Annotated in this window: 49 protein-coding genes and 1 pseudogene (1 of these 50 running past the window's edge); 27 read left to right on the plus strand and 23 right to left on the minus strand. The window is 36.5% G+C overall.

Annotated features, from left to right (window positions below; all coding sequences use genetic code 11):
* On the plus strand, positions 1 to 2,798 hold a 2,798-nt coding region (locus AC1M87_RS00005), incomplete at its 5' end, for a BapA/Bap/LapF family large adhesin (protein WP_481592573.1).
* A 76-nt stretch (positions 2,799 to 2,874) separates the two neighbouring features.
* Here AC1M87_RS00005 and AC1M87_RS00010 read toward each other — a convergent pair.
* Genes AC1M87_RS00010 through AC1M87_RS00020 form a run of 3 tightly spaced genes read right to left on the minus strand, consistent with a single transcriptional unit; the run spans position 2,875 to position 5,993 of the window.
* Positions 2,875 to 3,072, minus strand: a complete 198-nt coding sequence (locus AC1M87_RS00010; RefSeq protein ID WP_481592574.1) for a heavy-metal-associated domain-containing protein — start codon at positions 3,070 to 3,072, stop codon at positions 2,875 to 2,877.
* A gap of 39 nt (positions 3,073 to 3,111) precedes the next feature.
* Positions 3,112 to 3,504 carry a MerR family transcriptional regulator gene (locus tag AC1M87_RS00015; protein ID WP_481592575.1) on the minus strand — a complete coding sequence of 131 codons (393 nt, stop codon included), beginning with the start codon at positions 3,502 to 3,504 and terminating at the stop codon, positions 3,112 to 3,114.
* A 23-nt stretch (positions 3,505 to 3,527) separates the two neighbouring features.
* Entirely contained in the window at positions 3,528 to 5,993 is a 2,466-nt protein-coding gene (locus tag AC1M87_RS00020) for a heavy metal translocating P-type ATPase (RefSeq protein ID WP_481592576.1), read from the minus strand.
* A 309-nt stretch (positions 5,994 to 6,302) separates the two neighbouring features.
* Between AC1M87_RS00020 and AC1M87_RS00025 the strand changes: the two genes are divergently transcribed.
* Entirely contained in the window at positions 6,303 to 6,917 is a 615-nt protein-coding gene (locus tag AC1M87_RS00025) for an OmpW/AlkL family protein (protein WP_481588106.1), read from the plus strand.
* Between the two features lie 69 nt (positions 6,918 to 6,986).
* Here AC1M87_RS00025 and AC1M87_RS00030 read toward each other — a convergent pair whose 3' ends face one another.
* Both AC1M87_RS00030 and AC1M87_RS00035 read right to left on the minus strand, forming a co-directional pair.
* Positions 6,987 to 7,595, minus strand: coding sequence for a MarC family protein (locus AC1M87_RS00030; RefSeq protein WP_035268656.1), 609 nt, complete (start codon positions 7,593 to 7,595; stop codon positions 6,987 to 6,989).
* A 34-nt stretch (positions 7,596 to 7,629) separates the two neighbouring features.
* Positions 7,630 to 9,666, minus strand: a complete 2,037-nt coding sequence (locus AC1M87_RS00035; RefSeq protein ID WP_035268654.1) for a choline transporter — start codon at positions 9,664 to 9,666, stop codon at positions 7,630 to 7,632.
* A 248-nt stretch (positions 9,667 to 9,914) separates the two neighbouring features.
* Between AC1M87_RS00035 and betI the strand changes: the two genes are divergently transcribed.
* From betI to AC1M87_RS00055, 4 genes are read left to right on the plus strand one after another with little or no spacing between them, the layout of a single operon-like run.
* Entirely contained in the window at positions 9,915 to 10,496 is a 582-nt protein-coding gene (gene betI, locus AC1M87_RS00040) for a transcriptional regulator BetI (protein ID WP_035268653.1), read from the plus strand.
* Between the two features lie 33 nt (positions 10,497 to 10,529).
* Positions 10,530 to 12,005, plus strand: a complete 1,476-nt coding sequence (betB, locus tag AC1M87_RS00045) for a betaine-aldehyde dehydrogenase (RefSeq protein ID WP_481592577.1) — start codon at positions 10,530 to 10,532, stop codon at positions 12,003 to 12,005.
* A 10-nt stretch (positions 12,006 to 12,015) separates the two neighbouring features.
* Positions 12,016 to 13,683 (plus strand): choline dehydrogenase, encoded by a 1,668-nt coding sequence (betA, locus tag AC1M87_RS00050; RefSeq protein WP_481592578.1) that lies wholly within the window; start codon positions 12,016 to 12,018, stop codon positions 13,681 to 13,683.
* 14 nt (positions 13,684 to 13,697) lie between these two features.
* Positions 13,698 to 14,477 carry a TorF family putative porin gene (locus AC1M87_RS00055; RefSeq protein WP_481592751.1) on the plus strand — a complete coding sequence of 260 codons (780 nt, stop codon included), beginning with the start codon at positions 13,698 to 13,700 and terminating at the stop codon, positions 14,475 to 14,477.
* An 859-nt stretch (positions 14,478 to 15,336) separates the two neighbouring features.
* On the opposite strand, the gene AC1M87_RS00060 is transcribed toward AC1M87_RS00055, so the two are convergent.
* Complete coding sequence (locus AC1M87_RS00060; RefSeq protein ID WP_481592579.1) at positions 15,337 to 16,482, minus strand: RICIN domain-containing protein; 1,146 nt, start codon at positions 16,480 to 16,482, stop codon at positions 15,337 to 15,339.
* A gap of 246 nt (positions 16,483 to 16,728) precedes the next feature.
* Here AC1M87_RS00060 and zigA point away from each other — a divergent pair.
* Positions 16,729 to 17,949: pseudogene (gene zigA / locus AC1M87_RS00065) on the plus strand (zinc metallochaperone GTPase ZigA).
* Between the two features lie 17 nt (positions 17,950 to 17,966).
* On the opposite strand, the gene AC1M87_RS00070 reads toward zigA, so the two are convergent.
* Both AC1M87_RS00070 and AC1M87_RS00075 read right to left on the minus strand, forming a co-directional pair.
* Positions 17,967 to 18,665, minus strand: a complete 699-nt coding sequence (locus tag AC1M87_RS00070; RefSeq protein WP_481592580.1) for a DUF1826 domain-containing protein — start codon at positions 18,663 to 18,665, stop codon at positions 17,967 to 17,969.
* Positions 18,666 to 18,872: 207 nt separating this feature from the next.
* A complete protein-coding gene (locus AC1M87_RS00075; RefSeq protein ID WP_481588112.1) occupies positions 18,873 to 19,109 on the minus strand; it encodes a VF530 family protein in 237 nt (78 codons plus the stop codon).
* Positions 19,110 to 19,441: 332 nt separating this feature from the next.
* Between AC1M87_RS00075 and AC1M87_RS00080 the strand changes: the two genes are divergently transcribed.
* The 12 genes from AC1M87_RS00080 to AC1M87_RS00135 all read left to right on the plus strand — a co-directional run bounded on the left by AC1M87_RS00080 (position 19,442) and on the right by AC1M87_RS00135 (position 33,080).
* Entirely contained in the window at positions 19,442 to 19,696 is a 255-nt protein-coding gene (locus tag AC1M87_RS00080) for a hypothetical protein (RefSeq protein ID WP_481588113.1), read from the plus strand.
* A 403-nt stretch (positions 19,697 to 20,099) separates the two neighbouring features.
* Positions 20,100 to 21,512, plus strand: coding sequence for an amidase (locus tag AC1M87_RS00085; RefSeq protein ID WP_481592581.1), 1,413 nt, complete (start codon positions 20,100 to 20,102; stop codon positions 21,510 to 21,512).
* Between the two features lie 115 nt (positions 21,513 to 21,627).
* The gene (locus AC1M87_RS00090; protein ID WP_481592582.1) at positions 21,628 to 23,373 is read left to right on the plus strand and encodes a SulP family inorganic anion transporter; all 1,746 of its coding nucleotides are present in this window, start codon (positions 21,628 to 21,630) and stop codon (positions 23,371 to 23,373) included.
* Between the two features lie 162 nt (positions 23,374 to 23,535).
* A complete protein-coding gene (gene sstT / locus AC1M87_RS00095; RefSeq protein WP_481592583.1) occupies positions 23,536 to 24,738 on the plus strand; it encodes a serine/threonine transporter SstT in 1,203 nt (400 codons plus the stop codon).
* 34 nt (positions 24,739 to 24,772) lie between these two features.
* Entirely contained in the window at positions 24,773 to 25,450 is a 678-nt protein-coding gene (locus AC1M87_RS00100) for a YoaK family protein (RefSeq protein WP_180027852.1), read from the plus strand.
* A gap of 12 nt (positions 25,451 to 25,462) precedes the next feature.
* Entirely contained in the window at positions 25,463 to 25,999 is a 537-nt protein-coding gene (locus AC1M87_RS00105) for a DUF2058 domain-containing protein (RefSeq protein WP_481592584.1), read from the plus strand.
* 559 nt (positions 26,000 to 26,558) lie between these two features.
* Positions 26,559 to 27,800: a mechanosensitive ion channel family protein gene (locus AC1M87_RS00110; RefSeq protein ID WP_481592585.1), complete on the plus strand. Its 1,242-nt coding sequence runs from the start codon at positions 26,559 to 26,561 to the stop codon at positions 27,798 to 27,800.
* A 30-nt stretch (positions 27,801 to 27,830) separates the two neighbouring features.
* Positions 27,831 to 29,696 (plus strand): ABC transporter ATP-binding protein, encoded by a 1,866-nt coding sequence (locus AC1M87_RS00115; RefSeq protein WP_481592586.1) that lies wholly within the window; start codon positions 27,831 to 27,833, stop codon positions 29,694 to 29,696.
* Entirely contained in the window at positions 29,683 to 30,117 is a 435-nt protein-coding gene (locus tag AC1M87_RS00120) for a MaoC family dehydratase (protein ID WP_035267505.1), read from the plus strand. Before AC1M87_RS00115 ends, AC1M87_RS00120 begins: the two co-directional genes overlap by 14 nt.
* Before the next feature lie 116 nt (positions 30,118 to 30,233).
* Entirely contained in the window at positions 30,234 to 31,265 is a 1,032-nt protein-coding gene (locus tag AC1M87_RS00125; protein ID WP_179997980.1) for an AraC family transcriptional regulator, read from the plus strand.
* 68 nt (positions 31,266 to 31,333) lie between these two features.
* Positions 31,334 to 31,708 carry a glycine cleavage system protein GcvH gene (gcvH, locus tag AC1M87_RS00130; RefSeq protein WP_035267502.1) on the plus strand — a complete coding sequence of 125 codons (375 nt, stop codon included), beginning with the start codon at positions 31,334 to 31,336 and terminating at the stop codon, positions 31,706 to 31,708.
* 196 nt (positions 31,709 to 31,904) lie between these two features.
* Complete coding sequence (locus AC1M87_RS00135; RefSeq protein WP_481592587.1) at positions 31,905 to 33,080, plus strand: MFS transporter; 1,176 nt, start codon at positions 31,905 to 31,907, stop codon at positions 33,078 to 33,080.
* A 55-nt stretch (positions 33,081 to 33,135) separates the two neighbouring features.
* Here the strand turns inward: AC1M87_RS00135 and AC1M87_RS00140 are convergent, their stop codons facing one another.
* The 4 genes from AC1M87_RS00140 to AC1M87_RS00155 form a co-directional block, all read right to left on the minus strand.
* Entirely contained in the window at positions 33,136 to 34,299 is a 1,164-nt protein-coding gene (locus AC1M87_RS00140; protein ID WP_481592588.1) for a PilT/PilU family type 4a pilus ATPase, read from the minus strand.
* A 160-nt stretch (positions 34,300 to 34,459) separates the two neighbouring features.
* Positions 34,460 to 35,497: a 3-deoxy-7-phosphoheptulonate synthase gene (locus tag AC1M87_RS00145; RefSeq protein WP_481592589.1), complete on the minus strand. Its 1,038-nt coding sequence runs from the start codon at positions 35,495 to 35,497 to the stop codon at positions 34,460 to 34,462.
* Positions 35,498 to 35,906: 409 nt separating this feature from the next.
* Positions 35,907 to 38,042, minus strand: coding sequence for a sensor domain-containing protein (locus AC1M87_RS00150; RefSeq protein WP_481592590.1), 2,136 nt, complete (start codon positions 38,040 to 38,042; stop codon positions 35,907 to 35,909).
* A gap of 383 nt (positions 38,043 to 38,425) precedes the next feature.
* Positions 38,426 to 39,187, minus strand: a complete 762-nt coding sequence (locus AC1M87_RS00155) for an alpha/beta fold hydrolase (protein ID WP_481592591.1) — start codon at positions 39,185 to 39,187, stop codon at positions 38,426 to 38,428.
* A 245-nt stretch (positions 39,188 to 39,432) separates the two neighbouring features.
* Between AC1M87_RS00155 and AC1M87_RS00160 the strand changes: the two genes are divergently transcribed.
* Positions 39,433 to 40,638 carry an amino acid aminotransferase gene (locus tag AC1M87_RS00160; protein ID WP_481592592.1) on the plus strand — a complete coding sequence of 402 codons (1,206 nt, stop codon included), beginning with the start codon at positions 39,433 to 39,435 and terminating at the stop codon, positions 40,636 to 40,638.
* A gap of 41 nt (positions 40,639 to 40,679) precedes the next feature.
* Here the strand turns inward: AC1M87_RS00160 and AC1M87_RS00165 are convergent, their stop codons facing one another.
* Positions 40,680 to 41,789 carry an S-(hydroxymethyl)glutathione dehydrogenase/class III alcohol dehydrogenase gene (locus AC1M87_RS00165; RefSeq protein WP_481592593.1) on the minus strand — a complete coding sequence of 370 codons (1,110 nt, stop codon included), beginning with the start codon at positions 41,787 to 41,789 and terminating at the stop codon, positions 40,680 to 40,682.
* A gap of 135 nt (positions 41,790 to 41,924) precedes the next feature.
* Here AC1M87_RS00165 and AC1M87_RS00170 point away from each other — a divergent pair, with 135 nt between their 5' ends.
* Complete coding sequence (locus AC1M87_RS00170; RefSeq protein WP_481592594.1) at positions 41,925 to 43,469, plus strand: phospholipase D family protein; 1,545 nt, start codon at positions 41,925 to 41,927, stop codon at positions 43,467 to 43,469.
* A gap of 90 nt (positions 43,470 to 43,559) precedes the next feature.
* The gene (locus tag AC1M87_RS00175) at positions 43,560 to 43,997 is read left to right on the plus strand and encodes a hypothetical protein (protein WP_179997989.1); all 438 of its coding nucleotides are present in this window, start codon (positions 43,560 to 43,562) and stop codon (positions 43,995 to 43,997) included.
* A gap of 29 nt (positions 43,998 to 44,026) precedes the next feature.
* Here the strand turns inward: AC1M87_RS00175 and AC1M87_RS00180 are convergent, their stop codons facing one another.
* Both AC1M87_RS00180 and AC1M87_RS00185 read right to left on the minus strand, forming a co-directional pair.
* Positions 44,027 to 44,614: a uracil-DNA glycosylase family protein gene (locus tag AC1M87_RS00180; RefSeq protein ID WP_035267781.1), complete on the minus strand. Its 588-nt coding sequence runs from the start codon at positions 44,612 to 44,614 to the stop codon at positions 44,027 to 44,029.
* Positions 44,615 to 44,627: 13 nt separating this feature from the next.
* Positions 44,628 to 45,350, minus strand: coding sequence for an SGNH/GDSL hydrolase family protein (locus AC1M87_RS00185; RefSeq protein ID WP_481592595.1), 723 nt, complete (start codon positions 45,348 to 45,350; stop codon positions 44,628 to 44,630).
* Positions 45,351 to 45,504: 154 nt separating this feature from the next.
* Between AC1M87_RS00185 and AC1M87_RS00190 the strand changes: the two genes are divergently transcribed.
* The gene (locus AC1M87_RS00190) at positions 45,505 to 46,875 is read left to right on the plus strand and encodes an alpha/beta hydrolase-fold protein (protein WP_481592596.1); all 1,371 of its coding nucleotides are present in this window, start codon (positions 45,505 to 45,507) and stop codon (positions 46,873 to 46,875) included.
* A 24-nt stretch (positions 46,876 to 46,899) separates the two neighbouring features.
* Here AC1M87_RS00190 and AC1M87_RS00195 read toward each other — a convergent pair whose 3' ends face one another.
* The 4 genes from AC1M87_RS00195 to AC1M87_RS00210 are packed head-to-tail and all read right to left on the minus strand — an operon-like array spanning position 46,900 to position 50,760.
* Positions 46,900 to 47,643 (minus strand): SDR family oxidoreductase, encoded by a 744-nt coding sequence (locus tag AC1M87_RS00195; RefSeq protein WP_179997992.1) that lies wholly within the window; start codon positions 47,641 to 47,643, stop codon positions 46,900 to 46,902.
* A 31-nt stretch (positions 47,644 to 47,674) separates the two neighbouring features.
* Positions 47,675 to 48,373, minus strand: a complete 699-nt coding sequence (locus tag AC1M87_RS00200; RefSeq protein WP_481592597.1) for a histidine phosphatase family protein — start codon at positions 48,371 to 48,373, stop codon at positions 47,675 to 47,677.
* The gene (locus tag AC1M87_RS00205; protein WP_481592598.1) at positions 48,370 to 49,491 is read right to left on the minus strand and encodes a phosphotransferase family protein; all 1,122 of its coding nucleotides are present in this window, start codon (positions 49,489 to 49,491) and stop codon (positions 48,370 to 48,372) included. Before AC1M87_RS00205 ends, AC1M87_RS00200 begins: the two co-directional genes overlap by 4 nt.
* A gap of 27 nt (positions 49,492 to 49,518) precedes the next feature.
* The gene (locus AC1M87_RS00210; RefSeq protein ID WP_179997995.1) at positions 49,519 to 50,760 is read right to left on the minus strand and encodes an acyl-CoA dehydrogenase family protein; all 1,242 of its coding nucleotides are present in this window, start codon (positions 50,758 to 50,760) and stop codon (positions 49,519 to 49,521) included.
* A gap of 89 nt (positions 50,761 to 50,849) precedes the next feature.
* Here AC1M87_RS00210 and AC1M87_RS00215 point away from each other — a divergent pair, with 89 nt between their 5' ends.
* The 4 genes from AC1M87_RS00215 (at position 50,850) to AC1M87_RS00230 (ending at position 54,215) form a co-directional block, all read left to right on the plus strand.
* Entirely contained in the window at positions 50,850 to 51,764 is a 915-nt protein-coding gene (locus AC1M87_RS00215) for a LysR family transcriptional regulator (protein WP_481592599.1), read from the plus strand.
* A gap of 141 nt (positions 51,765 to 51,905) precedes the next feature.
* The gene (locus AC1M87_RS00220; RefSeq protein WP_481592600.1) at positions 51,906 to 52,460 is read left to right on the plus strand and encodes a thermonuclease family protein; all 555 of its coding nucleotides are present in this window, start codon (positions 51,906 to 51,908) and stop codon (positions 52,458 to 52,460) included.
* Positions 52,461 to 52,560: 100 nt separating this feature from the next.
* Positions 52,561 to 53,010 carry a MarR family winged helix-turn-helix transcriptional regulator gene (locus AC1M87_RS00225; RefSeq protein ID WP_481592601.1) on the plus strand — a complete coding sequence of 150 codons (450 nt, stop codon included), beginning with the start codon at positions 52,561 to 52,563 and terminating at the stop codon, positions 53,008 to 53,010.
* A complete protein-coding gene (locus AC1M87_RS00230; protein WP_481592602.1) occupies positions 53,007 to 54,215 on the plus strand; it encodes an MFS transporter in 1,209 nt (402 codons plus the stop codon). Before AC1M87_RS00225 ends, AC1M87_RS00230 begins: the two co-directional genes overlap by 4 nt.
* A gap of 48 nt (positions 54,216 to 54,263) precedes the next feature.
* Here AC1M87_RS00230 and AC1M87_RS00235 read toward each other — a convergent pair whose 3' ends face one another.
* From AC1M87_RS00235 to fumC, 4 genes are all read right to left on the minus strand, one after another.
* Positions 54,264 to 54,866 carry a nitroreductase family protein gene (locus tag AC1M87_RS00235; protein WP_481592603.1) on the minus strand — a complete coding sequence of 201 codons (603 nt, stop codon included), beginning with the start codon at positions 54,864 to 54,866 and terminating at the stop codon, positions 54,264 to 54,266.
* 245 nt (positions 54,867 to 55,111) lie between these two features.
* Entirely contained in the window at positions 55,112 to 55,603 is a 492-nt protein-coding gene (locus AC1M87_RS00240) for a hypothetical protein (protein WP_481592604.1), read from the minus strand.
* A 142-nt stretch (positions 55,604 to 55,745) separates the two neighbouring features.
* Positions 55,746 to 56,693, minus strand: coding sequence for a DUF4760 domain-containing protein (locus AC1M87_RS00245; RefSeq protein WP_481592605.1), 948 nt, complete (start codon positions 56,691 to 56,693; stop codon positions 55,746 to 55,748).
* A 368-nt stretch (positions 56,694 to 57,061) separates the two neighbouring features.
* Positions 57,062 to 57,671, minus strand: partial view of a class II fumarate hydratase gene (gene fumC / locus AC1M87_RS00250; protein WP_481592606.1) — the final stretch only. It continues 785 nt past the right edge of the window; only the last 610 of its 1,395 coding nucleotides appear in the window; the start codon falls outside the window, past its right edge; its stop codon occupies positions 57,062 to 57,064.

Here is a 57,671-nt window from a genome sequence, read left to right on the forward strand (position 1 = left end):
AAGAATCAGCAAGATATACTGATGAAACACGTGATGCACTTCAACAAGAAATTAATGAAGCTTTACAACTCGTTGCTGATGGTCGTGATCCATCAAAAAATGTAACTAAAGGTGAAGTTCTAACCGCAATTGAAGAGCTTAATGCTGCAGAACAAGCTTTAGAAATTAATGGGTTACCGCAAGAAATAGTACTTCCAGCGGATAACTCAGTTAATTTCATTCCTGAAGTAATTAACCCGACTACTAAATTACCTTCAGCAGAACAACAACTTGAAGATAAAACTGCATTTGCGGTAGCAAGTGTTGGCTTGGGTGCAGTGCTCGAAGCTAATGTTTTAACAGAAGTTCTTCAAAATTCATTAACAGTTGATGTTGCTGATGGGACAGTTCGCAACTTAACATTGAAATCACAATCAGGTGGAGTTTCGATCGTCTCGATGTACGATCTTAAAATTTATCAATTTGATGAAGAAACTGGTCAATACAAAGAGTACATGACTGAGAAACAATGGTTGAAAGCTTATTTACTGGCTGGTGTTTCTGAAGAATTGAACGTGAGCCTTCCTGAAGGTAAATACATTGTATTCTTAACACCTTCTGTTGGGGTAACAGTATTAAGTGGTTATACATTGAAGGTATTGAATGACATTATTCTGGATTATAATGAAGTTGTGTCAGTCGATGGCGAAGCAACTGGTAATGTAATCACAGATGCAGATGCTGTTGATGGTCAGGATGTACTGCCAACTGGTACGATTGTAGAGTCAGTTATGGCTGGTTCTAATGCAGCAATTACGTTGAATAGTAATTCTGAAACCGCGATCGAAGGTAAATTTGGTACGTTATTTATTAATCAAGACGGAAGCTATCGTTACGAGATTAATGAAGACTTTAAAGGCCCATTCGGGCAAGTAGATGAGTTTACCTATTACGTTAAAACAGAACTAGGTAATACAGCTTCTGCGAAGCTTAATATATCGATTGATAATAAAGTTGTTGAGGTAAAACAATCAGAAATCAACGACACTGTTATCATCAATCCACTTCCTGAGATTAAAGATATCACTGGTGAAGTACCTAAATTAACAAATGTTAAAGTGTTAGATGTAAGTTTGTTAGATCCAGTTATTAAAGCCGGTGCAGTTGATTTATCTTCATTCATGAATTTCACAGTGAATGAAAATAATGTTCGTGAAATGACTTTCCAGGGCGATGGCGGTGGTGTAAGTTTAACTTCATACTCTTTATTTGTTTACAAATTCAATGCTGATACCAATGAATATGTCCAAGTTCACAGCATCAATAACTGGTACACAGTAATTTTAGGTGGTAAATCTAAGGAAGTTACTCTTAAATTTACAGAGGGTGATTATTATGCAGTGACTGTTCCAACAGGACTTAATGTGCTTGGTGGATCTGGTCTATATGTTAATAAAGACACACTTTATGATTATTCGACTGTTAAAACAGACAATGATTTTGTCGGTCAAACTTCAGGTCAGATTGAATTATCTAATGGTTCAGAAATCATTATTGCTGGTAATACTCAGCTTGTTGAAGAATCAGAACTTCAAGGTGTGTATGGTAAATTAATTCTCAATAAGGATGGAACTTACCAATACTTCGTAAATAAACCTAGTGAAGGCACAAGCTTACCATATGGTGAAATCGAGACATTTACTTATGTCATTAAAGATCAGAATGGAAATAGTTCACTAGAAACGTTAACGATTAAAATTGATTTAGCTGTTGCGCAAGATGATTTTGAAGAATCTGAAATTGTAATGCAAAATAAATCAGAAACTATTGTAAATGATACAATTTTAGATATTGGTCTGGCTCAACGTACTATCGATGCTAAATTTGCAATAGCTGAAAACTCAGTCAGTACAGTTGCAATTTCTTTTGAAAGTACTCTATCTTTAACTTCATCACGCAGTATTAGTTACACAGTGAAAAATGCAGCTGGCACTGTAGTTAAGACTGGTGAGTTAAATGCTGTTACTGGAAAAGTATTACAGTTAAATGATCTTCCGGCTGGCGTATATACTGTACAAGCTAGTCTTGTTAATCCTGGACTTGCTTATTTCAAAGACTCTACAATTACGTTTAATACAACGTACTTGAATGAATTTACTCCAGTTGCTTTAGAACCAGTTATTGGAAACGTTTCTAATAATGATGACGGTTTAAATTCTATTAGTTCTTATACTATTAATGGATTAACGACGTCGACTTATAGTGGTAATCCTAGTGTAACTGTCGAAGGTAAATTTGGTACTCTTGTTTTCAATAATGATGGTAGCTATACGTATACACCATCAGGAAAAGGATTTGGTAAAGAAGAATTTAGCTATACTGTTTCGACAGTTGGTGGAACGACTTCAACAGCTACTTTAAGCTTTGATGTAAACAAATCATTTACAAGTTCGAAATTTAATGACGCATTCACTGGAAGTGATATCGCGGATAAATTAATCTTCAACTTACTTGATGAAGCCGATGCAACGGGTGGAAATGGTTTTGATACGTGGTCAGATTTCGAAGCAGGTGTCGATGTAATTGATGTATCTCAACTATTTGTTGATGCTAATACTTCAACTACATTCTCAACAGATTCGACTGATCAAGTTGCGGATATCTTAAGTAAATACATCACTGTTAAAGATTCTGTAATTTCAATCGATCGCGATGGTGAAGGTACACAATTTGAAGCTACTCAATTGTTGAATATTGGTCCTCAAAATGCAGATCTGACGTTGGAGCAGTTACTTCAAAACGGTCAAATCATTTATTAATTCTTTAAAAACGCATACTACGGTATGCGTTTTACAAAAAAAAGGCGAAACATTGTTTCGCCTTTTTTATACCAATTTAATCTTTTAATTCAGGAGGAAATCCATCATCAGTTAAAACTTCAGCGATTTTTTCAAAGTCATATGTTGTTTGAATATCCGCAATTTTGTTGGCAACATCTACCTTCACGCTAGCATTCGGATCAAGTGACATTACTGAAGCAGTGACACCTTTAGCACAACCAGAACAACTAATATTTTCAATATATAATTTCATAAAAATCTTACCTTAGTTAATACCAATCATCGTTATGATCTAATTAATATACTCAATTTGATTCAGAATACTGCAGTTTGAAGTCGAATCATTTGAGCACATCTGACTCGCAGCCTTTAATTTTAAAATCATTGATTGCATTGAATGAATTTGTTCTGTCAAAAAGTGGATATGTTGATCTGTAATTTTTTTCACATCAGCACTTTTTCTGTCAGGATTTTTCCAAAGCTCAACTAAACTTTTGATTTGATCGATCGAAAAACCAAGATCTTTAGCATGTTTAATAAAACTTAAAGTCGAAAGGTCTTGCTCTGTGTAAACACGATAACCGCTAGTGTTTCTGGTCGGAACAGAAATGAGATCGATTTTCTCGTAATATCGAATCATTTTAGCAGTTAAGCCTGAACGTCGTGCTAATTCGCCAATATTCATAATCTTTCCTTTATTATAAGCTGCTAATTTAATTTCAATGTTTTGAGTCTTAAAGCATTCGCTAATACAAATATCGAAGAAAGTGCCATTGCGATTGCGGCTAAAACAGGTGAGAGCAGGATACCAGTCAAGGGATAAAGTACGCCTGCAGCAATCGGAATCAGACAAATATTGTATAGAAAAGCCCAGAACAGATTTTGATGAATATTTCTAATGGTCATTTCGCTTAATTTGATGGCTTTAGATAAGTTATTCAAATTTGATGACATTAAAATAAGGTCAGCCGTTTCAATGGCGACATCTGTACCTGAACCTATCGCAATACCGACTTGAGCTTGCGCAAGTGCTGGAGCATCATTAATCCCATCACCAACAAAAGCAACATTTCCATATCGGGTTTGAAGGGTCTCAACAATGTTTAACTTTTGATGTGGTTTGACCTGTGCATAAACTGCATTGATATTAAGTTGATTCGCCACATATTGCGCTGCATTTTGATGATCGCCAGTAATCAAAGCAATGTGCTTGTCGTTCTTTTTAAGTTGAGTCATAACCTCGTAGGTTTCAGGTCTTAATTGATCCGTGATTAAAATAATTGATGCAAGCTCACCATCGATCGAGACCGCGATGGGTGTTTGAGCTTCATCTAGTAATCTTTGATGGTGGGAGAGTGCATGAGAGATCTTAGCGTTTTCTCGAGTAATAAATTCTACAGATCCAATTTTAATATCCTGATCATCCAATTGTGCTTGAATGCCGAATCCTGAAATACTCTTAAATTCTGAAATTTCGATCATCTTTACATGATGATCGGATGCATATTGAACAATCGCTTTAGCAATTGGGTGCTCGGAATGATATTCAACGGATGCAACAGTTTGTAGAACCTGTTGATGTGTAAATGGTGCGAAAATCTCGATATGACTAATCGCAGGTTGCCCTATTGTTAATGTTCCAGTTTTATCAAATGCAAATGTTGAAATTTCTCGAAGTTTTTGAAGTGAAGTCGCATTTTTAAATAAAATTCCGTGTTCAGCAGCACGTCCCGTCGCAACCATTATCGACATCGGGGTTGCAAGTCCCATCGCACAAGGGCATGCAATAATCAAAACAGAAACGGCATTAATCAACGCATAGCTGAGATTAGGTTCAGGTCCAATCACTAGCCACGCGATGAAAGTAATCATCGAAATCAAGAGGATAACTGGAACAAACCATAAGGTGACTTTATCGACTAAAGATTGTATGGGGAGCTTTTGTGTCTGAGCATTTTCAACCAACTGAATAATTGAAGATAAAATGCTACTTTCAGAAGAATGTTTGGTTTCAATGACAAGAAATCCATTTTGATTGAGGGTTCCACCAACGACTTCTGAACCCATCAATTTGTGGATTGGAAAAGATTCACCACTGATCATTGATTCATCCACAAAACCCTCACCTGAAATAACCACGCCATCTACAGGAATTTTTTCACCAGGCCGAACTTCAACCTGCATACCGATTGTAATTTTATCAATCGAGATATCTTCAGTCTGGAGGTCAGATACTCTAACTCGCGCTGTTTTAGGTTGTAAGCCAATCAGATGTTGAATTGCTGCAGAAGTTCGACCTTTAGCTCGTGCTTCTAGATATTTGCCTAACAAAATAAATGTAATAATGAGTGTTGCAGGTTCGTAATAGACATGTACTGACTGTTGTGGCAATAAACTTGGAAAGAACGTAGCAACAATAGAATATAAATAGGCAGCTCCTGATCCTAAACTCACCAAAGAATTCATGTCAGGATGTAAATTTATCAGTGACTTGATACCTTGTGTGAAAAAATGCCGTCCAGGTATAAAAATAACTAAAGTCGCAAGAATAAATTGGAATAACCAACTCTGATTTTGACTGATGTAAGTACCTATAAAATGATGAAATGAAGGCAAGAGGTGCGACCCCATTTCAATGATAAATATAGGTAAACTGAGTACAAGTGCGATAATAAAATGCTTGAGAATTTTTTTTGATTCAAGTTCGCGATTTGGAAGTGCTGTGATCGTTTGCTGTTCAAGTACAGCTTCAAACCCTGATCTTTCAATACGCTCAATAACTTGATCAACAGGAACTTGATAAAGTAGATCAATGCTTGCTATCTCAGTTGCCAAACTTACTTGTGCTGCTAATACACCTGGTATTTTTAGTAAAGAACGTTCAACTCGGCTCACACATGCAGCACAAGTCATGCCTAAAATTTTTAATTTTATTGTTGCCCATTTTTTAGTGTTAAAACCTGTTTTATTTACGGCTTGAATGATTTGTTGATCTTGTACATCTGTTGTTAACTCAATTTGTGCTATTTCAGTGGCGAGGTTTACGCTGGCATCTTGAATACCTTCGACTTTTTTTAATGAGTTTTCAACTCGGGTTACACAAGCAGCACAGGTCATTCCTTCAATTTTGATTTGAATAGATTTAGTTGAAGTAGATGACATACTTAACTCCATATGCTGATTGAAATAAGGTCATGATCATTCTAAACCTTCCCATTGTGGTAAGGTCAATAAGATTTGTTTCTTGTTTCATCATTACTGATTGGAATCCAAATTAGGCGTACGTTCTTTCCTCACTTAAATTAAAAACAATATTCCAAAAATCCATTTAAATTGAATAAATTTTCTTAAATAAAAAATCATCAAAACAAATCAGAATAAAAAATAACCAACAAAAAGAATTATCGATATGATCTAAAGCATTCAATTTAATTGATTAACAATCTTCAAAATTTCAGATATTTATAAAAAATGGGTAATGATATGAATGATAAATTAAGTTTTGGTTTATTCGCGATTTTATTGAGTACCATGGCATTAAGTTCTAATGCGCACAGCGCAGATTATAAATGGAAGATAAGAGGTGCGATTAGCAATATTGATCCCACATCTTCTCCAGGTAGTATTTTTAATCAAACAGCACCCGTCACAATAGATGATGCTTGGGGAGTCACTGGCACGATCTCTTATTTTTATACACCAAATATTGCATTTGATGTATTAGTCGGTTTGCCACCACAGCATAAAATTAATGTTGCTGGTAATGAAGTCGCAAAAACAAAACATTTACCTCCAATTTTTAGTGTGCAATATCACTTCTTACCCAATGAAAAGTTACAACCTTATGTGGGTCTGGGCTTAAATTACACCTATTTTTTTAATGACCGATTATATAGTGGTGATAAGTTCGATCTCTCAGATTCTTTTGGTTGGGCTGGTCAAATAGGCGTAGATTACCAATTTAACCCTCAATGGAGTGTTGGTGCTGATATCCGATATGCGGATATCAAAACTGATGTAAAAGTAAATGGAGAAAAGGTAGGAAGTGTGGACGTAGATCCAACGGTGTATAGTTTAAATATCGGATATAGATTCTAAATATTAGGGTTTAAAAAAAGGAGTCAATGATAAGACTCCTTTTTTATAAATATCAACAACAACCTTCAATTAGCCATTGATGATCCCAGTAACACCAGTCACGATCATATCAATGGCAATCGTACCGATAAGCAATGCAGCAACACGACCCACGATATCTACATATAAGTCGATATAATTAGAATATTTATGCTGTAAATTATCATGCAAATATTTCATTAATATCAAAAGACTACAGGTTAAGAATAAGGTCATAAAGATGACTGTGATCGTCTGCCATAAACTTAATTGAATGCCAGTGATTACAGATGCAGAGATTGTTCCTGGACCGATCATAAAAGGCATGGCGATCGTACCAGCCAAATGGTTTGGTGCTCCACGCATGACCCCAATCGTATCAGCACCTTCAAATACATAACGATAACCAATCACCAAGAAAATGATTCCACCAAAAATTTGGAAAGATTCAAATCGTGCATGAAGTACATCATTAAAAAAGGCTTCACCTGTTTTAGCAAAAATGACAAAAACCACAAAGCTAATCAAACTACCTTGGATCAGGGCCATATTAAAAACTTTTGCATCTGAATTTCGAATAATCCCAAGCATATAAATGCTCATTAAAAAGGGATTAAGCAACGAAAAAAATAGAGCAAAGGCGTTTAGACTTTCTGACATGGTCATTTTCCTTGTTTAGATGAGCTACTACTAACTAAATGTCACGATCGGGAAATTGTGGACGTTTACCTGGACTGATACGGTTAATATGAAGGTACATCATATGACGTTCATATTTGTCCAAAATGTCGTTAATCACTTGTTCTTTGTTGTAACCGACCAAATCATTACCTTGCGAACCTTCAAATAAGTAACTTTCTAAACGATAGTAATAACGCTTTGTTCGTTTAGCACGGGTACTAAAGTTAGGGGTGTCATAACGAACGGGCCAAATCTCATATACGAAATTTTCTTCTTCATTCAAGTGAATAATGAGGTCCAAATGATAAAGCTCAGCATTATCTTCAAGAGGCTTAGTATTCACATCGACTTTGACACCTTTGGATAAAAGTTCCTGTGCCACGGCATCCATTGCAGGTTTACACACATCATCTAGCATTTTTAATGTTTGTTCATGGCTTGGATGAAGCATTACGCGACTGAGTCGCTTTTTCCAATTGAGAATATCCACATTGCCCACGACTGGCGCGGCATTTAAGCTAGTACTGGCTTGTCTGAAATCTTCCAATCTCAAGGATTTGTATAAACCCGCCATCACAAAGAATATGACAAAGCTAAAAGGCAGACCCATGATGATGGTTGTGTTTTGTAAGGCGGTAATACCATTTGCCATCAGCATCGCTAAGGTTAATAAACCAATGGCTATAGCCCAAAATACGCTGAGCCATCTTGGAGAGTCATGCTCGATATTGGTGAATTTTGTTGTGAAATTACCCAAAACAAGAGCGCCTGAGTCTGCAGAAGTGACGTAAAATAATAATCCTGTAATTGTTGCTATACCTGCTAAGAAGGTAAAACCAGGATATTGTGCAAGTAGGTCATAGAAACCATGCGCTGGATTTTCTAAAACGGTTGTTGCAAGTTGTGCATTACCATCAAAAATTACATTGTGAAGTGCACTATTTCCAAAGATGGATAACCAAGTCAGTGTAAATAGTAGAGGAATAATCAACGTACCAAATACAAATTCACGAATGGTACGACCACGAGAAATTCGTGCTAAAAACAGACCGACAAATGGCGACCATGCAATCCACCAAGCCCAAAAGAAAAGCGTCCAACTGTTCATCCATTCTTTAGGTTGCTCGAATGGAAAACTCATTAAACTCAATTTCGGAAATTGACTGAGGTAATCACCTAAATTTTGGATTAAGCCTGCGAGTAAGAATTCTGTATTACCAATCAAAAGAATAAAGAGGAGTAACCCAATCGAGACATAGATATTGATTTCAGAAAGAACGCGAATCCCTTTATTCACACCTGCCGTTACTGAGATGACAGTAATAACCACCGCGATCCCGATTAGACCAGCTTGAATCCACAAATTTTCAGGTAGATCGAAGAGAACATGAAGACCATAATTGAGTTGTACGACACCAATACCACAGGTAGTCGCGATACCAAAAATCGTACCTAGGACGGCAGCTGTATCTACAGTGTGACCTATAGGGCCGTTAATTTTTTTTCCAAAAATAGGGTAGAGAGCTGAACGGATCGTAAGGGGAAGGTTATAACGATAACTGAAGTAACCTAAGGCTACACCAACCAATGCATACATGCTCCAACCAGTTAAACCATAATGAAACAAGGTCCATACCATGGACTGACGTGCTGCTTCAAAGGTTTGTCCTTCACCTACAGGTGGGTTCATGTAATGCGATAAAGGTTCAGCCACGGAAAAGAACATGAGATCAATACCAATACCCGCAGAAAAGAGCATTGCAGACCAACTCAATAAACTAAATTCAGGCTTAGAGTGTTTAGGTCCTAATTTAATTTCGCCGTATCGAGAGCATGCGATAAATACAATAAAGACAAAATAGAGTGTCGCAGCCAACAGGTAATACCAACTAAAGGTTCTGCTTACCCAATCGAGGGTTTGTGTAATGACGTTATTAGCAGCTTCATTAAACAAAATTGTGGTGATCGAAAACAAAAGTATCAATGATGCTGATACATAGAACACGACCTTATTCAAACTATCCTGCGTTTGATCATTTTTGTTATGCATAAATCAGTGACCATTCAATGAGTAATGAAATGATCTACAGCGCAGTTCGATTTATATCCTGATAGAAGCTTGCTTGATCCACAATTACAAACTTTTGCAAATACAAAACAAACTGAGCTGTACATCATGGAAGTAATAGCACTATAATTTTTATTGATTGAACGTTCAATTAAAAAAACGTTTACTAATGTTACAGCGTTCTTATTGATAAACGCTGATTATAATCTCCTGTAGGTTTAGGTCATCTTATGCCAAAAGTTGGTATGCAACCCATTCGTCGTCAACAATTGATTGATGCTACTCTCTCCACTGTAAATGAGCTCGGTTTTGCTGATGCATCCATTCAACAGATTGCGCAAAGAGCAGGTGTCTCCACGGGTATTATTAGTCATTATTTTGGTGGCAAGAATGGATTGATTGAGGCAACCATGCGCTATTTACTACAGCAACTTGGAGAAAGTGTAAGGGATCTAAAATCAGAGGTTGGACATTCTCCAGAAGATCGTTTAATGGCGATTGTTAAAGCGAATTTTGCAACTCCTCAGACCAATCAAGCCGCGATGAAAGTATGGCTCGCGTTTTGGGCTATTAGTTTGCATCAACCCGATCTACACCGATTACAGCAAGTGAATCACTGTCGGCTACATTCAAATTTAAAACATGAGTTTTTAAAACGTTTAAGCCCCCTAAAAGCTGAGCAAGCAGCTCAAGGGTTGGCTGCATTAATTGATGGGTTCTGGTTAAGGGGCGCATTAACAAGAAGTGAGATTGATACTGATCTTTCTATCCGTCTTTGCCATGCCTTTATCCAGCAGCAACTTACACAATAATTTTTAATATTTACTATATCTGAGGCTAATCGTATGAATAAATTCCCATTACAACGTCCTTATATTCATGGACAATTCGTCGATGCTCAATCAGGTCAAACTTTTGATTCGATTAATCCAGCCACGGGGCAAGTTCTCGCGACCATTCAAGCATGTTCTCAACAGGATGTGGATCAAGCCATTCTATCTGCCAAACAAGGACAGAAAGTTTGGGCTGAAATGACTTATATGCAGCGTTCAAGAATTTTAAATAAAGCTGTAGCTATTTTACGTGAAAGAAATGATGAACTTGCCACCATTGAGTCCTTAGATAGTGGTAAAGCCTATAGTGAAACATCGACTGTAGATATTGTGACAGGGGCTGATGTACTCGAATACTACGCTGGAATTTTACCTGTACTCGAGGGTCAACAGATTCCTTTAAGAACAGATTCATTTGTCTATACACGCCGTGAACCTTTGGGAATTGTAGCTGGTATAGGAGCATGGAATTATCCAATTCAAATTGCCTTATGGAAGTCAGCACCTGCTTTGGCGGCGGGGAATGCAATGATTTTCAAAGCCAGCGAGATTACCCCCTTAACAGCCTTTAAATTGGCAGAAATTTATACCGAAGCTGGAGTGCCAGATGGGGTATTCAATGTTGTAACAGGGGGCGGTGATATTGGTGCCTATTTAAGCCAGCATGTAGATATTGCGAAAATTTCATTTACTGGTGGTGTGAGCACTGGAAAAAAAGTGATGGCTCAAGCTGCTGAATCGAGTCTTAAAGAAGTCACGATGGAGTTGGGTGGGAAGTCACCATTAATTATTTGTGAAGATGCTGATTTAGACTTAGCTGCAGATATTGCAATGATGGCAAATTTTTATAGTTCTGGACAGGTTTGTACGAATGGGACACGAGTATTTATTCCAGAATCATTACAGCCAAAATTTGAAGAAAAGCTATTAGAACGTATTCCTTATATCCGCTTAGGTAATCCGCTCGATCCAGAAACAAATTTTGGACCAGTATCTAGCTTTGCGCATATGAATAAAATTTTGGCATTCATCGATTATGCTAAAAGGGAGGGAGCACGTTTAGTGTGTGGTGGTTCTAGAGCAACAGGTGATCATTTAAAAAATGGTGCTTTTGTACTGCCTACAATCTTCAGTGATTGTCGAGATGAGATGACCATTGTTCAAGAGGAAATCTTCGGTCCTGTGATGAGTATTTTGACATATACATCAGAAGAAGAAGTGATTCGTCGCGCTAATAATACTTCTTATGGATTGGCTGCTGGCGTGGTTACCCCTGATATTGTCAAAGCACATCGAATCATCCACCAAATTGAAGCAGGTATATGTTGGATCAATACGTGGGGTGAATCGCCAGCTGAAATGCCAGTCGGTGGCTATAAGCATTCTGGTGTAGGAAGAGAGAATGGTTTAACGACTTTACAACACTACACGCAAATCAAATCGGTACAAGTGGAATTAAGTCCATTTCAATCTGTATTTAAAGCCTAAGGAGAACACTATGACATATGATTACATTATCATAGGTGCAGGTTCTGCTGGGAATGTACTTGCAGCGAGACTCACCGAAGATCCAGATATTAAAGTTCTGCTCCTTGAAGCGGGTGGCCCTGACTACCGTTTAGATTTTAGAACTCAAATGCCTGCTGCTTTGGCTTATCCTTTACAAGGTAGACGTTATAATTGGGCATATTTGACTGATCCAGAACCACATATGAATAACCGCCGTATGGAATGTGGACGTGGTAAAGGTTTAGGTGGTTCATCATTAATTAACGGTATGTGTTATATCCGTGGGAATGCCATGGATTTAGAGCAATGGTCTCAAATGAAAGGACTCAGTCATTGGCGCTATGCTGAATGTTTACCTTACTATAAAAAAGCAGAGTCTAGAGATATTGGTGCAAATGAATATCACGGTGATCAAGGCCCAGTTAGTGTTGCTACGCCAAAGTCAGACAATAATGAGTTATTTCATGCAATGGTTGAAGCGGGTGTGCAAGCTGGATATCCACGTACGGATGATTTAAATGGATACCAACAAGAAGGCTTTGGTCCAATGGATCGTACGGTGACACCTCAAGGCAGACGTTCCAGTACCGCTCGTGGCTATTTAGATATGGCTAAAGGTCGTCAGAATTTAACGATTATTACGCATGCCACAACCAATCGAATCTTATTTGAAAAAAAACAAGCTATCGGTGTTGAATACATTCTTGGTCAAGATGTAACTAATTTACACAAGGTCTATGCTGAGCGAGAAGTATTGCTGTGCGCAGGTGCTATTGCATCGCCTCAAATTTTACAGCGCTCTGGGGTAGGAGCTAAGTCATTATTAGAGTCACTGGATGTAAAGGTTGTGCAAGATTTACCGGGAGTGGGTGAAAATCTGCAAGATCATTTAGAAATGTATCTTCAATACCAATGTAAGAAGCCCGTCAGTCTTTACCCTGCATTAAAATGGTATAACCAACCTAAAATTGGCGCTGAATGGCTGTTTTTGGGTAAAGGAATTGGTGCAAGCAATCAGTTTGAAGCAGGTGGATTCATTCGCTCTAGTGATGAGTTTGAGTGGCCGAATCTCCAGTATCACTTTTTACCAATTGCAATTAACTACAATGGTACCAATGCAATCAATGAACATGGTTTTCAAGCACATGTTGGATCTATGCGATCGCCGTCAAGAGGAAGAATTCGCTTAACCTCGAAAAATCCTTTTGATCATCCGAGCATTTTATTTAACTACATGAGCACTGAACAAGATTGGCGCGAATTCCGTGATGCAGTGAGAATTACACGAGAAATTATGCATCAGCCTGCATTAGATCAGTATCGAGGTAGAGAAATTAGTCCAGGTTCAGCATTAAAAACAGATCAGCAAATTGATGAATTTGTAAAAAATCATGCAGAAACAGCGTATCATCCTTCGTGTAGCTGTAAAATGGGTGAAGATGATTTAGCTGTTGTAGATGGTTACGGTCGTGTCCATGAAATAGATGGGTTGCGAGTGGTTGATGCTTCTATCATGCCGCTGATTATTACTGGTAATCTCAATGCAACGACGATCATGATGGCCGAGAAGATTGCTGATCACATTCGTAATCGACCTGCTTTAACCCCTTCAGATGCACCATTTTATCGTGCAGAAACTTCACCCTTATTTTCTTAATTATAAATTTTATGATGATTAAAACGACTCAAGCAGTGCTGTTGAGCACTGCTAGCTTTATTATTTTACCCAGTTATGCAAATTCTACGAATCAAGAAACAAATTCACCAATTCAATTTGATGGATATGTCACATTAACCTCCAAATACATTTCACGTGGTTTAACAAATTCACCAGAAAATGATGACCTCGCAATTCAAACAGGTCTAAACCTCAGTTATAACAACTTCTATGTCGGGTATTGGGGTTCTACACTAGGCTACTCTTATGCTGAACTTCAAGGTGATAAGCGCCGTAAAACTGATAAATTAGAGCATGACTTTATTGTCGGCTACAGTTTTGATACTGGTAGGACAAATTGGAATATTTGGAATGCCACTTATTTCTATCCGAACGCGTCAAATACAACTTCCAATGAAATGGGGGTAACTGCCACACACCAATTCAATGATAAAAACTCTTTATCAACCAGTTTATCTGCATATACATATGATGTCGTGTATGCAAACCAAGGGGATACTTATCTAAACGTAATATATACCCACCAACTCAATGATAAATTATCTGCTACAGCAAGTGCTGCAGCGAGCTATTTTAATGATAATGGGAAATATGAAGGTCTAGAGCTCGGTGATACAAAACGAGAATTTGCTTATCGCTTCTCATCTATCGGGCTAGATTATGCCTTGACACCAGAACTCGGATTGAGTGGACAATATATTTTTGGTGGTAAGAACCGCTATAACGAAAATCAGAAAAATTTAGGTGTAGTGGCTTTCACCTATAGTTTCTAATTTAAGAAAATCTTCAAATGCTTAGGATTAAATTTTGAATATCAAAATAGCCTAAGCAAAAGTGTAATTTTTAAATTACACTCATCAATAAATAAAATATCGACATATCAAAGATTATTAGTAAAAAATTTATCAACTTAGTGTTTATTTAATGAGTGATAGAAGTAAAGCATTGACCAAAAATAGGTCATGAATATGACGAGGAGAGTAAAATTTTACGCAATTTTTTCACAAGAATTTATTTAGAAATAGTTCTTGTGAAAAAAGTTCACTAAGATTTTTTGATGTTACATAGATGACTATGCTCAAGTACTCAATCATTTCAGCCAAATTCATAAATCAACTAGATATCCTATAATTTATAATTCATGAAGGACAATGGATTAAAAAAATAGAACTATGAATGTTCATAATAAACATGAGGTTAGAATTTGATTCTCTCCAATATTAAAATAGGGCTTTTGATTGCTATCTTCAGAAATAAATAACTAAACGTCTAATCTCATTTATTAAGTTTTAATATTTTGAAGAATTTTGTTCTCATCATTAACGGAGCTATCGGAAAAATAGCAAAGATTTATGAAGAATATTTTTAATTGTTTTTATTTTATTGCTGTCATCAATATTACAAATATACCTTAGACAATATCTCCCTAAAATCATTGAACTTATTTCGCTTTTTGAGCCAGTATTAAGAATGCTTTTAACCTGAGTGAGCTGGCTTATCTATGAGTAAAATCTCTAATTTAGATATCTAATTTTACTAAAATTAGTACGAGTCACTCAAAGAAAGCAAAAAAATTAAAATTTCAGCATTAAAATTCAGAGCTTTAAATGCTAAAGCTCTGAATTTAATAAGTTAACGTGTAATTTTCCACGTTTGATATGAATTATTGCTTTGACATCCAATCATTTGTAAGCGTGCCATACTATTTGCACCATCAGCGGCATCAAGGCATAGACCTGTTTTTAAGTTGATATATTGGCTTGTGTGGCGACTATACATCCATCGTTGACTACTATCATTATTGCACGGCGCAACTTTAACGAAATTATCTTTAACATCGCCCAACAAACACGCATCCCGATGAGTTAAGTATAAGCGATGTGTGTGATCCGTACTTAGACGTTGATTACCGTTGTTGAGATCACATGAATACAATCCCATTTGTTGACCACCATTCAAGCTATCTGCACAAAAACCTCGTGCACCATTTTTCAAAATGAAAGGTTTTTGCTGGGTATAATTGGCATTATTCACAGTAGAAATACAAGTAGAATCATCCGTGCAATGCGCTGATGCCACTTGTACACAGTTTCCATAAGTTTTAGTCGTTTGTGATTTAGACTTGATTGAAGAATTTGCTATTGCAGGATAGGTCGCAGAAACAGATGTATGAACATCAGCACAGCTTTTATAGCCATAAATGCCATTGGCTTGTTTGTGTTGTCTGAAATTTTCGGTAAATGTAGTTAGGCTGTCAAAACCACCCCAAGATTGTGGCACATTGATTTTTGCAATTTCAAGTTGTTTACCAGTACTCATGTCTTTAACAAAGGTTGAGACTGTACTGTCATTATTTTTCACTATCTTAAAATTATATTTCGTTCCTTCCTTCCATTCATAAGGTAAGTCACATTGAACGCCATCACCTTCGTGATCGAATTGTCTGCAATACGCAGGGTATCCTGTTTTCCAAGATGTCGCTTTCCAGATTGAGAAATTTAAATATTTCTGATCATTGCTTCGTTGTTGCAATCCAACATAGCCACCATCTCCATGCTTGATAGAAAATTGATTGGCCCAAAATGTATTACCATCATTTCCTGGCTCATTGGTAATGATGATTTGATTTTCAAGTATTGCAAAGCCGTTAGCAGGAATATTGTTCCAATGGTAGTCAGTAGAAACCATTCCGCCTGCAACCACGGCATACGTATTCGAAACTCCAAGTAACAGAGAAGTACTTAAAGTGGTACGAATAATAAGATTGATTAAATTCATTGTTATATGCTCATATGATTATAAAAATTAAGACATAGATTCTTTAGTTTTACTTATGATTCTACAGTGATTAATACAATTTAGAATCACTATAAATAAATTTTATTTAAGTTTAACTAAACATTAAACATGTTGAAATGTTATAACATAACAATTATGATTTAGTTACATCAAAAATCAAGATCATTTATTGATTGCAATAAGCGATCAAATGATGTGGTTGAACATGAAAACGAGTAACTCACCATGAATATTGATTCTTCACAACCGTATAAATTACCTGTCACTGTGCTATCTGGATTTCTTGGTGCAGGAAAAACCACACTTTTAAATCATATTTTAAATAATAGAGAAGGAAAACGTGTCGCAGTAATTGTGAACGATATGTCAGAAGTCAATATTGATGCTGCTTTAGTCAGAGAAGGTGGGGCGGAATTATCACGAACGGAAGAAAAACTCGTTGAAATGAGTAATGGATGTATTTGCTGTACTTTGAGAGAAGATTTATTAGTAGAAGTAAGACGATTAGCGGAAGAGAAAAAATTTGATCAACTCGTCATTGAATCTACCGGAATATCAGAGCCTCTACCTGTAGCCGAAACATTTACGTTTGAAGATGAAGACGGCGTATCTCTAAATGAGTACGCTCGTTTAGATACCATGGTGACCGTAGTCGATGCATTCAATTTTTTACGTGATTATCGTTCATATGATCTTCTTCATGATCGTGGCGAATCACTTGGAGAATTTGACCAACGTACTGTTGTGGATTTATTGATAGATCAAATCGAATTTTGTGATGTTATTATTCTAAACAAAACTGATTTAATCGATGAGCATCAGAAGTCCCAGCTTTATGCGATTCTCAAAAAGCTTAACCCTAGAGCAAAAATTGAGTCATCTACATTTGGTCAGGTTGAACTCGATAAAATACTCAACACACAGCTTTTTAATTTTGATGAAGCCTCACAAGCACCTGGTTGGTTAAAAGAGTTGAGAGGAGAGCATAAGCCTGAAACTGAAGAATATGGAATCGAAAGTTTCGTATATAGAGCAAGAAGACCCTTTCACCCACAACGTTTTTACAATTTTATCCATTCAGAATGGAAAGGTGTTATACGCTCAAAAGGATTTTTTTGGCTTGCTGCGGAACCAACAATGGCTATGTCTTGGTCACAAGCTGGAGGTATGGCTCGGCATGGTCAAGCAGGATATTGGTGGGCTTCGGTACCACAAGAGGAATGGCCATAAGATACGCAATCTATTCAGGCAATTGAATCGAGTTGGCATTCAGAAACGGGTGATGCCAGACAGGAAATTGTTTTAATTGGTCAAGAGATGGATAAAGAGCAATTAATCCAAAATTTTGATCAATGTTTACTTACTGATTCGGAGATGAGTTTAGGACCAATCGTTTGGTGTAATTTCTTTAACCCATTTGAAACTGAAAAAGAACTACTCGCCTAAATTGTGCAAGTGATTCCTTAACAAATTAAAAGTAATCTGAGTTCTCCTGCATTTTCTTTTGGAGCACGGTGAACACAAGGAAGTACTTTCTGATCAGGATGATCTACAGCCAAACGCCAGAGATGACCAACTCCTAAACTTAAAGGTGTTGCACTATTTTTAGGTTGATAGTGAAGATCCATATAGGTCTCTTCAAGAAAATCGTCAAACTCATGGTCTTCGCCATCAAACAAGGATTTAATTTTTTGACGGATTTCTGGGATAAGAATTTTTTGTTCGACCTGATCATTGGAAATAATATCGCTAGCCGCCCCGTAATAGGTACACAAATATGTATCCGTTGCTAATGGCGATCGATCTACATGAAAAGAATATACATCAGTGCTGATAAAATCCAATTCTTCATCACGCTGATACTCTTTGATTAAGTTTAAAGACGGCGATGCACCCAATTCGGTGAGCAACATTATATCATTGAGGATAATGTCTCTCGCTTTGCTTGCAGAGTCTGAAAGTTTGAGTTGCTCTAATTGTTCGATGGTAATTTCAGTAATATCTTCTATGAGTGTAAGTTTTTCAACGATTTCTTCGAAATTGAAGTCTAAATGCCTATACCAACATAAAGCATTGACAGAGTCTTCAAAAACTTCATTCGCTAATGCTTGGAAAGTATTCACCAATTTGGCTTGAGGATATGAGTGAATGAGTTCAAGCATATGATCTAAAACTTTTTAAAAACATATTATAACTTCTAGCTCTAGACTTGATAAGACTGGATTTAGATAATCGATCGTTGTCCTATGTAGTAGGAGAGTGGGGCTTCCACCCATAACTACACGCTGTCAACAATAACGATAGATACTCATTAAGGCTATTCTACAATTGGGTGTAAAAAGCTAAACATAGCTTAAGTTTTTTGTTGGCTACAATTTCTGTTTAGCTTTTTGACGGAGAACATACAAATATAAGCTTTCTACTTTTTCACGTGCCCATGGTGTAGTCCGTAGAAATCGTAAAGATGATTTAACACTTGGGTCGATGCAAAAACAACGAATTTCAATTTTACGACTTAATCCTTCAAAGCCTCCGTAGTAATCCAATAACTCATCTAAAATGTCAGCGAGTTTTTTGCGATGTAAAGGATCATTGGAGCTGTTCATAATAGATCAACTGAATTGTGTAAGATGAGCATTATAACCTGAGCTAGACAAAAATTGAGAACGTTGCTGTATAAACTCAATGGTCCATCAAAAATGACAGGTTGTGTTTTGGTTTTAAATTTTTTTTCCTAATTTGAATTCTAATCATTCGTTGTTTTATGCCATGTAACAAGACAATAGCTAGTATTGGTGCGCTGTTAAAGATATCCTATTTAACATAATTTGAAATTATGCGACTTCAGATTGACTTAACCATAATTTTTTATTTTAATATTGAACTATAAAAAAAAGTTTTCATATAAGAAAATAAACTTTTTTCTGTGAGTAGTATCATGAGTGAAAATTCATTTACAGCAATTCGACAAGTTAAAGAATTATATAGTGATTTCCAAGTAAATCAGCATTTAAAAGCAGGTTGGAAATTACTTGCAGTAACAGCTTTAACACATAGGCATGATCGTGGACACGAAGAAGCCCAAACAATATACGTTTTAGGTAGTGAAGAAGAGCCATCCGAAGAAGAAGTGAAATTTGATTTTGGTGATGACAACCCAATTATTCCAACAGAACATCCATTAAATCCTTAATCATGTTAACTTAATAAAGAGTCCACGTCATCTAATGGTTGACTCTAGTCTTAAATTTGAAAATAAAAGGGCAGTTAATCTTCCTTACCCAAAACTTCTTCTCGGCATTTTATAACTTCTTCTGCTTTTAGATTCTTCAAGTGATATTTAATCAGAGCATGTAGTACATCTGATTCTTTCATCTAAAGTTTTTTCTTAATGACGAATTTCATCGAAGATTCTTTAATGCCGAATTCTTAGCCATCACAAATTATATAAACCCATGTTCAGGGTTATTGTTCTAGATATCTTATTTAACATAATATACATTATGCGAAATTGTGGCGAATCAATCTCTGGTCAATCGACAAATCAATATTTCATGTGTATACATATGCTTAGTCAATTTTAAAGAAAATCGATTATGGATAATCAAAAAAGAATTCATGCTTTCACGGATGATATAATAGGTACAAGTGATGCGATTGAGCTCTCAAACAGAATTCAATCTAAAGACATCTCAATTGATGAAGTTTTAAGAGCTTCGATTGAACGCGCAAAATTCGTAAATCCTCTGCTAAATGCAATTGAATTCGAAAACTTCGAACAAATACTTAAATCGCCTACTTTTAAACCAAATCAGATTTTTTCTGCAATCCCTACATTTATTAAGGATAATTTGGATCTTATTGGTTTTCCTACGCAACAAGGATCAACATCGTTCAAATCCAAGGAAAAGATCAAAAACTCTAAAATTACTCAACAAATGTTAGATACAGGCTTAATTGCACTGGGTAAATCCAAAATGCCTGAATTTGGCTTAAATGCTTCAACAGAATTTAAGTCTGGGGATTACACACGCAATCCTTGGCATACTGATTATTCGTGTGGAGCTTCTTCAGGTGGAGCTGCGGCACTCGTTGCATCAGGCGTAGTACCAATTGCACATGCAAATGATGGTGGTGGTTCGATACGAATTCCTGCAGCAAATTGCGGTTTAGTCGGTTTAAAGCCGACACGTGGTCGTTGGTATCCAAATGAAGGTTCGCAGTATTTACCAATTGACCTTGTTTCAGATGGTGTTTTAACACGTTCTGTGCGTGATACCGCGTTTTTCTTCGCTGAAATGGAAAAACAATATAAGCCAAAAAAATTACCCGAAATTGGCTTAATCCAGCATCCATCCAGCAAACCTTTACGGATTGGTCTTGTTTATAATTCATTGCAAACCAATACTGATGCTGAGACCCGTCAAACTGTTGAGTCTACTGCTCAATTACTCAGGAATTTAGGTCATCATATTGAAGAATTTTCACTTCCTATTCCAGATTCGTTTGTAGATGATTTCAGCCACTATTGGGGTTTTTTATCATTTATGATTCAACAGTTTGGAAAACCGCTACTTAGCAAAGATTTTAACGTGAATGAGTTAGATCATCTAACAGTTGGGCTTGCAAACTTGTACAAGAAAAATTTCTATAAAACCCCTTTATTTTTATACCGTTTAAAGCAAATCCAACGCATCTATCAACAAATCTTCCAACAATATGATGTCATCCTTTCGCCAGTTTTAGCGCATGTTTCGCCTCAAATTGGATATCTTTCACCTCACCTCGAATTTGATGTTTTATTTGAGCGTTTAAGGAATTATGTGGCATTCACACCTATTCAAAATATCGCAGGTGCTCCAGCGATATCATTGCCGATGGGTATGACCAAATTAGATTCAAGACCGATAGGTATTCAGCTTTCTGCTGATTTGGGACAAGAACGTTTACTGATAGATCTCGCTTATCAGCTTGAACACATACAACCTTTTAAAAAAATATTCGATTAAATTCATACGCTAAGGATCATTAATCAAATTCTTGATGATCCTTATCAACAATACTCAGTGCTTGTTTATCACTTTTTATGCATAATATATATATAAATGTGATTTAGAGATTTGTATGGATTTAACGAAGCATTCTGTGGAACGAATCATCCCAGCTTGGAAATGGTTAAAAAAATACAATACTCAAGATTTTAAATCTGATCTTCTTGCATCTGTGATCGTGCTTGCAATGCTTGTACCACAAGGCATGGCATATGCCATGATTGCAGGATTACCTCCAATTATGGGGTTATATGCCAGTATTATCCCTATGATTGCTTATGCATTGATTGGAGGGAGTACTACCCTTTCAATTGGTCCAGTTGCATTAATCTCTATGATGACTTTTGCCACGCTACAGCCATTATATGAAGTGGGTTCACCAGTCTATATTCAAGCTGCGTATTTGCTAGCAGTAATGGTTGGCATAATTTCATTTTTATTGGGATTATTCAGATTTGGTTTTTTGATTCGTCTCATTAGCCATCCTGTGATTAAGAGTTTTATCATTGCTTCAGCCGTCTTAATTGCATTAGGTCAAATAAAATTTATTCTTAATATTCCATTGCAATCCAGTAATTTAATCGAATTTTTTACGAGTTTGGCTCAATATATTTCTTTATATGATTTGGCCAGCTTATCTTTGGGTTTAGCTTCAATTTTAGCGCTCATTTATTTACCACAATTACTTAAAATTCCAGCATTTTCAAATCATCAAAAATTAATGCAATTAGTACAAAAAGCATTACCGTTATGCTTAGTGCTATTTTCAATCTTACTGGTTCAATCCTTTGATTTAACTGTCTATGGAATTAAAACAGTAGGTGAAATTCCAAGTGGATTACCTCCTATTCAAATGCCGTACTGGACATGGGACATGGTGAAAATACTGCTTCCTGGTGCGGCAATGATCGCTATGGTGAGTTTCGTTGAATCTATTTCGATCGCGCAAGCTACGGCTTTTCAATCACGTAGCAATTTGAACAGTAATCAAGAGCTTGTTGCGCTCGGTGTTGCAAATTTTGGCGCTGGAATCAGTGGCGCATTTCCTGTCACTGGTAGCTTATCACGTACAGTGGTCAATGCTGATGCTGGTGCTAAAACACCTATGGCTGGGGTTTTATCCTCTCTACTTATTATTGTGGTCAGTCTATATTTTACAAGCCTATTTGAATATTTACCTTTAGGAGTATTGGCTGCAACAATCATTGTGTCGATATGGAAACTTGTTGAGATTAAACCTTTTATAGAGGCTTGGAAATATTCTAAAGCAGATGGTTTAGCAATGACACTCACATTTTTAGGAGTGCTGTGTGTAGATATTACGACAGGCTTAATGGTGGGTATTATTTCAACATTTGTGTTGCTGTTATGGAGAATTAGCCGTCCACATATTGCAGTGATTGGTCTCGTTGAAGGCACGCAGCATTTTAGAAATATTTCAAGACACCAGGTTATTACCAGTAAAAGGCTCGTTTCGGTGAGAATTGATGAAAATTTGAGTTTTCTCAATGCAAACACCCTGAAGGAATTTATTATTTCAGAAGTTAGCCAACATGATGAGCTTCAACATGTTGTCATTAACTGTTCCAGTATCAGTAATATTGACTACTCAGCTTTAGAGACTCTTGAGGAAATGAATTCTGAGTTATCTAAACTCAATATTCAACTACACTTAAGCGAAGTCAAAGGTCCTGTTATGGATCGCTTAAATTCAACCAACTGGATACAACATCTGACAGGTAAAATATACTTCACTCATTTCCAAGCAGTATATGAATTAGACCCGCATTTCAGTGAAAATAAATCATCTTTTGCATAAGAATTTGATATTCTTAAGTAAGAATTATCAAAAAAAATCCAGTGATTTGATTCACTTAATTTTTATTATGAATAAGTTTTATATTTAAAATCATTTTTAAGTATAGAATACCCGACTTATTTATCCGATTTTAAGCCAGACTCGGCATTATTAGGTTCAGTTATGTTCACTGCTCTAGCACGTTTGAGTTTAGTCACCAAAATCCTTATCGCCATTATTCTGGGCGTTTTGGTGGCTATATTTTTCCCTCAAGTTGCACCACAATTAAGCTTGCTGGGTGATTTATTTATTAAAGCCCTTAAATCTGTTGCACCAATCCTTGTTTTTGTTTTGGTCCTTTCTTCGATTGCAAACTTTAAAGTTGGTGATAGCAGCAGTGCGAAAATCAAACCCATTATGATGATGTATGCCGTAGGTATGTTTTTATCTGCGTTAACTGCTGTCGTTGTGAGTAATTTATTTCCAAGCACTCTTTTCCTAGATGTCGCTGCGCAAGCTGATTTACAGCCACCTGGCAGCTTGACTGAAATTCTTAAAAATTTATTACTCAGTTTTGTTGCGAATCCTATCGTTGCATTAAGTGAAGCAAACTTTATTGGGATTTTAGGTTGGGCTGTTGCACTGGGAATAGCATTCCGCCATGCCACAGACACCACAAAACAGTGTCTGACGGATGCTGCGAATGCCGTGAATCACGTGATTCGTCTTGTCATCAGTTTTGCACCTTTCGGTATTTTTGGACTTGTTGCGGTTACTTTTGCAGATGCAGGTCTTAAAACCTTAGCAAGTTATGCACAATTATTATCTGTTCTATTAGGGACTATGTTCTTTGTTGCACTTGTAATTAATCCAATTATGGTGGCATTTGTTACGCGTTCAAATCCTTATCCATTGGTTATTCAATGTCTACGTGAAAGTGGGATCACCGCATTTTTCACCCGTAGTTCAGCAGCAAATATTCCTGTAAACTTGGATCTTGCCAAGCGTTTGGGTGTGAATGAATCGACAGCGAGTGTAGCAATCCCGTTGGGTGCTGCAATTAATATGGCGGGCGCATCAGTAACGATTACCGTATTAACATTAGCAGCGGTGAATACACTTGGTATTTCCGTTGACTTTACTACAATGCTTGTTCTTTCTGTTGTGGCTACTGTTTCTGCCTGCGGGGCTTCGGGTGTAGCGGGTGGTTCACTGTTATTGATTCCTGTCGCTTGTGGCTTATTCAATATTTCACCAGATGTGGCTATGCAAGTTGTAGCCATCGGTATGGTGATCAGTGTTCTACAAGATTCAACTGAAACAGCACTCAACTCATCTACAGATGTATTGTTTACTGCTGCGGTTGATCGCGCTCCTTCAAAATAATATATTCATGGCATAAACTTTTAGAATGAACGATATGCCATTTCAATTCCTTCCAAACTGGGTACAATTTGGGGCTTTCATGCTTGCGGTAAATGCAGGCATGATCAACGTTTTGGGTCTCATTTCTCTATTACATCAGTCAGTTTCACATATGACAGGCAATGCAAGTCTGCTTGCGATCGGTATTATTGACCATGATTTCAAAGCTGTATTTTTTCTGATTCTTATTATCCTGAGTTATGTTTTAGGCTCTAGTTTTAGCGGTCTGATATTGGGGAATAGTCAATTTAAACTCGGACGCAGATATGGTCTACCATTGAGTTTAGTGACTTTTTTTATTCTGCTCTGTTGGGTATTTATTCCCTATTATCCTCGTTATGCACTGCTATGGGCATGTTGTGCGATGGGTGTACAAAATGCCATGGTAAGTCATTATAAAGGTGCGATTATTCGCACGACTCACCTTTCTGGTGTCTTAACCGATCTTGGTTTAGCATTTGGATATTTTGTAAGAGGTCTTACAACGGAATCCAGAAAAGTTATTTTGCATTTAGTGATTTTATTTGGTTTTATTATTGGCAGTACTGTTGCGGCATTCAGCTATCCTTATTTACAATTAGAAGCGTTTTTAATTCCTGCAGGTTTAAGTTTTTTACTGACCCTGATCTATTGGATTTTATATTTCCGTCATTGTTATTTTCAAAAATCGTAGTTGGTATTACTCATGGTAAAAAATGCCTTGCAAGCACAATTGCTCAAAGCTGGTTTAGTCGATCAAAAAAAGGCTAAAAAACTTTCTAAACAAGCTGTGCATGAGCAACGCACGGGTCAAAGCAATGAAGCTGAGATTAAAGCTAAGATTGAACAAGATTTAAAGCAAAAATTAGAAAAAGATCAGAGTCTTAATCTTGAAATCAAACGCCAGCAAGATGAAAAAGCATTACGTGCAGCAGTAGTGCAAATGATTGGTCAGCATAAAATCAAAGATATTGATGGTGAAATCAGCTACCAGTTCGTTGATGAAAATAAAATTAAGAAAATTTATATTAATCAACAAGTTTACAATGCACTCGTGGCAGGTACATTAGTTATCGCCAAAGATCAAACAGGTTATGCTGTTCTACCAAGAGCGTTATCTGAGCGGATTAATGAAAAAGTCGAAGGATTTATTATTGTGAATAATGCTGAGAAAAATGAGGCTATTACAGATGAGGAAGATCCATATGCAGCTTATGTTATTCCAGATGATTTAATGTGGTGAATTCCTCAAAAGCCTAATTTATTAGGCTTTTTTTACGCTTGATGTGTGATTCAGATTGCGGTGTAGCGGGTATAAATTCATGATTAAGATGCTTTAGGTCATATTGCTGCGTCCAACCATCACGAGAAGACTCTATCAATTTTCTGCGCTCGTCTTTTATTCTCTGATTCGATTTTTTTCAATCGATGTTGTTTTGGAGAGCTTAAAAAAAATAATGGATTGATTTTCTCATATTATTTTTTCATTTTCAAAATGCTGAAAATGAACAAGCTCAATAATGCTTCTTTCAGGACCTTTCGTGTAGGTTAAGAATACAGTGAGATTGAGAATGAAAAAAAATCTGGTTACAAGATAAGCTTTATAATTTAAAAATGTAATGACGATAATCTAGGAAATTTTATAGTGTGACTTAATTCACATTAATTTTATTTAAAATAGAAGTTCATAAAATTTATTTCAAGTAATTAATTTAATCTATTCTGTTTGATAAACGTTAACTCTAATAAATTTAATAACTTAAACCATTAAGCTAATACCAATTCATTTAGAGGTGATCAAGTTGGACAGATTAAATTTTGTAACTCAAATCCAAGAATGGTCAGATCAATTTCCTTGGTTAGAGATGTTGACCTCTCTGAGCATTCTTATTCTCATTGCATTTATCGCAAATTTTATTGCTAAACAAGTGGTCGTCCGTGGTATTCGCAAAATTATTAGCAAACTACGTTTTAGTTATAGTGATGTCTTAGCGGAACATAGCGTTATTCGAAGAATTGCAAACATTGTCCCAGCATTGGTGATTATGAATGGAATTGTGACGGTTCCTCACCTGTCTGAAAAAGTCATTACATTGATTCAGATGTTTGCACAAGCCTTCATTTTCTTAACCATTGCCTTGGCAATTAGTCAGCTTCTCACCATTTTTAATATTATTTATCAACGTAATCCTAAATCTCACAATAAGCCAATTAAGGGTTATTTACAGTTAGTTAAACTCATTATTTTTGTTGTTTGTGCACTGATGGTCATAGGAACATTTCTTAAAAAAGATGTTTTCACGCTATTGGCAGGTTTCGGGGCAATGGCAGCAGTGCTCATGCTGGTTTTCCAAAATACAATTCTATCTCTAGTGGCTTCAGTTCAAATCTCTTCATATGACATGGTTCGGATTGGTGATTGGATTGAAATGCCAACCTTAAATGCGGATGGCGATGTCATTGATATGTCATTACATACGGTGACCGTACAAAACTTTGATAAGACCTATACCACTATTCCGACCAATCGTTTGGTGACAGATACTTTTAAGAACTGGAGAGGTATGCAAGAGCAAGGTGTTCGTCGTATTAAACGTCCACTCTATATCGATCAAAATAGTGTGCACTTCTTATCTGCAATGGAATACAGCAAACTTAAAGAATTTCTGATTTTAGAAAAATATCTGGATGAGAAACAAACTGAGTTAAAAAACTTTAATCAGCAATATGCAAATAATGGGGTCAATAACCAACGTCGTTTAACCAATTTAGGAACATTCCGCGCATATATTGAATACTATTTAAAAAATCATCCAGGTATTGCACAAAATCAGTCCTTAATCGTTCGTCAATTACAACCGACAGGTGAAGGTTTGCCTATAGAAATTTATGCTTTTACAAATACGACAGCTTGGGTGGCTTATGAGGCGATCCAATCCGATATTTTTGATCATCTTTTGGCGATTCTTCCTGAGTTTGGATTAAAAATATTCCAGATTCCTTCTGGGAATGATTTCAAGATTCCTCAAGACACAGTAAACTGAGTTTTGATTAGATGAATTAAGATTAGTCGTATGCTGCAGTGGTTTGAAAGACTCGTTGATCCATATCCATCCAAAGATTTAAATCAGCCCTTGCCGAAGAAATTTTTTCCATTTGTTTGGCAAGCAGCATCAGGAGTTAAGCGCTATCTCTTGGTGTTGGTGTTATTTACTGCAGCAACAGCTTCATTTGAAGCTATTTTCTTCTCTCAAATTGGTCATTTAGTTGATTGGTTGTCCGCATCGACGCCTCAAAATTTTCTCGAAAATAACCAAACAAATCTGATGATTTTGTCTGGTTTTCTACTTGCTAATATTTTCTTTGCAAGTTTGCAATCAATCATAAGGCATCAGATTTTATTCAGTAGCTTTCCAATGCGCTTGCGTTGGCGTTTTCACAACTTATTACTTCTTCAAGGTTTAGACTTTTTTCACAATGATTTTGCAGGTCGATTGTCAGCTAAAGTCATGCAAACTTCACTTGCAGTTCGTGAATTTTGGGTAATTTTGGGGGATATCGTTACTTATGTGGTGATTTATTTTATTACCATCAGTGTGGTTTTAGGAAACGTCTCCCCTCTTCTCCTTATTCCCCTGATGGCATGGTTGATTTTATTCATTGGCGCGGCATCCTTCTTTATCCCGCGACTTGGAAAAATTTCAAAAAAGCAGGCTGATGCACGCGCGGTGATGACTGGTCGTGTGACTGATGCTTATACAAATATACAAACAGTAAAATTGTTTGCACATGCTGGTCGTGAAAGCCAATATGCCAAAGAGTCTATGCAACTTTTTATGAAGACGGTGTATACCCAGATGCGTCTGGGAACTGCTTATGAAATTAGCATTAATCTATTGACCGCAATTTTATTCTTTGGCGTTTTAGGTACAGCAGTTTGGCTTTGGTTTATTGGTGAAGCAAACATCGGTGTGATCGCCGCAACGACAGCCATGATTTTAAAGCTGAATAGTATGGCTTCTTTTATGATGTGGCAAACTTCAGCCTTATTTGAAAATATTGGTACCATCCAAGATGGGATGACCACGCTAGCCAAACCAATAGCAATTCAAGACAAAGAAGCTGCACTGCCACTCGAGGTACACTCTGGTGCGATTAAATTTGATAATGTGAGCTTTGCATATAATCAAAAAAATGTTATTAATCACTTGAATTTAGAAATTAAACCGGGTGAAAAAATTGGAATTGTCGGTCGGTCTGGTGCTGGAAAATCGACACTGATCCAACTACTACTTCATTTTTATCAAACCCAACAAGGTAAAATTTATATCGATGGCCAAGCGATTGATGAAGTCACCCAAGATAGTTTAAGAAAAAACATTGCTCTCGTGACGCAGGATACTTCTTTGCTGCATCGAAGTGTTGCTGAGAATATTAAATATGGTCGACCTGAAGCGACTGATGAAGAAATGTATGAAGCTGTCCGTAAAGCTCGAGCAGAAGAGTTTATTCCACAGCTTACAGATCTACGTGGTCAGACAGGATATGACGCTTATGTAGGTGAGCGTGGTGTAAAATTATCTGGTGGGCAAAGACAGCGTATAGCAATTGCACGGGTATTCCTAAAAGATGCTCCAATTTTGATTTTTGATGAAGCAACCAGCGCACTCGATTCAGAAGTGGAGGCTGCGATTCAGGCAAGCCTTGATGACTTGATGGAAGGTAAAACGGTAATTGCAATTGCACACCGCCTTTCAACAATCGCTCAAATGGATCGATTAATTGTTTTGGATCAAGGAAATATCGTAGAACAAGGATCTCACGATGAGCTGATCCAACAGAATGGAATTTATGCCCAACTTTGGCAACGCCAAACGGGTGGATTTTTAGTTGAACAAAAAGTGAAAGACAAGGAATTAGACGAAGATGCTTTATCTTGATGATTTAAAAGTGGGTGATCAGTTTAAAAGTCGTGAATATGAGTTAACACTCGAAGAAATTAAAGAATTTGCACAAAAATATGACCCTCAAGTCTTTCATACTGATGAAGAGGCTGCAAAAGATCATCCTATTTTTCAAGGTATCGCAGCCAGTGGTTGGCAAACCTCAGCCATTACCATGCGTCTTTGGACTGAATGTTTTCCAATTGCCAAGGGGCTTATCGGTTCAGAGTCAAGCTTAAGATGGCCAAAACCAGCTCGTGCTGGTGATCGTTTGCATGTAGAAGTTGAAATTGTTGCTATCAATCCTTCTAAAACAAAGCTAGATCGCGGAATTGTGAGTTATGTCACACAAACAAAAAATCAGCATGGTGATGTTTTGTTGATTTCAACCACAAAAATTGTCGTTTTTAAGGCTTAAACATCGGTTTCACACTAGATTTGTCCGACAAAATTGGTATTTTCTATCTGGAATTTATGTCAGTATTATTTTCACCAAAAATTATGAAAAAAATTGTGTAAAGCAATGGATCGCACATGAAAACAGTTTCAGTTCGCCCAGATTTAGGCATTCCAGGTGTTTACGGACTCTTACTTTTAGATGTTGTTTCTCGTTGGGGTTATAGTGCTGAGTCGCTATTCGCTCCCTTTGGATTCACCAACGAGCAACTTGCCGATCCTGAATTTAGAATTCCACTACATGTAGCGAATGAGATGATTATTCTCGCGCGCAAAATGACAGGTGAAAGTTCTCTTGGTTATCATCTTGGTAACCAAATGCGGATTTCTATCCATGGTTTTATTGGCTATGCCATTATGACCTCGAATGAGATTACTGATGCACTTATTTTAGCCAATCGCTTTATACAACTGCGTATGCCTTTTCTGCAATTTCATTTCTCGACATTTACAGAACAAGTTTCTTTGCAGTTACAATGTGATATTGATCTTGAACCGCTGAGAACTGAAATTGTCATGGCTTTGACTTTTGGTGTCATTACAATGGCAAAAGCACTGACAGGCATTAATGATTTGTATGGCGAAATTAATTTTGACTTCCCGAAACCTGAAGGCTTTGACAAATACATCAGTCGTCTACATCCCAAAACGATTATTCATTTTGACCAGACTCATTTTCTTGCCAGTTTCGATAAAAGTTATTTAGGCCTGAAGATGGTTAACGCAGATCCGATTGCCAGTCAAATTGCAATTAATCAGTGCGAAGCAGAACTATCAGAGCTGGGCGAACGCCGTCGAATTTCAATGCGTGTTCGCGATATTTTGACACATTCTGAACAACACTATTTAAGTATTGAAAATGTGGCAGATCGCCTGCATATGTCTGATCGTACACTGAAACGTCAGTTGGCTGCAGAAGGAACTTCTTTTTCAACCTTAGTGGATGAAGTTCGATATCGTCATGCAACCTCCCTACTGTCACGTACTGACTATTCACTTGAACAAATCGCAGATGAACTCGGTTATTCAGATGTTGCGAATTTCAGTCGTGCATTTAAACGTTGGAGTGGTCGAAGTCCAAGCAGTTGGCGTAAAGATCCATATTTATAGAACTTTCGTTTTTAAATAAAACACTGTATAACACAAGAAAATTTTTCAAATCGAATTGAGGAGTCGTGATGAATCATCCTTCAGAGCTTAAATATGCTCGCACACACGAATGGGTACGTATTGAAGGTGATCTCGTTGTTACTGGGATCTCAGATCACGCACAAGATGCATTGGGTGATCTTGTCTATGTAGAAGCACCTGAAGTAGGTCGTGAATTGACTGCTGGTGAACAAGCGGGTGTAGTTGAGTCTGTGAAAACAGCTTCTGATATTCATGCTCCTGTAAGCGGTGTAGTTGTAGAAATTAATGAAAATCTAGAAGATGATCCAGATTTTGTAAATGATGATCCCTATGGCAAAGGCTGGATCTACAAAATCAAACCATCTAATTTGGCAGATGTAGAACAACTTCTCTCAAATACAGATTATGAATCAGGTTTGTAATATTTATGACCAGTCTACGGACTGGTTTTTTATTTATACATTTTCGGATGAATGGCTCACTTTTTGCTGTAATTTTCATGTAATTTGATTATAATTAATTCAACTTCTCTCCCTACTTCATTGCTGACCAAAACCAAAAATAATTTTATTTGGCACAGATTGAAGCTTTTAATGGTTCAATATTTCAAGGTTGTCTATGTCTTCTATACATGCTGAGCATCTATGGAATAAATCTTTTATTCTGTGTCTAATTAATAACTTATTTATTTTCATCTTTTATTTTGCTCAGACAACGATATTGCCAATTTATATTCTGAATGATTTAAATGGTAATATTACCCAAGCTGGGCTTGCACTGACTTTATTTCTAGCTTCATCGATCGCAATACGACCGTTTACCGGTCTCATTATCGAGAAGATTGGGCTTAAAAAAGCACTTTATATCTCTGAGTCATTTTTTGTACTGCTCTCTTTCGCTTATATCTTTGCTGATAATCTAACCCTATTACTGGTCATTCGGTTACTACAAGGAATTTGGTTTAGTATTTTGACCACTGCCATGATACCAATCGTCAATGACTTCATTCCAAATCAGCGTAAAGGTGAAGGCATGGGCTATTTTGTCATGTCAGTCAATCTTGCCATTGTACTAGGACCCATGTTGGGCTTGATTCTCATTCAACCATGGGGATATATTCCAGTGGCTACCCTTTTAGCTGCAATTGTTTTTATTGGTTATTTGTTCTGCTTTTTGATTCCGATCCAGACACAATTTCAAACTTTTAAGCGCAAAACAAAAATTAGTCTTCATGATTTTGTTGAGATTAAAGCTTTACCTGTTGCGATGATGGCGATGCTCATCTCATTTTCTTATGCAAGTATCATGTCTTTTATCTCGACATATGCTGAATCAAAAAATTTATTGACCTATGCGAGTTTATTTTTTGCTGTTTTTTCAGTTTCCATGATGCTCCTAAGACCCTTCACAGGAAAGTTATATGACTCCAAGGGTCCTGCCTACGTTGTCTATCCAGCGATTGTGAGCTTTAGCATTGGGCTATTCATTCTAAGCCAAATTCATTCTGCTGCCGGATTATTGATATCTGCTGTCTTTATTGGTATAGGCTTTGGATCTGCTCAGCCATGTCTTCAAACGCAAGCCATTCAAGCTGTAGCACGTGAACGTGTTGGACATGCGAGTTCAACTTTTTACACCTTTTACGACATTGGCATCGCATTAGGTTCTTTTATTTTAGGGATTGTGATCACACACTATCAGTATTCGATTGCATATATATTATGCGCAATATTGACGCTATTAAGCTTGCTGTTTTACCGCTTCGTTGTTCAAACTAAAGTAAAAGCGGTCTAGATAGTTAAAAATTTTTCCAAAAAAAGCCTTCAGATGAAGGCTTTTTTTTATTCAATTAGCTTTCTGCATCTTCATCAAACATACTGAAGGTTTGTGAAGACGTTTCAGCATTCTCTCGGATGCGTGTACTTTTCAGTTTAATTTGTAGACGTAATTCATTTTTAGAGTCAGCATTACGAATGGCTTCATCATAACTGATCGCACTTTCGTTATATAAATCAAACAATGCTTGGTCAAATGTTTGCATCCCCAGTTCTCGAGACTTGGTCATAATTTCTTTCAACTCATGAAAGTTACCTTTCAAAATCAAATCCGAAACTAAAGGTGTATTTAGCATGACTTCTACAGCAGCTCTACGTCCGACACCATCTTCAGTTCGAACTAAACGTTGAGAAATAATGGCTTTCATATTTGATGAAAGATCCATAAGCAACTGATTACGCCGTTCTTCAGGGAAAAAGTTGATAATTCGATCTAAGGTTTGATTGGCATTATTAGAATGCAACGTGCCTAGGCACAAATGACCAGTCTCTGCAAAAGCGATCGCATGCTCCATGGTCTCCGTATCACGGATTTCGCCAATTAAAATTACATCTGGTGCCTGACGAAGTGTGTTTTTAAGCGCATTATGCCATGAGTGACAGTCCACTCCGACTTCTCGGTGAGTGACCATTGATTTTTTATGTTTATGCACGTATTCAACTGGATCTTCTACAGTAATGATGTGCCCTGCTGAGTTCTCATTACGGTAATCAATCATGGCAGCAAGTGAGGTAGATTTACCCGATCCAGTGCCACCAACCACTAGAATTAAACCTCGCTTTTCCATCACCACATCTTTCAATGTTTCTGGTAATTTCAACTTTTCAAAGTTTGGAATTTCAGAGGTAATGGTACGAATGACCATCCCTACATTAAGTTGCTGTTGAAAAACATTCACGCGAAAGCGCGATACATCTGGGACATTAATGGCAAAATTACATTCTAATTCACTCTCGAATTCTGCTCTTTGTTTTTCATTCATTAAGCTATAAGCGAATAGTTTTGTTTTTTCTGCAGTCAAAGCTTGAGAACTTAAAGGCTTCATTGAACCTTGATGTTTCATACTTGGAGGAAAATCAGCTGAAATAAATAAATCTGATCCCTCATGGTCAAAAACGCTTTTAAGCAATCTGAACATGAATTGCCGAGCTTCGCTAAGTAATTCATTACTGAACATTAATTTCCCCAAGTTATAAATATTAAATACTTAAAATACTAATAGAAATATAAGGTTATTTCAGCTGTTTCATCAAATATTTAATGCTTTAAACAAACATTCAAATCTTAAAGGCAAAAAAAAGAACCCATATTTCATGGGTTCTTTTTTACGAATTATATTAGGAGAGTTGTTGAGCAACATCCAAAATCAATTGCTCTGTACTTAACCAATCCAAGCATCCATCAGTCACTGATTGACCGTAAGTCATGTGATCAGAAATTTTCTGATTGCCATCGACTAAAAAGCTTTCTAGCATGACGCCACGGACTTGTGTTTGAGGTCGTTCATTCACAATTTGCTTTAATACAGCAGGTTGATTCAATGGATTTTTAGCACTGTTCCCATGGCTACAATCAATAATCAAAGCTGGTAATACATGGTTATTGTTTTCTTGAATCTTTTTAATTTCAGCGAATTGGTAATTTGTACCCTGATTCGATCCACGTAAGATCAAATGTGCGTGCGGATTACCCTTTGAAGATAAAATGCTTGGACCACCATCTTGGCTTAAACCAAGAAATTGATGCGGCTGTGAAGCGGACTGAATCGCATCCAATGCAATTTGGATTGATCCATCTGTACCGTTTTTGAACCCAATGCTATAAGGCATATGGCTAGATATTTCGCGGTGAATTTGCGACTCGCTTGTTCTCGCCCCAATCGCACCCCATGAAATCAAATCATCAAAATATCCTGTTGCCATTGGGCTTAAGATTTCTGTAGCCAATGGCAAACCCATTTCAGCAATTTGAATGAAGAGCGATCTAGACTGTTCAAGTCCTTTTTGCATATCTGCTGAACCATTTAAATCTGGATCATATAAAAAGCCTTTCCATCCTACAGTGGTGCGGGGTTTTTCAATATAAGTACGCATCACGATGAAAATCTGATCTTTGACTTGTTCTTGCAGTTTTTTTAATTTTTGTGCGTATTCGAGGGTTGCTTTAGGATCATGAATCGAACATGGACCAGTAATGACCAATAAACGTGGATCATGACCAGCTAAAATATCTTGTATGGTTTGGCGATGTTGACGAATCTGAAGTGAAACTATCGGACTAACTGGTAAAGCTGATTTTAGTTCTAATGGTAAGCTTAATTTTTTTTCTAAAGTATGTTGAGCTGTGGTTATAAGCTGAGAATTAATTGCATTCATCTTGAATTCCTTTGGGCAGCAATTGCCCTATCTTTTATTTGAGCGTGAGGTGTCTATTGGCTGGGTTTTGTTCTTGACTAAAATAGAACCAATAACCGTTGCTAAAATAAAAAGTATTCAATGTTTTCATGAGATGCTCCTATATTTGTTGAGATGAAAAAAAACCTGATTGGTGTTGCCAATCAGGTATAAACTTGATGGGCAACATTTTTGTTGCCCGAACGCGTCTAGGCAACTAGATGTTAAATTGCCAAAAATAATAATAAGCGTTAGTAATCAAGTGTGTCGTTTTCATCAAATTATCTAAAATATAACCCTTAAAAGTAAAATACGCATAAATAGACTGATTGACAAGCAATTTATATAAAAAATATTGTTATATCAGTCATAACTCAAAGATATCAATGGTTTATTGCTTATCTATAGGAAGCCAATCTTTTATAGCGCATATTTGTTTGAGCATCAGTTGCTCAGCCTCAGACTTACAAATCGCTTGGCTAAATAAAAAGCCTTGACCATATGCACAGCCAACATCCTGAAGACTTAAGAGCTGTTGGCATGTTTCAACGCCTTCAGCGATCACATCCAACGACAGAATAGGTCCAAGCTTAGCAATGCCCTCTACAATTGAATTGATTGACTTCTCCTCATTCATTCGATTCACAAAAGCGTAATCAATCTTGAGACAGTCGACAGGATAATCTCTTAAATGCGTCATTGAAGAATGACCGGTTCCGAAATCATCCAATGAAATTCGAAGACCATAGTTTTTGAGCTTTTGCAGTGCTCGAATCACAAATTCTATTCCGCGCTCAGACAGGATATGTTCTGTAATTTCAACCTCGATTAAATGAGCAGGAATTTGATGTCGTTCTAAACGTTGAATCAACAATTCTGCATAATTGTCACGCATGAATTCAACTGGAGAGGCATTAATTGAGATCGGTACAAGTTGAACTCCCTTAGACATCCAATCCGCCATGTCACTCAGAATCTTTTCATGCATGATTTCACTGATTTTACTGGCCAGCTCATAATCGTTAAACGCTTCTGAGATTGAAGCTGGATAATGAAGTTGCTGCTGTGCATCATGCCAACGCATCAAAGCTTCAAATCCGATTAGCTGACAGTTATCTAAGCGAACCTTAGGTTGATAATACGGTTCGATTAAATTGTCCTGTATGATATAGCGAGCAGTATCAAGTTGTTGCATCTTCTTTTCAGCAAGTGCAAACATTTCGTTATCATACATACGATACCCACCACGACCTTTTTCTTTAAGATCATTTAAAGCGGTATCCGCACATTTCATCAATCCGAATACATCTTGAGCATCTTTAGGATAAATGGCACATCCAATACTCATCCCACTATTAATCACTTTTCCTGCATAAGTGATGGGGGCAATATTTTGTTTAAGCACTTTCTGTGTGGTTTGATGTAATTCTTCTTCTGAGGTCATCCCTGTCACGATAATTGCAAATTCATCTCCACCTAAACGTGAAACAATACACTTGCGATCCAAACTCTTTTGCAGACGTTTAGATAAGACTTTAAGTAGATGATCTCCAGCAGGATGACCTAAAGTATCGTTAATGTTTTTAAAATGATCGAGATCAATAAACATCATACCAATAAGTGTTTTCTCACGATTTGCCTGTGAAATCGCCGTTTTTAATTTATTTTTGAAGGCACGACGATTCATCAGACCGGTCAGATCATCATATTCACTGCTGATTTTAAGTTTAGCTTCGGCAACACGTTGACGGGTAATATCACGTGATACACAGAGAATACTGGTCGTATTTCCTTGTTCATCATGCACAGGTGTTAAAATATTATCCCAATACATCACAGTATCGCCGTGTGTGCTCATGCTCGCAAAACGGGCGTTCTTTCCTCGAGCTGCCGTTTTAATCGCTTTTGCCCCCTGTTCGCGTACTTCAGGTGGTAACAGCGTTAACCAATCCATTCCAAATTTCTTAACACGCTCTTGACCCAGTAATGCCATGCATCCAGATTTGTTCATGTGTTCAAGCTTGCCATCTGGTGTGATAATTTTGATACAGTCTACGCTGACATCGAGCATATCTGTATTGGCACGCAAGGCCTCAGCTGTTTCACGCATTTTGATTGTACGATCATGGATATTTGTGCAACTTATCATCCAATTTTGCTGGTTGGATTGAATCACCTTAGGTTCAGCAAGCATTAAGAACCAAAGATATTCACCTGATTTATTTTTTATACGACACTCTTTTTCAAATTTCTGACCGTTTTTTTGAGCATCATTCCAAATCTGATAAAGATGTTCAGCATCATCAGGATGAACAAATTTAAGCCAGTCTACATCACGTAAGATTTGCGTATCCGCACCGATATATTGTTTAAGTGCGAGATTACAATAGCCTGAGTTGGTGTGACTGACCCAAATCAAATTAGGCAGTAAATCGAGTGCAAATTTAAAGTCATCTGACAGTGTTAGATGCAAAGGCACAGCTTTGGACTGTAAATGATCAGCTCTATTCAGATCCAGAATGCTCATAGTTCACCTATTCGAAAATAACAACCCATCAAAATGACGAATACAAAAATTAGCGTAAAATTTTAGAATTTAATTAATCAGTATTTAAATTTCGTTAATAATGATTATTAATCATCATTAATTTTAAAATACGTGATAATAATAACACTTAAATGAATTAAATTAATACAAATACCATTTCTGCATGATACATAATTTTTATCACTTGTGAATATTAAATAGACAAAATGCATAAAAAATAATGAAATACGACACAATAATGAATTTATTTGATAATTTGACATCTTAGAATTAAATAATTCCGATTTTAATTAAAAAAATACCTACTTATATTAAGTAGGTATCGGCTAATATAAAAACAATCTAAACTTATTATTAATTTATTATAAAAAATCTTTAATGTTTTTGATAACCTCACTTGGTTTTTCTGCATGTAACCAATGTCCAGTGCCATCAATCGTCACAAATTTAGCTTTAGGATATTGGAACCGAATAAGATCGTTATCGCGCTTGAGATTAATATAATCGGATAATTGTCCTTTTAAAAACAAAGTTTCATTCGATTGTGGATTGAGACGTTCCCATGACAAAATCTGAAAATATTGTTGTTTAAGTGCATCTAAGTTGAACAGCCACTGTCCATTGCGGAAAGATTTGAGCAGAAATTGAATAACGCCAATTTCATTAATATATTTCTGCATCAACTCGGTTGCCTCCTTTCTTGAAACAACTTGACCTTTTTGAACTTCTTCTAAAGCTTTGAAAATTTGATCATGATGAGATTTTTGATAAGCGACGGGTGCCATATCAAGTACAATCAATTTAACTACTCGATGTGGTACAAAATTTGCTAAGTGCATGGCAACTTTCCCCCCCATTGAATGACCAATGACGTGAAATTGTTGCACATTCATATCATCTAAAGTTTCTATAACATCTTGCGCCATAAGTTGATAACTCATTTGATCAGAATGAGGTGATATACCGTGATTACGCAAATCAATTTGGATGACATCATGCGTTTCCTGAAATGCTCTCGCGAGCATGCCTAGGTTGGATAAACTACCAAAAAGACCATGAATCAGAACAAGAGCAGGTTGACGTTGATTCGCATTTGATTTGGTGATCTCAGCATTTAGTCGCATGTATATACTCAAATAGCTTTAAAAAATGTGATTCAAATTCTAACAGTTGAGTTTGTATTTTGGTGTTAATTTAATTTTTATTTATATAATTCAGCACATTAAAGACAATTAAAAAAATTCGGTTATAAGTAAAAGTATTGAGTTTTATAAAAATTAGTCCTGTAATTCGATCTTGTGATCGTGCGGAAATTATATATATTATCCGATTAAACTTTTTACTTTGAACATTTTAGGAAATTTAGACCATGTTTCATCATGTAGATGCTTATGCAGGTGACCCTATTCTTTCACTCATGGAAGAATATAGTAAAGATGAGCGTATTCAAAAAGTGAATTTGAGTATTGGTCTATATTATAACGAAGACAGTATTGTACCTCAGTTAAATGCGGTCAAAGCTGCGTACAAAAATATTGAACCAAGCAACGATAAAGTTAAACTTTATTTACCAATGGATGGTTTGAAATCTTATAACGAAGCGACTCAAGCATTAGTTTTAGGTCCTGATAGTCAAGCGTGTAAAGATGGTCGTGCTGTCACGATTCAAACACTTGGTGGCTCAGGCGCACTTAAAGTCGGTGCTGATTTTCTGAAAAAATATTTTCCTGAGTCAGATATCTGGGTAAGTCAGCCAACTTGGGATAACCATATCGCAATTTTTAATGGCGCTGGTATCCAGTCTCACTTCTATCCTTATTTTGATGCTGAAACAAATGGCGTTAACGTTCCAGCAATGATTGAGGAATTAAAAACACTAAAAGCAAAAAGTATTGTTTTGCTTCATCCTTGTTGCCATAACCCAACTGGTGCAGATTTAACGCCAGCAGAATGGGATAAAGTGATCGAAGTACTTAAGACGAATGATCTTATTCCATTCCTTGACATCGCTTATCAAGGTTTCGGTAAAGGTCTTGAAGAAGATGCATACCTTATTCGTGCTTTAGATAAATCAGGTATGAATTTCATTGTGAGTAATTCATTCTCAAAAATCTTCTCACTGTACGGTGAGCGTGTCGGCGGCTTAACATTTGTCTGTGATGATCAAGCTACTGCTCAAAAAGTCCTTGGACAATTAAAAGCCACTGTACGCCGTATTTATTCTAGTCCAGCAAGCACAGGTGCATTGTTGGTTGAAAACGTGTTAAACAACGCAGATCTAACTGCTCAATGGCAAGCTGAATTACAAGAAATGCGTGAACGTATTATCAAAATGCGTGAATTGTTAAATGCTAAATTGAGTGCGGCTCTGCCTGAACGTGACTTTAGCTATCTAGTAAAACAACAAGGTATGTTCAGTTATACAGGTTTGACTGGTGAACAAGTGGATATTCTGAAAGATAAATATGGTATTTATTTAGTACGTAGTGGCCGTATGTGCGCAGCAGGATTAAACTTGAATAATATTGATTATGTGGCTGAATCAATTGCAGAAGTTTTGAAAGCTACTGCTTAAAACAAAAAAAACGGGCATATCGCCCGTTTTTTATTGCTCAATTAAAAATGTACAACTGTACGGATTGATTTACCTTCGTGCATTAAGTCAAAGGCTTTATTAATGTCTTCTAGAGCCATAGTATGAGTAACAAAAGGTTCTAACTGAATGTCACCCTTCATCGCATCTTCAACCATTTTTGGTAATTGAGTACGACCTTTTACACCACCAAATGCTGTACCCATCCATTTACGTCCAGTTACTAATTGGAATGGACGAGTTGAGATTTCTTGACCAGCACCAGCTACACCGATAATGACAGATTGACCCCAACCGCGGTGTGCACATTCAAGCGCTGAACGCATCACGTTTGTATTACCGATACACTCGAATGAATGATCTACCCCCCATCCAGTCATCTCTACAATGACTTGTTGAATAGGTTGATCATAGTCCTTAGGATTGAGGAAATCTGTAGCACCAAACTGTTCAGCCAATTTAAATTTTTCTGGATTGGTATCCACTACAATAATCCGGCCAGCTTTGGCTTGTTTAGCACCTTGAACAACTGCTAAACCAATACCACCTAAACCGAACACAGCAACAGTATCACCTTCCTGTACTTTTGCAGTATTGTGAACCGCACCAATACCAGTCGTCACGCCACAACCCAATAAACAAACGTGTTCAGGGTTTGCTTCAGGATTAATTTTTGCTAACGATACTTCGGCAACAACTGTGTATTCACTGAATGTTGAACATCCCATATAATGGTAAATAGGTTCGCCATTATAAGAGAATCGAGTCGTTCCATCAGGCATAACACCTTTACCTTGAGTGGCACGTACAGAGACACATAAGTTTGTTTTATTTGATTTGCAGAACAAACATTCGCCACATTCTGCAGTATAAAGTGGAATGACATGATCACCTGGTTTTACACTGGTTACACCTTCACCAACTTCAACTACAATACCTGCACCTTCGTGACCCAGTACCGCAGGGAATACGCCCTCTGGGTCTTCACCAGAAAGTGTAAATGCATCAGTATGACAAACACCTGTATGCGTAATTTTCACCAATACTTCACCAGCTTGTGGTGGAGCAACATCTAATTCAACAATTTGTAATGGCTGACCTGGACCGAATGCCACCGCTGCACGTGATTTCATGATGAAAACTTCCTTTGTAAATTAAGATTTAACAGATAAGTTACAGTAACCGCTTTTGATAAAAACATTCAACTATTTGATTGATGATATTATAGCCATACAACTGAACAATAAGATTTAGGAACGACAGCTTTGATGCTTATGTTGCGATATATATTGTGTTTACTCACATTCTTTATTTTAACTGGATGTAATTTGGCGATGAATACAAGTATAAAACAAGCCCCAATCCAACCTCATACCACACATTGGCTCAGCAATACACCAGAAACAAAACGCAATATTGAACAAGGTTTAACTGCATTCTTAGCGCTTCATGATCCTTTTATGAGTATGGCTTCACGTGTTCATTTAATACGTGAAGCACAACATACGATCGATTTACAGTACTATATCTGGGAAAATGATGTGATTGGTCAGCATTTATTGTCTGACCTACTTAAAGCAGCTGATCGTAATGTGAAGGTTCGACTGTTAATTGATGATCAAAATGGCACTCAATTAGACTCGACCTTAAGTGCATTGTCTGAACACCCCAATATCGAAATTAAGCTATTCAATCCCTACAAATTTCGCAGCTTTAGAGTTTTGGATTATGTATTTCGCTTTAATAAAATCAATCATAGAATGCATAACAAACTGATTATTGCTGACGGAGCGATTGCTGTTACTGGGGGGCGTAATATCAGTAATGAATATTTTGATGCCAGTGACAATTTTCAATTCGCGGATATGGATATTTTATTTGCAGGGCAATCAGTTTCAGCTGCAAACACGGTGTTTCACCAATTTTGGAATGATGAGCTGAGTTATGATATTCAGCAAATAATTCCTGAGTCTCAAAAAGAATTAGCGTATTTAAGATCGCATTATTCAACCAAGCAAAATTTTCAAGGTGCTGAAACTAAAAAACGTATTGATCAAGCAGAACATTTTTTAGAAGAAAATTTAAAAAAACATCCTATTCGTTGGTCTAAAGCTCATTTTGTTGCAGACAGCCCCAATAAAATCAGAGCGAAAGCTCAATCCCATGAACTGCTGTTTAATCAGTTCAAATCCATTATGAGGAAACCTGCTCAAGAAATAAACTTGGTGTCTGCCTATTTTGTTCCTACTGATCATGGTGAGTCTTTCCTCAAACAATTGAGTGAGCGGAATGTCAAAGTTCGAGTTTTAACAAACTCATATTTGGCAAATGATGTCCCGATTGTTCATGCATTTTATCAAAAATATCGAACCCCACTCTTAAGGTCAGATGTAAAACTTTACGAGTTTAAACCTTATATTGAACGATCTGATCGGACTTGGTATGAAATTATGACGGGTAATGTTATTCCTGCGAAAGGAAAAAATGCGTCGCGTCTTCATGCCAAATTTTTTACTGTAGATGATAAAGTTTTTATTGGAACATTCAATTTTGATCCACGTTCAGCGTATTTGAATACTGAACTTGGACTGATCATTGAGTCAGCCGATTTTAAAACAGAGATATCTCAATCTTTAGATGAAAATCTTCCCAAAGTTGCCTATCAACTACATTTGGATGCCCATCAAAACTTAAGATGGGAAGAACAACGAGGTGAAGAAAAGTTAATACATGATCATGACCCTGAAACGACTCGTTTTCAGAGATTTATGTTCAAGTCTTTGTCCTATCTCCCAATCGAATGGATGATGTAAATTCTTTGTTGTGACTGGTTTGTACAATCAGGATAAATTGCATTATTATTCACGTTTTATTTTTTGAACCCTTGGTTCTACTCTACTCCCATGCAATTTTTTGATCTTAGTCGACAGTATAATCTGAACGACATACTCACCCCTTTTTTATCACTTGAAGATTTATCTCAGCATGAATGGTATTTAGCTAAAATTAGTGTTGATTATGATTGCCTTACTGATGAAGACTTAGTTGAAGGTTCTATCACATTAAAATCTAACCATAATGTTCAAATTGAATTGGCTTGGTTAATTTTAGACAATGGTCATGAGTTACAAGTTTTGTTCAAAGGCATTGAAACCTCTGTCTCAGAACAAACGCTCGTGATTGTGAAGGGTGCCCGCTTAGTTGATGAAGAAGGACAAGAATTATCTGCTCAAGCATTATCTTTATGGATTGATGGTACTCTACTCAATATGCTTCCACATATTCGTAAAGAAATTAAATCACGTTTAAACTTGTGGGATTATGTAGATTATGATGTGTAATAAGCATCTCGATTGACTTTAACAGGTTGTTAAATTAATCCAATTGACTGGAAAAGTTCACGATAGTATTCGGCTTTCTTTTCGAGAGCTAAAGGATAAGCTCTTGAAGAAGATGGCATACGATGAATTCGGATATCTTTGTTATCAAATTGCAGATCCACGACTGTACCCATTTTAACTTTAGTGTGTACAGATGCATTCATTGACTTTAATAAGGTCTCAGTTGCTTTATCACCTGTGGTCATAATATCTCGACAATATGGAATTTTTTTAAGCAATAGAAACATATCTGTCGGTGTAACGATTTCTAGAAATTGATCTGAGGCATTGTCTTTCAAACGCCGTATTTGATAGGCTGTATCAAATATTGCAATGCCCAACTCATTTAGAAAATCTTTCAGCATTTGCTCTTTGAATTGTTTATTTTCACGGTCTAGAAAATAATGAGAGTCTTGAAAAAAGATCAACCCATATATTTTCCACATATCATTTTGAAAATTCGGATAATAAAAATCCATTTTCCATCTTGCTTTCGGCGGAGGAAAACTGCCAAGCATGAGCAATTTGGCTTGTTGAGGTACAAATGGCTCAAGTGGATGTGTTTCGATATCAGTCATATCAAATTTCGGTCTAACTTTTCGATCTAAAGTGATTTTGAATAATCGAACTAATTTTTTTTGCCCAAAGCTGATAGATTTCTTTACTTGGATGAAATCCATCCTCAGCCATCTTCAAATTGAGTTGTTTATACTCATCCAAATCATATTTAACCAATTCAAATTTTGGTTGTGGTTCAATCCAATTTTCCAATTCAACATTCATTTGATAGGCATATTTTCCAAACAACCAAGCTAAAGGATTTGGTAATGCAGTAAACTCATTCATCGGTGGAACTCCAGTCGCGATAATGAGCTTGGGTGAAAATTTCTCAGCGATCAGTGAATATAATTGTTCTTGTAGGCAGATCCATTTTTGCGGTGAGATGAGCTGTGTTACATCATTGACCCCTATCGAAGTTACTACAATATCAAACTGATCGTCATTAATAGCATGTATAGTTCGAATCACATCTGAAGTACAATTTCCAGTTTTTGCGATTAATGACCAGCGAATTTGAAAATGATCTCTAAGTTCCTGTAATAATGTTCCGCTTAACGCATCTTCTTGAAATTGCACACCCACACCAGCAGCAGCTGAATCACCTAAAATTAAAATTGATATTTGAGGGCCATTCCCAACCAAACCATTTCTTTCCCCCAAAGCTTCTGCTAAACGAGGTGTATTTTTCTTGACTTGGTAACCTTGCACAAGTAAAGCTGGAATGAGTGCGATTGTCGCTAATTTAAGAAACATGTATTTGATTTTAGGTTTTGATATTTCCTATTTTAAACGATTTTTTAATATTTTCATTGCTATTTATTATTGAAAATACTTATCATTTACAATGATTAATTCAAAGCTAAAATCCATGAATCATCCTATCAAATTTTTTTCTATATTGATGTTAATGAGTTCCGCAGTAAGTGCTGATCTATCTGTAAATCATTCATTACAAGTCAGCACTCAACCTTATGCCCCTGCATGTGAGGATATGGATCCCAAAAGTAAGGCGCTTCAGCAAATCCAAAACAAGATTCAGATGCATCCTGATCAAAAAAATCATCTCCTCGATCAATTTTGGTCGGAAATTCGTAAAAATCAAACCCCAATAATTGAACATTTTAATGAAACACACCAACGTGTCATTTATTTATATCGTGGTGCAAAACACAATGTGCGATTAATAGGTGGTCCGAGTAATGATCATGAGTGGTTAACTCGACTTAAAGGTACTGATATTTGGTTTAAAGAAAGTATTGTTGATTCAAGATTTATCGGAAGTTATAGTTTTGCTGTGGATTCGCCGAATATCGATGGATATTTATCAAATTACTGCCCACATTTAAACCCAAATTTAAAAGAATCACGAGATCAGCGTCGATCTATTTTAAAGGTACAACAACTCGACCCTTTCAATCCTCATAAGTGGTTTGATTCTAAAAACATTGCCTTAAAAACGAATACCACGCTGAGGAATGAAAATATCGCAAAACTCAGTCGAGCGCCCAATTTTATTGATCCAACTCAAATGGCTGAAAAAAGTGAAAAACAATTAACTTCTTCCGTGTTGAAAAGTAAAGTTTTGGGAAATGATCGTCTTATTCAGATTTATGCAACTCCACCTCAAGTCGGAAAATCATATATCACTCTGATTTTTTTTGATGGTGAGCAATATGCGCATTTAGTTAAAGTTCCCCAGATATTAGATCAGTTGGTTCAACAACAGCAACTCCCACCTATACAGGCTGTTTTTGTGGGACATCCTAATGATCAATTACGTGCTAAAGAACTTAGCCCCAATCCAGAATACATACAGTTTTTTCAAGAAGAATTATTGCCTTGGATGAGTCAATATTTGCCCTACCAACGTGATCACAACAAAACAGTCTTATTGGGTTCAAGTTTAGGTGGTCTGAGTTCTGCTTATTTGGCGTTAAAAACGTCCAATGATATTAGTCACGTCGTGCCACTTTCTGGTTCATTTTGGTGGAAATCTGATCCAAACGATACAATCAATGGTATGAGTAAACTCATCAGAGCTTCAACATTAGACAATACAAAGAAACTCAATTGGTATATTTCAGCCAATAGCTATGAATATTCGAGACAAAATAATAGCTTAAGCATTCTAGAAACCTCTCCGATTGTCGCTCAGGATTTAATCGATCAGGGACACAATGTTCACTATCAAGAATATATAGGCGGACATTCATATGCCGTTTGGCAAATCGTCATACAGGATGCTTTGAAATATTTCTTTAAAAATAAATCCCACTAAATGTGGGATTTATAAGACGTTTTTTTAACTCAACTTATTGACGAGCTGAAGCGGTAAAACCTTCATTGCAAAACCCAATGGCAACCATGGCCACTTTGGTACATATGCTTTGACTGGTTGCTTTTCGATTGCTTCAGCTAATAGTCGTGATCCTGTGGCTTGATCGACCTCAAAAGGTAATTTTCCAGCACCTTCATTAATTTCAGTTCGAATGTAACCAGGATAAATCGTTGAAACTTTAATTGGTGTTCCAAGAAGTTCAGCTCGAATCCCTTCGGCTAAATGCGCAATTCCCGCTTTACTGGCAGCATAAGCTGTAAGATGTTTTGGCATACCACGCAAAGCACTCATCGATGATATTACAACTAAATGTCCTGAATTTTGAGATCTAAAAATTTCGACCGCAGCCTCACATTGTGCCATCGCAGAAATAAAATTAGTTTCAACTGTTGCTTTATTAATCGCAAAATTACCTTTACCGATACGACGTCCTTCGCCCACACCAGCATTGACTATCACTCGATCAATAGTGCCTAGCTCATCTTTAAACTCTTTAAATACACGGAAGACTTGCTCATCATCCGTGACATCCAATACCTTCGCACTTACTTTTACCTGATAGCGTTGTTCTATTTCATCTTTTAAAGCATACAACCTTTCTAAACGACGAGCACAGATCGCTAGGTTATATCCTTTTTTTGCAAACTCTTGTGCCATCCCAGCACCGATACCTGAGCTTGCACCTGTAATTAATATAGTTTTGTTCATTCCATTTTCTCTCTATGGCATATAGCCTTGATCAAATCCAAGTGAGCAAATCACGATCCTGTTCTTTTAAATAATGATGTTCATTTAAACTGAGTAATTGTGGTTCGGTACCAACTAATCTTAAGGTGGTAAAACTGGTATTAGTGATTGCCCAGTTCAATGCAAAAGTTTTGTCTGCACTTAAACCAAGTAAATGCCCTGCAACGACAGATATCACACCACCAGACGTATAAACTACGGCATAGCGAGATTTTTCTGTTTCAAGTTGTATACATAGTTTGTTCAAGCCTTGAAGTACTCTTTGCTGAAATTGAGGCCAGCTTTCATCATAATCATGATGATGATCCCCCTTAGTCCAACGTTGAATTGCACCTTCAAAAATTTTTCCTAAATAGGCACGAGGATCTACCGCTTGACTAACATCTTTTTTAAGTAATGCAGGATCTGCAAAACGTGGTTCATATTTTGCAAACACTTGTTGATGATTGAACTCGTTCCAATGTGGATCGATATCAATCTGACTGTCAGGAAAACATTCATTCAAAGAGATATACGCCGTTTGCTGATGACGTTTCATCGAGCCAGCTATGACATATGGTCGCTCTTGTAGTAACTTTTGAAAATATTGTCCCAACACACGTGCTTGAACTTCACCTTTCTGAGAAAGCTGATCATAACTTTCAGCACCAAATGAAGCTTGACCATGTCTGACCAAATATATTGTCGTCATCTTGGCAGAATATCCTGTAATTTTGCGAGATAAGTTTTTGCAATTTCATTCGCTTCAAGCTTTTGTATACCTATAAGTTTTAAAGCACGAATATGTAATGCATGAATCACAATCCAAAAATCCTTAAATGCAGGATTATCCGTTTGTTTATGGTAATAACGATAATAAATTTGTTGTGCTATAACCGCTAATCTAAAGATCCCAAATACTTCATAGAACGTCCAGTTAGATGGCTTTAGTCCTGTTTTTTCTAGGTAATAATCCACAACTTCTTTACGTGTAAACATACCTTTAAGATGTGTAGGTTGTCGACGTGTCGATTTAAAGATCATATTGTCGTTTTCTTCAACCCAATATGCTAAGGCTGATCCTAAATCCATAAGTGGATCACCAATTGTCGCCATTTCCCAATCCAACACCCCGATGACCTCAGTAGGCTGTTGAGGATTCAAAATGACATTATCAAAACGCCAATCGTTGTGAATAATACAGTTGGTTGAATCCTCAGGAATATTGTCTTTAAGCCAATTTCTTACAAACATAAAGGTCGGCACATTGATAGTATGGGCTTTTTCGTAGCGACTGTCCCAACCCTCGATCTGACGACGGCAGTAACCCTCACCTTTTCCAATTTTTTCAAGTGCTGTTCCTTGATAAGGAACTTGGTGCAATTCAATCAATTTGTCTAAAACATTTATACAAAGCTGATGCACATCAAATTCAGTGAGTTTTAGTTCTGGTGGAAGCTTTGCCCTTGGTATAATTCCCTCTATTCGCTGCATCACATAAAAATCGCATCCGAGTACAGATTCATCCTGACATAATGCCAGCATTTTGGGTACGACTGGATATAGATCTTTTAAAGCTTTCTGAACATTATGTTCTCGAACCATATCATGAGCAGATTTGGCTTTGGTTCCTGCGGGTGGTCTTCTTAATATTAGATCTGCATTGCTATATTTGAGCCGGTATGTCCAGTTCGAAGCTCCACCAGAATATTGTGTAACTTCTACAGGTTCAATCACTTCCACGCCATTTTGATTTAACCAGGTTGTGACTGAAACGATATCGAGCTCTTCACCACGTCTGACTTGCCCTGCTGTATCTATAACTGACATATTTCTTCCTTAAATCGAGTACGCATCTTATTGAGAATGACGAGTTGAAAAACCACGTTTCGCAAGTTCCAATTTTGCAATCATGCCTTTATGCACCTCATCTGGCCCATCTGCCAAACGTAATGCACGCGCTTGTGCAAAAAAACCTGTCAATGGCGTATCTCTAGATAAACCTGCACCGCCGTGAATTTGCATTGCCATATCGACAACTTTTTCCAAAACACTAGGTGCAACGACTTTAATTGCAGAGATTTCAGTGAGTGCAGCCATATTGCCCAGTTTATCCATTTTATATGCCGCATATAAGGTCAAGAGACGTGCTTGATCGATGGCAACACGCGCTTCCGCGACTCTTTCCAAATTACCACCAAGTTTCAAAATTTCCTTGCCGAATGCTTTTCTTTGCATTCCACGATCAATCATTAATTCCAATGATTTCTCTGCAGCACCGATACAACGCATGCAATGATGAATACGTCCTGGACCAAGTCGCCCCTGTGCAATCTCAAACCCTTGACCTGCTCCACCAATAATATGAGTGACTGGAACACGAACATTATTAAAGGTCACCTCTCCATGACCGTGTGGCGCATCATAATCACCAAATACAGGTAACATTCTTTCAATTTTTACGCCCTCAGTTTCAACTGGAACTAAAACCATTGAATGTTGTTGATGTCGACCTTTATGTGCGTCTGGTGTATGTGCCATAAATATAATGAGTTTTGCATTAGGATCGCCTAAGCCCGACGACCACCATTTGCGTCCATTTAAAACAATTTCGTCTCCCTCAATTACAGCAGTAGCTTGCATGTTCGTTGCATCTGAAGAAGCAACTTCTGGTTCAGTCATGCAAAATACGGATCGAATTTTTCCTTCTAAGAGAGGTTTTAACCATTGTTCTTTTTGTTGTTCTGAGCCATAGCGCCAAATTAACTCCATATTACCGCTATCTGGCGCATTACAATTGAAAACTGTAGGAGCCAATAAACTACGGCCAGTTAACTCAGCAATGTGTGCATATTCTTGAACTGTTAAACCTTGACCAAATTCTGGGTCTGGTAAAAAAAGATTCCACAGATTTTGTGATTTAGCTTTTTGTTTGAGTACTTCAAGTTCTGCTGGCCACGTCCATGATGTCCAATCATCACTTGGATTTAATTGATGAACTTTATGCCAAAATTCTTGTTCTATAGGCTCTATTTCGTCTTGAATAAAGCGTTGTGCTAAATCGTAAAAGTGTTTAGCTTTTTCCGTTAATTCAAACATTAATCCCTCAAACTATATTCTCATCACGCTTTACATCAACATAGCTTGAAATCTACTATGAATAAAATGATTTATTTAAATATTACTTTATGAATAGAATTCATCAGGAATCTGTGGATCTGAGCGCTTTTTCACACATTGATATCAATCTATATCCATTATTTATTGCGATATACGAACATCAAAGTATCAGCAAAGCCGCAAATTTGATGTGTATTACACAATCTGCAGCTAGTCACGCTTTACAGCGATTAAGATTACAATTGAAAGATGATCTTTTTATCCGAAGTGGTATAAAGATGGTTGCGACGCCCTTTTCACATCAAATTTATCCACGAATAAAAGAAACATTAATCGCAATTCAGCATATCTCGACTCATCATATATCTTTTGATCCACTGACGATTCAATCTATTCGTATAGCAATTCATGATGAAATTGAGCCTTTGATTTTTCCGCAGTTAATTCGTCATTTTCGTGATCTTGGACTGGCGACACGGTTTCAAAGTATCAAGTTAGATCGAACTAACTGGGCAAAAGATTTATTATCACAGCAACTTGATTTAGTGGTCGATCTTCAACAGAAAGTTGATGAGAAAATTTATTTTACCCCTTTAGTGAATGATCGCTTTGTCATATGTGGTTTGACAACCATCGAAAATTTAGAACAATATAAACATGCCCAACATATTGGTGTTTCATCAAGGCATTCTGGTGTGCTTATTGAAGATTTACATTTTAAAAAGTTGAATATTCAACGTGATATTTTTTTACGCTGTCAACACTATTCAACAGCACTACAAATTTTGAAGGAGTATCCTGACACATTGCTAACCTTACCTTTTAGTATTTTAAAAAATTTGAAATTACCTCAAGATTTAAAAATTTCTGAACTCCCTATTGAACTGCCTTTAATGAAAATGGGAATTTATTGGAATTCACAATTAGCATCGCATCAAAAGTTTCAGTATTTAATTTCAGAAATTAATAAAATTTATGCTTAGGCTATTTGTAGCGGTGATAGAAGATGAAACTTAGGCTATTTTCTTGAAAATATGTGGTAAATACCATCTGTTCAATATTGAATCAAACACTCACTTCGAGTTGATTTATCATATTAAGGCTTGTTTTTTCTTGTGTTTTCTATGTTTGATCAACTCCCTGCATCATGGCTTATTGGGCTAGGTGCGATTTTATGCTTATTACTTCTTATCATTTTTAGACAAGTAAGAATTTATCTTCTTCAAGTATTTAAACCTTTTAAAAAAGGAAAAACTTATTGGTGCCGTGTTACAGCGGTGAGTGATGGTGACACTCTCTCCTGCCATCGTTTGAATCTAAGACGTTCTAAAACTAAATTACGCTTTGCTTTTGTAGATGCGCCTGAATCTAATCAAAGTTACGGGCTTGAATCCCAACGCTTAGTTAAGAAAATGGTTCAAGGTAAAATTGTTCGTGTAAAAATCACGGATATTGATCGTTATGGACGTTGCGTGGGTGTGGTCTACCGCTATCGCAAGAATATGAATGAAGAATTAGTGAGGCGTGGTGGTGCGTGGGTTTACGAAGAATACATACGTGATCCAAAGCAATTAAAATATATGATCTCGCTACAAGATAGTGCAAAACGCAATAAACGAGGTCTCTGGCGCGGGACCCGTCCTATTCGACCAAGTACTTTTAGAAAACAAAAAAGCTAATATTTTCAGTACCCTGATTATCAATAAGTGCATTACGCTTGATTCGTCTAATAATTGAGCGTAAATTCAAGCCAACAAACTAGTTAGCTTGGTTAACTATATGCAAAACTCTCTCAAATTCCGTGTCGTATTACTGCGAAGTGCGCGACTCTTTAGTGACCGTTTAAATGATATCTTGGCTCAATACCAACTGAACTATTCAATGTGGCAGTTGATTTATCATATCTATGATCATGACTCCATCACTTCAATTGATTTGGCTCATGAACTCAATGTTTCTAAACCATCAATTGCAAAACGCATTAATACTTTACATAAATTAGATGTTATTCAGTTTTTAGAATCATCTGATAAACGCCAAAAATTAATTCAATTAACCGAAAAAGGTAGAGATCTTTATCAAATTTGTACAATTCAGATTGATCAATTTGAACAACAGTTTTTGAATCAAGTAAATCCTGAAGACATTGCTCAAAGTGCTGAGACACTTCAACTGTTTTTGTCTATTTTAGAGCGTGATAAAAGCTTAAATATCGTGGAGGAGTTATGAGTACTTCCTCAAATCAAGTTAATCAGCCTCTTTGGACACGTAACTTTATTTTGGTCAGTTTAATTAACTTTCAATTGGTACTGACTTTTTATCTTCTCGTCATTGTCATTGTGGGATTTTCGATAGCAGAACTTGGAGCGACGACGGCGCAGGCTGGTTTAGTATCAGGACTTTTTATTGTGGGTACACTGATTGGTCGTTTATTGGTGGCTAAATTCCTCGTTAAATTCGGTTCTAAAGTCACCATGCTGGTCGGACTCACTGGATTTCTCATATTTTCAGGCTTTTATTTTCTCCATTTAGAGGTTGGAACTTTATTAATCGTTCGATTCTTGCATGGCTTTATGATGGGGGTTGCCTCCACCGTATTTGGCACAATTATCGCTCAAATTATTCCCGCAACCCGTCGTGGTGAAGGTATAGGTTACTACAGTATGAGTAGTACTTTAGGAACTGCAATTGGACCATTTTTGGCAATCTGGCTAATGCTTCATGTCAGTTACAACATTATTTTTGCCCTATCTTCAATCCTTGCAGTTTTATGTTTAATTACAGCATTATTTATTCAAGTTCCTCAAGTGCATCAGGTTCCTTCTATACCTGATCAGATTCATACACAAAATAGTTTTCTATCTCAATATATTGAAAAGAGCGCCTTACCCATTGCTCTGATCATGTTGGTAAGCTCCCTCTTTTACTCTGGTGTTCTATCGTTTATTAATTTTTATGCCAAAGAAATTGATCTGGTTGAAGCAGCATCATTTTTCTTTCTCATTTATGCGTTGACGATTCTGCTCTCTCGTCCTATTACGGGACCACTGATGGATAAGAAAGGCGAAAATATAATTATGTATCCGGCCTTTCTCATTATGGCACTTGCATTCTTCTTGTTGAGCCAAGCTAACAGTTCGGGCCTTTTGTTGATTTGCGCAGGATTATTAGGTTTAGGCTACGGTAATATCCAGTCAATTTGCCAAACGATTGCAGTGAAAAGTACTAGTTTGGAACGAATGGGATTTGCAACCTCAACTTACTTTATCTTTTTAGATGCAGGTTTGGGATTCGGTCCTTATTTCTTAGGTTTAGCTTTAGATTTGATCAGTTACCAACAACTCTATTTATATAGTGCTATTGGGACGTTATTTTGCATTGTCTTATATTATGTATTACATGGGAAAAAAGTTCGAAATATGAATATTGCTTAGGCTATTTATGGGTTTAAAAAAGCACTCCAATGAGTGCTTTTCCATATTTTATTTAAACACTTTAAAACGTGTGGCGTCGTCAATATAGCCTTTATCGAAAGCTTCACCTTCTTTAGATCCAAATACCAATTGTGCGCTTAGTTTCCACGAAGCTGGTATAGCCCATTCAGTTTGGACTTGATCATCTACAATCGGATTATAATGTTGAAGGTTTGCACCTAAACCTTCTGTATGCAAAGCTGTCCAAACCGTAAACTGTGCCATTGCTGTTGAATGTTCCGCCCAAATTGGAAAGTTTTCCGCATACGAAGGATATTTCTCTTGTAAGTCAGTGATCGTATCCATTTCTTCGAAAAATAATACAGTGCCTACGCCTGCAGCAAAGCTATCCATTTTTGCAGAAGTTTTTGCAGCACTCGCCTCGTCCTTTGCATATGACTTTAGCTTCTCTTTCACAAAGCCCCAAAATTTTTCATGTTCAGCGTTAAATAAAATCACCGCACGTGAAGATTGAGAGTTAAAAGATGATGGGCTTTGTTTAATCGCATTCTGAATAAGATCTGTTAAGTACTCAGGAGATTGTTCAACTGCTTTTCCTAAAGCATAAATCGTACGGCGTTTTTTAACTAAATCTAAAAATTGATTCGACATTTTCTGAAATCCTTTGGTATTTCCTCGGGGAAATACGATATTCTGACCTTTAATTCATTAGAAATACTTAACCAAAGATTAAATATTCAACAAATCAAATATGTTGTAGTGTTACATTAAGCATTTATCAGACCAACATTTATCCATTTTGAACCCTAATTCGAAGATTTGATTTTATTCGTATTTTTTTTACCCAATAGTAAAAAGCCCTCCATGATAGAGGGCTTTTCTTGGCATATGTAAGCTTAAAATTTAGCTTCAAGAACCTGAGCCGATACTTGGTTTTTCCATAGGGAGCGTAAGGTTGGCAAATAGAATTTTTCACCTAACTCCACTAATTCAGCATCAATCGCCGTATGAACTTCATGCATGAACAAATAGTCTAAATCTACCGTACTGAGCTTAGGTTGTTCTTTAGAAAACTTCGCTCTTTTTTGTTGAGCAGTTTTTACTAGCTGATCTGCAAATTCACGATTTTTGAATTGTGTAATGGCATTCAGACGCAGTTCAATCACACCCCAACCTGTCAGTAGCAGTTTGAAAGTTTCAAAATCTTTTGTTGTTGATTCCCATGTCATGTCTTCTAGATTTTCATCTTTAGGTAGAACAGGAAGTAGTAATTCCATAATACTTGGGAAGATTTTTTTAAAGTTAAGAATAAATTTAACAGGATGTTCACCTGGATAATCTTGAAATTGAAATTTTTTTTGAACATCTGTTAAATATATATCGAGCATTGAAAATTTCCGTAGATTGGCTGTCTTAAGTCTAAGATAAGAACTTTGATACAACAGCAATTAAAAGCAATGTGTATTTTAACAATTGTGACGAGTTAATCAATCTCATAATAATTACATGACTATGTGATGAAGTTTTTACTTATTTTTTTAATGTTTTGCAGTTATCGCATAATAAATCTTCCTCTGTTGAATATTTCGTTAATTTCTCTATTAATCTCATGATAGCTATCATTATTAGCCACCCTGAGCCCGTTAAAATTGTTAATGTAATGTTCCGAAGATTATTAAATTTATGTTTCTTTCTATTCTGAACTTCATCATCAATACCTTGCTTACAATTGATACATTCTGGTTTTTTGTTCTCTTCCCACCTTTTATGCAAAATTTCGAGTTGATTGTAAATTTTAGGACTATCAATCTCTCTTAAATATTCAATTACAGGTTGGAAGAGATTGTAATTAGCTTTAAGTATTGATTTGAAACTACTTTTTATTAAGCCTTCATCTAAGTTGTTATGTCTGATTCCAATTGCTACAAATTCCAAAAAATTTAATAAATATGTTACAGCCGATTTTTCCTCATCTTCCAATGAATTAAATTTTTCTCTAGTCAATTGCACTTTATCTTTTGACTCTACGTTTTGATCCTTCCCCAAATTCCTTCTTATTTTGGTTGCAATATCAACCTTAGCAATATACGCAGTAGAATTCCTACTATTCATCAATACTTGTACTGAATGACTTCTTATAGTGTTTATAATTTGCACCCTTGAAGTAAAAATCCAACCAAAAACGGCAGCTATAGCTGCTAAAACCGTAACTAATGCTGTCGTTTTAAACTGCCCATCTGTATTTTCTATATCAAAATTTAGAAATTTATAATCTTCAAAAAAACTTTTCCAAATTAATATTTCTAAAAACGTGATACCTAATAAAATTAAGATGAGAAGGAGTTGATTACTACTTCTAATCTTAATAAAGAAATTATCTCTACGATAAATATAAAAATAAGCAATTACAGTGACATATGGAATTATCAGAAGATAAGTATAAAAGTAATTGGCTTTGTTGCATAAATATGTAAGCATCTGATTTAAATAAATTTAATTTTGGATCAAAAAATAATCAAAACCTTTAAAATCATATAGTTATGAAGTCTTTGTGCAACAAAGCCAAAGTAATTCAATTTTATTTTACTCAAAAATAAAGCACCCTAATGGATGCTTTTTTATTACACAAATTTAAATGAGTCTCAACCTAATCCATAGCCTTCTTCAAGGATTAGACGAGCTTTATAATTATTCATGATTGTCTCCTTTGTAAAAGCCTTAAGTGACGTATGAAAGGTCGTTATATAAATAGTATTCTGAAATGAATAATTGGTCAATATATTAAAGACAGTTGCTTGTCAATATATGTTATCAACATTCAAATCATAAAATTCACCAAATCAAAATCACTTCACATTAGGTGAAACCATATTCTCAGGTACAACGACTTCATCAAACTGCTCAGCTGTGACTAAATTCAGCTCTACAGCAACTTGTTTCAGAGTCTTTCCTTCCTTATATGCTGTCTTAGCAACTTTTGCCGCGTTTTCATAACCAATCACAGGATTCAATGCAGTCACTAGCATCAACGAATTATGCAAGAAATAATCGATCTTATCTTGGTTTGGCTCAATCCCCACAGCACAATGCTCATTAAAGCTATTACATGCATCACCTAGCAGTTGAATTGATTGCAGTAAATTATAAGCAATAACCGGCATAAAAACATTTAGTTCAAAATTACCTGAAGCACCAGCGATATTAATTGTCGTGTCATTACCCAAAACCTGCGCAACAACCATCGTCATAGCTTCACTTTGAGTAGGATTCACCTTACCTGGCATAATACTCGAACCTGGTTCATTTTCAGGAATACGAATCTCCCCAAAACCACAACGAGGACCACTCGCTAACCAACGAATATCATTGGCAATCTTATTTAAACTCGCAGCAAGTGTTTTCAGTGCGCCAGAAGCAAATACTGCAGCATCACGTCCTGCTAGTGCTTCAAACTTA

This window comes from Acinetobacter sp. 24-47-62, from assembly GCF_056779765.1.

Excerpts from the sequence above, each read along its gene's own strand:
- AC1M87_RS00010 (WP_481592574.1), bottom strand. The coding sequence starts at position 3,072 with ATGAAATTATATATTGAAAATATTAGTTGTTCTGGTTGTGCTAAAGGT.
- AC1M87_RS00015 (WP_481592575.1), bottom strand. The coding sequence starts at position 3,504 with ATGAATATTGGCGAATTAGCACGACGTTCAGGCTTAACTGCTAAAATG.
- AC1M87_RS00020 (WP_481592576.1), bottom strand. The coding sequence starts at position 5,993 with ATGGAGTTAAGTATGTCATCTACTTCAACTAAATCTATTCAAATCAAA.
- AC1M87_RS00025 (WP_481588106.1), top strand. The coding sequence starts at position 6,303 with ATGAATGATAAATTAAGTTTTGGTTTATTCGCGATTTTATTGAGTACC.
- AC1M87_RS00030 (WP_035268656.1), bottom strand. The coding sequence starts at position 7,595 with ATGTCAGAAAGTCTAAACGCCTTTGCTCTATTTTTTTCGTTGCTTAAT.
- AC1M87_RS00035 (WP_035268654.1), bottom strand. The coding sequence starts at position 9,666 with ATGCATAACAAAAATGATCAAACGCAGGATAGTTTGAATAAGGTCGTG.
- betI (WP_035268653.1), top strand. The coding sequence starts at position 9,915 with ATGCCAAAAGTTGGTATGCAACCCATTCGTCGTCAACAATTGATTGAT.
- betB (WP_481592577.1), top strand. The coding sequence starts at position 10,530 with ATGAATAAATTCCCATTACAACGTCCTTATATTCATGGACAATTCGTC.
- betA (WP_481592578.1), top strand. The coding sequence starts at position 12,016 with ATGACATATGATTACATTATCATAGGTGCAGGTTCTGCTGGGAATGTA.
- AC1M87_RS00055 (WP_481592751.1), top strand. The coding sequence starts at position 13,698 with ATGATTAAAACGACTCAAGCAGTGCTGTTGAGCACTGCTAGCTTTATT.
- AC1M87_RS00060 (WP_481592579.1), bottom strand. The coding sequence starts at position 16,482 with ATGAATTTAATCAATCTTATTATTCGTACCACTTTAAGTACTTCTCTG.
- AC1M87_RS00070 (WP_481592580.1), bottom strand. The coding sequence starts at position 18,665 with ATGCTTGAACTCATTCACTCATATCCTCAAGCCAAATTGGTGAATACT.
- AC1M87_RS00075 (WP_481588112.1), bottom strand. The coding sequence starts at position 19,109 with ATGAACAGCTCCAATGATCCTTTACATCGCAAAAAACTCGCTGACATT.
- AC1M87_RS00080 (WP_481588113.1), top strand. The coding sequence starts at position 19,442 with ATGAGTGAAAATTCATTTACAGCAATTCGACAAGTTAAAGAATTATAT.
- AC1M87_RS00085 (WP_481592581.1), top strand. The coding sequence starts at position 20,100 with ATGGATAATCAAAAAAGAATTCATGCTTTCACGGATGATATAATAGGT.
- AC1M87_RS00090 (WP_481592582.1), top strand. The coding sequence starts at position 21,628 with ATGGATTTAACGAAGCATTCTGTGGAACGAATCATCCCAGCTTGGAAA.
- sstT (WP_481592583.1), top strand. The coding sequence starts at position 23,536 with ATGTTCACTGCTCTAGCACGTTTGAGTTTAGTCACCAAAATCCTTATC.
- AC1M87_RS00100 (WP_180027852.1), top strand. The coding sequence starts at position 24,773 with ATGCCATTTCAATTCCTTCCAAACTGGGTACAATTTGGGGCTTTCATG.
- AC1M87_RS00105 (WP_481592584.1), top strand. The coding sequence starts at position 25,463 with ATGGTAAAAAATGCCTTGCAAGCACAATTGCTCAAAGCTGGTTTAGTC.
- AC1M87_RS00115 (WP_481592586.1), top strand. The coding sequence starts at position 27,831 with ATGCTGCAGTGGTTTGAAAGACTCGTTGATCCATATCCATCCAAAGAT.
- AC1M87_RS00120 (WP_035267505.1), top strand. The coding sequence starts at position 29,683 with ATGCTTTATCTTGATGATTTAAAAGTGGGTGATCAGTTTAAAAGTCGT.
- AC1M87_RS00125 (WP_179997980.1), top strand. The coding sequence starts at position 30,234 with ATGAAAACAGTTTCAGTTCGCCCAGATTTAGGCATTCCAGGTGTTTAC.
- gcvH (WP_035267502.1), top strand. The coding sequence starts at position 31,334 with ATGAATCATCCTTCAGAGCTTAAATATGCTCGCACACACGAATGGGTA.
- AC1M87_RS00135 (WP_481592587.1), top strand. The coding sequence starts at position 31,905 with ATGTCTTCTATACATGCTGAGCATCTATGGAATAAATCTTTTATTCTG.
- AC1M87_RS00140 (WP_481592588.1), bottom strand. The coding sequence starts at position 34,299 with ATGTTCAGTAATGAATTACTTAGCGAAGCTCGGCAATTCATGTTCAGA.
- AC1M87_RS00145 (WP_481592589.1), bottom strand. The coding sequence starts at position 35,497 with ATGAATGCAATTAATTCTCAGCTTATAACCACAGCTCAACATACTTTA.
- AC1M87_RS00150 (WP_481592590.1), bottom strand. The coding sequence starts at position 38,042 with ATGAGCATTCTGGATCTGAATAGAGCTGATCATTTACAGTCCAAAGCT.
- AC1M87_RS00155 (WP_481592591.1), bottom strand. The coding sequence starts at position 39,187 with ATGCGACTAAATGCTGAGATCACCAAATCAAATGCGAATCAACGTCAA.
- AC1M87_RS00160 (WP_481592592.1), top strand. The coding sequence starts at position 39,433 with ATGTTTCATCATGTAGATGCTTATGCAGGTGACCCTATTCTTTCACTC.
- AC1M87_RS00165 (WP_481592593.1), bottom strand. The coding sequence starts at position 41,789 with ATGAAATCACGTGCAGCGGTGGCATTCGGTCCAGGTCAGCCATTACAA.
- AC1M87_RS00170 (WP_481592594.1), top strand. The coding sequence starts at position 41,925 with ATGCTTATGTTGCGATATATATTGTGTTTACTCACATTCTTTATTTTA.
- AC1M87_RS00175 (WP_179997989.1), top strand. The coding sequence starts at position 43,560 with ATGCAATTTTTTGATCTTAGTCGACAGTATAATCTGAACGACATACTC.
- AC1M87_RS00180 (WP_035267781.1), bottom strand. The coding sequence starts at position 44,614 with ATGACTGATATCGAAACACATCCACTTGAGCCATTTGTACCTCAACAA.
- AC1M87_RS00185 (WP_481592595.1), bottom strand. The coding sequence starts at position 45,350 with ATGTTTCTTAAATTAGCGACAATCGCACTCATTCCAGCTTTACTTGTG.
- AC1M87_RS00190 (WP_481592596.1), top strand. The coding sequence starts at position 45,505 with ATGAGTTCCGCAGTAAGTGCTGATCTATCTGTAAATCATTCATTACAA.
- AC1M87_RS00195 (WP_179997992.1), bottom strand. The coding sequence starts at position 47,643 with ATGAACAAAACTATATTAATTACAGGTGCAAGCTCAGGTATCGGTGCT.
- AC1M87_RS00200 (WP_481592597.1), bottom strand. The coding sequence starts at position 48,373 with ATGACGACAATATATTTGGTCAGACATGGTCAAGCTTCATTTGGTGCT.
- AC1M87_RS00205 (WP_481592598.1), bottom strand. The coding sequence starts at position 49,491 with ATGTCAGTTATAGATACAGCAGGGCAAGTCAGACGTGGTGAAGAGCTC.
- AC1M87_RS00210 (WP_179997995.1), bottom strand. The coding sequence starts at position 50,760 with ATGTTTGAATTAACGGAAAAAGCTAAACACTTTTACGATTTAGCACAA.
- AC1M87_RS00215 (WP_481592599.1), top strand. The coding sequence starts at position 50,850 with ATGAATAGAATTCATCAGGAATCTGTGGATCTGAGCGCTTTTTCACAC.
- AC1M87_RS00220 (WP_481592600.1), top strand. The coding sequence starts at position 51,906 with ATGTTTGATCAACTCCCTGCATCATGGCTTATTGGGCTAGGTGCGATT.
- AC1M87_RS00225 (WP_481592601.1), top strand. The coding sequence starts at position 52,561 with ATGCAAAACTCTCTCAAATTCCGTGTCGTATTACTGCGAAGTGCGCGA.
- AC1M87_RS00230 (WP_481592602.1), top strand. The coding sequence starts at position 53,007 with ATGAGTACTTCCTCAAATCAAGTTAATCAGCCTCTTTGGACACGTAAC.
- AC1M87_RS00235 (WP_481592603.1), bottom strand. The coding sequence starts at position 54,866 with ATGTCGAATCAATTTTTAGATTTAGTTAAAAAACGCCGTACGATTTAT.
- AC1M87_RS00240 (WP_481592604.1), bottom strand. The coding sequence starts at position 55,603 with ATGCTCGATATATATTTAACAGATGTTCAAAAAAAATTTCAATTTCAA.
- AC1M87_RS00245 (WP_481592605.1), bottom strand. The coding sequence starts at position 56,693 with ATGCTTACATATTTATGCAACAAAGCCAATTACTTTTATACTTATCTT.